This is a genomic window from Streptomyces sp. NPDC037301 (assembly GCF_055602785.1).
Genome location: NZ_JBVJWD010000002.1, coordinates 102,714 through 154,139 on the forward strand (window position 1 = coordinate 102,714; position 51,426 = coordinate 154,139).

Below are 51,426 nucleotides of genomic sequence, written 5' to 3' on the forward strand. Positions count from 1 at the left end.
GAGCAGCTGCAGGATATTGGAGGCCGCCTGTCGGTGCGATTGATGGGTGGGGAATCGCCCTCCCTCCCGCCCGCCCGGCCCCCACCCCCGGAAGCGGTACGGGAGGCGGCGCCGCCTCCCGTACCCGCACCGGCGACGACATCCGCGCCCTCCCCGACGCCCGCAGGGACACCGTTCCCCCCATTTACAGGAGCACCACCACGACCGCCACCACCCTGGACCCGAAGGCCGCCCTGGTCGTCGTCGACCTGCAGAAGGGCATCGTCGGACTGCGCACCGTCCACCCCACCGCCGACATCGTCGCGAATTCCGCCACCCTCGCCGACGCCTTCCGCGCCAAGGGCCTCCCGGTCGTCCTGGTCCGCGTCACCGGCGGCGCCCCCGGCCGCACCGAGACGCCCGGGCCCTCCGGCACGCCCGCCGCCGACTGGGCCGAGATCATCCCCGAGCTCGGCCCGCGCGAGGGTGACATCGTCGTCACCAAGCAGCAGTGGGGCGCCTTCTACGGCACCGACCTCGACCTCCAGCTGCGCCGCCGCGGCGTCACCCAGGTCGTCGTCACGGGCGCGGCGACCAGCATCGGCGTCGAGTCCACCGCCCGCTCCGCCCACGAGCACGGCTACCACGTGACCGTAGTCACGGACGCGGTCACCGACCTGGACGCCGACGCCCACCGCAACAGCGTCGAGAGGATCTTCCCGCGCCTCGGTGAGACGGACACCACCGAGGCGATCGCCAAGCTGCTCGGCTGAGCGGGATCGGGGAGTCTCCCGTCGCCGGATCTTGTTCCCCAGCCACACCAGCGGGTCGTACTTGCGGTCCACGGCCCGTTCCTTCAGGGGGATCAGCGCATTGTCAGTGATCTTGATGTGTTCGGGGCACACCTCCGTACAGCACTTCGTGATGTTGCAGTAGCCCAGCCCGTGCTCCTCCTGGGCCGTCGCCTTCCGGTCGAGTCCCGACTCGGCGGCAGCGTCCAGGGGATGCATGTCCAGCTCGGCGGTCCGCATCAGGAAGCGCGGTCCGGCGAACGCCGTCTTGTTCTCCTCGTGGTCGCGCACCACATGGCAGGTGTCCTGGCACAGGAAGCACTCGAAGAACTTGCGGAACTCCTGCGAGCGGTCCACGTCGACCTGTTGCATCCGGTAGTCGCCCGCCTTCACCGCCTGCGGGGGTACGAAGGCGGGCACTTGCCGTGCCTTGGAGCAGGGCCTCCGCCGCCGCGCCGATCTGCTCCTCGTCCACCACCGGCGGGGTGCTGATGGCGTTCGCGTACTCGGCGGCGTGCAGCCCGGCCCGCCGTCCGAAGACCAGCAGGTCGGAGAGGGGGTTCCCGCCGAGCCGGTTGGAGCCCTGCATGCGTGGCCGCGGCATGAGATGTGGCTGGCGCCCGTGGAAAACGCCAGTCCCGACCAGGCAGGGCACGTCGACGGGTTCGGTGCGACCGGCGGCTTCGAGCGGCGCCGGCCCGGCTTCCGCCTCGCGCAGCCGCGCAAGGCTCCGCCCCAGTCGGCCGACGGTGCGGACCAGGTCGTCGAAGCAGTGCTGAGCCGCCGTCAATTCTTCGTGCAGTGACATGACTTGCTCTCACTTCCGCGGTCGCGGGTGGTCATGTTCATGCGCCTGAGAGCGTCGCGCGTCACGCCCCGGTTGTGAAGAGTGCGGGCCATCCCGGTCTCGCGGGGTGTTCCGCCGCACGGGTGAGGTTCGGGGGCGCTGACGCCGTGTCTGCGCCGCCTCTCGCGCGGGGGCGCATTCAGTGGACGGACGGAACCAGTGTGATCAACTGCAAATGCCACCAGAAACGCACAATCCGGCCCATCCGTGTGCGGGTGGGCCGGGCCGGCCCCGGAGGTATCAGCCATGTCCCACGTCGGCGTCCCGAGGGGGACGGCCCGAAAGCGCCGCTCGCTCGCGCTCCTCACGACGGGTGTGCTGACGCTCCCCGTGCTGGCCGGCTGCAGTTCCGACGACGGCGGCGGCGGCTCCACCGGGGCCGTCGCCCCCCAGGACATCGCGGTCGCGGCCCGGAACCTGGTCGCCGCAGGGGGCACGGTCAACTGGGCGATCGACGCCGTGCCCACCACCCTCAACGCCTTCCAGGCCGACGCGAACAGCTCCACGACCCGCATCGCGGGCGCCCTGCTGCCGACGCTCTTCCCGCTGGACGCCAAGGGCAGGCCGCAGCTCGACCCGGACTATCTGGAGTCCGCGAAGGTGGTCGAGCGCGAGCCCAGGCAGGTGGTGCTCTACCGGATCAACCCGCAGGCGGTGTGGAGCGACGGCCGGGACATCGAGGCGTCCGACTTCGTGGCCCAGTGGCGGGCGCTGAACGGCAAGGACTCGGCGTTCTGGACCGCCCGCAACGCCGGCTACGAGCGGATCGAGAAGATCGAGCGCGGCGCCGACGACCAGGAGGTCCGGGTCACGTTCGCCAAGCCGTACGCGGACTGGCGCTCGCTCTTCTCCCCGCTGTACCCGAAGGAGGTGACCGGTTCCCCCGACGCCTTCAACGACGGCGCGCGGACCACCCTCAAGGCCACCGCGGGACCGTTCCGGCTGGGCAGCGTGGACACGGCTGAGGGCGAGGTCACCCTGGTCCGCAATCCGCGCTGGTGGGGCGGCCGGGCCAAGCTCGACTCGCTGGTCTTCCGGGCCGTCAAGCCGCAGGACCGCACCGAGGCCATGACCGAGGGGAAGGTCGACGTCGCCGACATCGACGCCGCGGCGGCGCACCGGATCGTGCAGGCGGCCCGCGACCGGGGCGGCAACGGACAGCCGCTCGCCCAGGGCCCCGGTTCCGGGACCGGCCCGGCCGCCGCACTGCGCTCCTGGGCCGAGGCACACGGCTCGGACGAACAGGCGGCGGCGGCCGCCCAGGCGGCCAGGGAGAAGAACCGGGCAGCCGCCGAGGCGTACGCCGCCGAGCAGGGCAAGCTGCGCGCGTATGCGGTCCGCAAGTCGCTGGAGCCCGCCTACACCCAGCTCGCGCTGAACGGCGAGTCCGGGCCGCTCGCCGACGACCGGGTACGCAGGGCGGTCGCCCGGGCCCTGAACCGCCAGGAGCTGGTCGACACCGTACTCAAACCGCTCGGCCTGCCCGCCTCGCCGCTCGGCAGCCACCTGGCCGTGGCCGGACAGCCGGCGTACAAGGACAACAGCGGCGCACTCGGCGGCCAGGACACCAAGGAGGCGCAGGCGCTGCTGGCCGACGCGGGCTGGACGCGGGAGGGCGCGGTCAAGAAACCGGACGGCGCCAAGGCGGGCAGCGAGGTCGAGAAGAAGGGCGCGAAGAAGAAGGACACCACCGCTGGGAAGGACGACAAGGCGGCCTCGTCCGAAAAGCCCGGCAAGCCCGGCAGCAGCGCCGGTAAGGCCGACAACGCCGCTCCCGGGCTCGAGCACGCCGCCGACGATGTACAGGCCGTCGTCGGCGGCGACAACAAGCCCGGCGACAGCGACGGAGCCGGCAACGCCCCCCAGATCCTCGCCCCCGCCCCCGCCGCCGCGTTCCACAGCGCCGCTCTGCTGCGCCAGGCCGGATACCTGGCCGGGACCGGCACCACCGAGGACGTCCCCTCCGAGGTCGCCGCCCAGGACCAGCGGCCGGGCGGCGCCGCCGGTGCGTACGCCCCCGCGGGCACCGCGGCCCCCGCCCAGGCCCCCGGCGCGCGCCGCGGCCCGCTCGGCAAGGACGGCAAGGCGCTGAGACTGCGCTTCGTCCTGCCGGCCGGTCCCGGGTCGGAGCCGCTGCGTGCCGTCGGGGACAAGATCGCGGCGATGCTCGATTCGATCGGCATCGGTACGGCCATCACCAAGGTCTCCGACGACAGCTACTTCCAGGACCACATCGCTTCCGGCGACTACGACCTGGCGCTGTACTCCTGGCCCGCCACCGCCTACCCGGCGACCGACGACCGCCCGATCTTCTCCAAGCCGGTGCCGGCCACCGACGGATCCCTGCTGGTCGAGCAGAACTACACCCGCGTCGGTACGGACCACATCGACCAGCTCTTCGAGCAGGCGGTCTCGGAGCTCGACGAGGGGACCGCCCGGGATCTGATGAAACAGGCGGACGCCCGGATCTGGGCCGCCGCGGGATCGATTCCGCTTTATCAGCGTCCGCAGCTCGTGGCGACTGACAGAAAGCTGGCGAACGTCGGCGCCTTCGGCTTCGGCGCACCCCACTACCAGGACATCGGTTTCAAGAAGCCGCAGCCTGCCGGAGCTCCGGCAAACAAGAAGAAGTAGCAGGTCAGAACGGGTCCAGAAGCTCAGAACTGGCTCAAGTCCCTTGCCCGCCGGGGTCCCGGCGGGCAAGCTCCTGTCCTGACCGGACCGAGCTGCTCGCCCCCCGCACACACGCCCCCCACGGGACCTTGCGGAGCCCCCACGGGTCCCCCCACGGATCCCTCCGCATCTCCCTCCTCCTGCCACGCACACCCACCTGGCACAGCTCCGATACTGAGGTAATACCGGCCGAATATCGGTTGAAGAGTGGCTTAAGACCGGTCTCGCGGATCGGGCCGGGAAGCCCGGGACGCGCCAGCCCCGTACCATGGGGGGTAGCCGTGGCGCGTCCGCCCGGCGGGCGTACGAGGACCCGAGAGCGACTGAGACGCCTGATCCCACGATCCGAGAGAAGCGCAAGCCACCCATGCCCACGCGCCACGACATCCGTAACGTAGCCATCGTCGCCCACGTCGACCACGGCAAGACCACGCTGGTCGACGCCATGCTCAGGCAGGCCGGCGCCTTCGCCGCGCACGCCGCCGAGAACCTCGACGAACGCATGATGGACTCGAACGACCTGGAGCGTGAGAAGGGCATCACGATCCTCGCCAAGAACACGGCGGTGAAGTATCACCCCAAGGACGGCGGGGACCCGATCACGATCAACATCATCGACACCCCCGGCCACGCCGACTTCGGCGGCGAGGTCGAGCGCGGTCTGTCGATGGTGGACGCGGTCGTGCTGCTCGTCGACGCTTCCGAGGGCCCGCTCCCGCAGACCCGCTTCGTGCTGCGCAAGGCGCTCTCCGCGAAGATGCCGGTCATCCTCTGCATCAACAAGACGGACCGCCCCGACTCCCGGATCGCCGAGGTCGTCGACGAGACGTACGACCTGTTCCTGGACCTGGACGCGGACGAGGAGCAGATCGAGTTCCCGATCGTCTACGCCTGCGCCCGTGACGGCGTCGCCTCGCTGACCAAGCCGGAGGACGGCACCGTCCCGACCGACAGCGAGAACCTGGAGCCGTTCTTCAACACGATCCTGGCGCACGTCCCGGCCCCGGAGTACGACGACGAGGCCCCGCTGCAGGCCCACGTCACCAACCTGGACGCCGACAACTTCCTCGGCCGTATCGCGCTCTGCCGCGTCGAGCAGGGCGAACTGCGCAAGGGCCAGACCGTCACCTGGATCAAGCGCGACGGGACGATGTCCAACGTTCGCATCACCGAGCTCCTGATGACCGAGGCGCTCACCCGCAAGCCGGCCGAGAAGGCGGGCCCGGGCGACATCTGCGCCATCGCCGGTATCCCGGACATCATGATCGGCGAGACGCTGGCCGACCCCGAGAACCCGATCGCGCTGCCGCTGATCACGGTCGACGAGCCGGCCATCTCGATGACCATCGGTACCAACACCTCGCCGCTCGTCGGCAAGGGCGGCAAGGGCCACAAGGTCACCGCCCGCCAGGTGAAGGACCGCCTCGACCGCGAGCTGATCGGTAACGTCTCGCTCCGCGTCCTGGACACCGAGCGCCCCGACGCCTGGGAGGTCCAGGGCCGTGGTGAGCTCGCGCTGGCCATCCTCGTCGAGCAGATGCGCCGTGAGGGCTTCGAGCTCACGGTCGGCAAGCCGGAGGTCGTCACCAAGCAGGTCGACGGCAAGACGCACGAGCCGATCGAGCGCATGACGATCGACTCCCCCGAGGAGCACCTCGGTGCGATCACCCAGCTGATGGCGACCCGCAAGGGCCGCATGGAGACGATGACGAACCACGGTTCGGGCTGGGTCCGCATGGAGTGGATCGTCCCGTCCCGCGGCCTCATCGGCTTCCGTACGGAGTTCCTGACGCAGACCCGCGGTACGGGCATCGCGCACTCCATCTTCGAGGGCCACGAGCCGTGGTTCGGCGAGCTGCGCACCCGTCACAACGGCTCGCTGGTCGCGGACCGCGCGGGTTCCGTGACGCCGTTCGCCATGGTCAACCTCCAGGAGCGCGGTGTCATCTTCACCGAGGCCGGCACCGAGGTCTACGAGGGCATGATCGTCGGCGAGAACTCCCGTGCCGACGACATGGACGTGAACATCACCAAGGAGAAGAAGCTCACCAACATGCGTGCCGCCTCCGCGGACACCACGGAGAACGTGGTGCCTGCCCGGAAGCTCTCCCTGGAGCAGTCCCTGGAGTTCTGCCGCGAGGACGAGTGCATCGAGGTGACCCCGGAGACCGTGCGCATCCGCAAGGTCGTCCTGGACCAGAAGGAGCGCGGCCGCACCGCGTCGCGCGCCAAGCGCTGACCAGCGCATCTCCTGCAGCAGGACGGCCCGTTGCCTCAACTCGGTTGAGGCAACGGGCCGTTGCCTTATTGAGCCACGGAGCTCCGCTGCTTCCACCGGCCGGACGCTGAACGTGGGAAGCCTGTCGGTGGTCGATGACACCAAGACGGTGTGGAACAAGGGGTACAGCGGGTATCTCCCGAAGGGGGCGGTCAACAAGGCCCACACCATCGACAAGACGCTGAAGGTCAAGAAGCACAAGGCGTACCTCGTCATCAGGGGGAAGATCGCAGACGCGGCGAATGAGCGCGTCGAGTGCCACCAGATCTCGCACGTGTACTTCTCCCTCGAGCAGAAGTCGCAGCCCTGTGGCGGCAAGGCGTGTCAGCAAGCGCTGCGGCTGACACGCGCTCGGATTCCTGAGGCCTGACCTCGCCCGGCAGTGGGCGAGGCCGGGCTGCCGCATGTCGCGGCCGAGGAGTGGGACGCTTCGGAGTCATCGGAAACCCTCGGCGTCAAATCCATTTCGGGTGGCATGTGTCCGGAAAGCGGTCATCACTCTCCGGGGGTTGCGTTAACAGTCCGTTTCGGGCGTGTCTGTCTGGGCTCGCTTTGTCCGGATTTCGGTCAACCGTGCCCTGTCGATGTTGTCAAACCGAGACCCTTTAAGTGTGGTTTACGGCCCGGCTGTACTTAATAGTTGGCTCCATTGAGCTCGGGTCAATGGGTCACGCACTGTGGGGAGTGCCGACTCACGAGCACACTCAGGGCACTGAAACGATCACCGTCAGGGGTGTCGGTGTATCACTCCAGTGCCCTTCTTGTAGTCAAAAGTGGACTCATGAGGAGGAAACCCATGCGTGGTGCCAAGAGCGCCAAGTGGGTCGCGGGAGCGGCCGTCATCGCCCTGGCTGCGACCGCCTGTGGTGGCGGCGACAGCGACAGCGGCAGCGGTATGAACTCGGGCAAGGCGGACCCGAACGGGATCCTGACCGCCCAGCTCAGCGAGCCGCAGAACCCGCTGCAGCCGGCGAACGCCAAGGAGAGCCAGGGCAGCCGTGTCCTGGGCGCCATCTTCGCCGGCCTCGTCAGCTACGAGCCCGGCACCGGCAAGCTCACGTACGTCAACGCCGAGTCCGTGACGCCCAACGCGGACTCGTCCGTGTGGACCGTCAAGCTCAAGCCGGGCTGGAAGTTCCACGACGGCACCACGGTCACCTCCAAGTCCTACGTGGACTCCTGGAACTGGTCCGCGAACGTCAAGAACAACCAGACCAACTCCAGCTGGTTCCAGGACATCAAGGGCTACGCCGATGTCCACCCGGCCAAGGGTGACCCGAAGAAGACCGAGATGGAAGGTCTGAAGGTCGTTGACGACAACACCTTCACGATTTCCCTGAGCGGTCCGGTCTCGTACTTCGCGTACAAGCTGGGCTACGACGTCTGGGCGCCGCTGCCCGAGTCCTTCTTCAAGGACCCGAAGGCCGCCGGTCAGAAGCCGATCGGCAACGGTCCCTACAAGTTCGTCTCGTGGGACCACAACAAGATGATCAAGGTTCGGAAGTTCGACGGTTACCAGGGCCCGAACAAGGCCAAGAACGGTGGCATCGACTTCAAGAACTACACCACCGCCGAGGCCGCCTACTCGGCCCTGCGCTCGGACCAGCTCGACTGGATCGAGCAGGTCCCCGTGACCGCGCTGAAGAACTACAAGCAGGACCTCGGCGACCGAGCGATCGACCAGGAGTACTCCGCGGTCCAGTCGATCGTCCCGGCGTTCTACACGGACCAGTTCAAGGACATCGACCCCAAGGTCATCCAGGGCCTGTCGATGGCGATCGACCGTGACACGATCACCAAGACCGTCCTCAACGGCACCCGTAGCCCGGCCGACTCGTTCGTCGCCCGTGGTGTGCTCGGCTACAAGCCCGGCGCCCTCGGCGACATCGTGAAGTACGACCCGGTCAAGGCCAAGGCCCTCATCAAGGAGGGTCACGGCGTCCCGGGCAACAAGATCTCGATCCAGTTCAACGCGGACCAGCCGCACAAGGCGTGGGTCGACGCGGTCTGCAACAGCATCCGCCAGGCCACCGGCGTCGAGTGCGTCGGCGACTCCAAGCCGGACTTCGCGACCGACCTGAACGCCCGTGACGGCAAGAAGGTCAAGTCCATGTACCGCGGTGGCTGGGTGCTCGACTACCCGGTCAACTCGAACTTCATGCGCGACCTGTACGGCACGACGGCCGCCGGTAACACCAGTGGCTACTCCAACAAGGCGTTCGACGAGCTGGCCTCCAAGGCTGACAAGGCGAAGACCCTCGACGAGACCGTGAAGATGTACCAGGAGGCTGAGCAGCTCCTGGCGAAGGACATGCCGGCGATCCCGCTCTGGTTCTACAAGGTCAACTCGGGTCAGTCCAAGAACGTATTCGGCAAGATCGTTTACGGCCAGGACGGCGACCCCATCTTCACCGACGTTCAGGTGAAGTCGAAGAAGTAAGTTTCGGGACCTGCCGGCCGGTGCCGCCCTCCGGAACGGATGGCGGCACCGGCTCGCAGGCGTTGGCCCGGCAATCTCCCCACAACCCCGCGGTGGAGACCATGTGTAGGCCATCGCCGACCCCTCACGGCATGGAGGCATGATGGGGCGTTACGTCGCTAGGCGACTGCTCCAGATGATCCCGGTGTTCATCGGGACTACTCTGTTGATTTTCCTTATGGTCCACATCCTTCCCGGTGATCCAATCCGGGCGATGTGGGGTGACAAGGCGGCCGACCCCGCACAGGTCGCGGAGCTGCGTCACAAGTTCGGGCTGGACCAGTCCATTCCCATGCAGTACATCAACTACATGAAGGACCTGTTCCACCTGGACTTCGGCGAGACCTTCGGCGGCCGTCCCGTCTGGGACGAGATGTCGAGGGCCTTCCCTGTCACGATCCGTCTCACGATCGTTGCGATGGCCATCGAGATGATCGTCGGTCTCAGCCTCGGCGCGTGGGCCGGACTCAAGGCGGGCAAGGCACCGGACACCGGCGTGCTGATCTTCACGCTGGTCGTCATCTCGATCCCCGTGTTCATCCTCGGCTACGTGGCCCGGTTCATCTTTGCGGACACACTGCATTGGGTCGCGCCAAACGTCGAAGACTCGATGGACATCACGCAGTTGTTCCTGCCGGGCTTCGTCCTGGCCATGCTCTCCATGGCGTACGTCGCCCGACTGACGCGTACGACCTTCGCCGAGAACCTGCGCGCGGACTACATGCGCACGGCGCTCGCGAAGGGGCTGCCGCGGCGTCGCATCGTCGGGGTGCACCTGCTGCGCAACTCGCTGATCCCGGTGGTCACGTTCCTCGGTACGGACGTCGGCGGCTTCATCGGCGGCGCGGTCGTCACCGAGGGCATCTTCAATGTCCAGGGTGTCGGCAACCTTCTCTACCGGGCGCTCCAGCAGCGTGAAGGCTCCACCATCGTCGGTGTCGTCACCGTATTCGTACTGATCATTCTCGTGATCAACCTGATTGTCGACCTGCTGTACGCGGTCCTGGACCCGAGGATCCGGTATGCCTGACGTGACCAAGGATCAGAGCATCAAGGACACCGAAGTGGACGCGGTCGCGTCTGCGACGGCGGACGCGGAGAGTCCCGTCAGGGAATCCACCGGCAAGCCTCGCGGTCTGTGGGGTGACGCCTGGTTCGACCTGCGCCACCGCCCCATGTTCTGGATATCGGCGAGTCTGCTGGTCCTGCTGCTGGTGATCGCGGCCTTCCCCGGCCTGTTCACCGGCACCGACCCGCGGGCCGGCGACCTTACCAACCACTACCTGCAGAAGCCCGAGTTGGGGCACTTCTTCCGGGCGGACTGGTTCGGCTACGACGTTCAGGGCCGCTCGATCTACGCCCGGGTGATCTACGGAACCCGTGCCTCGATCCTCGTCGGCGTCGGCGTCACCGTGACGATCACCGTCGTCGGCGGTCTGTTGGGTCTGCTCTCCGGATACTTCGGCGGCTGGCTCGACGCGATCATCTCCCGCGTCACGGACATCTTCTTCGGACTGCCCTTCCTGCTCGGCACGATGGTCGTCCTGAACGCCTTCGCCGAGCGCAAGGTGTACGTCGTGATCGCGGCCCTCGCCTTCCTGGGCTGGACCTCGATCTGCCGCGTGATGCGTGCCTCGGTGATCACCGCGAAGCAGGCGGACTATGTGACGGCGGCACGCGCTCTCGGCGCGGGGACCGGCCGGATGCTGTTCCGCCATGTCCTGCCCAACGCCCTCGCGCCGACCATCGTGGTCGCCACCATCGCCCTCGGTGGCTTCATCTCGGCGGAGGCGACGCTGTCCTACCTGGGCCTGGGTCTCGCCGACCCGACCATTTCGTGGGGCATCGACATTGCCTCGGGCAGCGAAGAGATCCGTAACAACGTGCATGTACTGCTGTTCCCGGCAGGAATGCTCAGCCTCACGGTCTTCGCGTTCATCATGCTCGGCGACGCGGTGCGCGACGCACTCGACCCGAAGCTGCGCTGAGGAGGGCGTACGACGTGACCATCATGGACAAGACAGCAGACATCCCGGCGCCCCGTGCCGGGGGGTCGGACGACAGCCCGCTCCTCGAAGTGCGCGACCTGCACGTGGAGTTCCACACCCGTGACGGAGTCGCCAAGGCCGTCAACGGTGTGAACTACAGCGTCGACTCGGGCGAGACCCTGGCCGTGCTCGGCGAGTCCGGTTCCGGCAAGTCCGTGACCGCTCAGGCGATCATGGGCATTCTCGACATGCCGCCCGGCAAGATCCCGCAGGGCCAGATCCTGTACCGCGGCCAGGACATGCTCACCATGAGCTACGAGGAGCGGCGGAAGCTCCGCGGCCAGAAGATCGCGATGATCTTCCAGGACGCGCTCTCCTCGCTCAACCCCGTGCTCTCGGTCGGCTACCAGCTCGGCGAGATGTTCCGTGTCCACCAGGGACTCTCCAAGAAGCAGGCGAAGGCCAAGGCCATCGAGCTGATGGAGCGGGTCAAGATCCCCGCAGCCAAGCAGCGGGTCAACGACTACCCGCACCAGTTCTCCGGCGGTATGCGCCAGCGCATCATGATCGCCATGGCGCTGGCCCTGGAGCCGGACCTGATCATCGCGGACGAGCCGACCACCGCGCTCGACGTGACGGTCCAGGCCCAGGTCATGGACCTGCTCAAGGAGCTGCAGACCGAGTTCAACATGGGCCTGATCCTGATCACCCACGACCTCGGCGTCGTCGCCGACGTCGCGGACAAGATCGCGGTCATGTACGCGGGCCGGATCGTCGAGACGGCGCCGGTGCACGAGCTCTACAAGCGCCCCGCGCACCCGTACACCCGCGGTCTGCTCGACTCGATCCCGCGCCTGGACCAGAAGGGCCAGGAGCTGTACGCGATCAAGGGTCTGCCGCCCAACCTGCTCAAGATTCCCTCCGGCTGCGCCTTCAACCCGAGGTGCCCCAAGGCGGAGGACATCTGCCGCACGGAGATTCCGGCTCTGGTGCCGGTCTCCGAGCAGGACGGCAGCGAGCTGCCCGGCCGCGGCAGCGCCTGCCACTTCTGGAAGGAGACGATCCATGGCTGAGCTCGACAAGACGGACGGATCGTTGGACAGCACCCCGAACGTCACCGACGTCGTGGCGGTCGACGCCGCCGACGAGACGGCGGCGGTCGCGGCGATCGAGGCCCCGGTGGAACGCGGTGAGCCGATCCTCCAGGTGCGCAATCTGGTCAAGCACTTCCCGCTGAGCCAGGGCATCCTCTTCAAGCGCCAGGTCGGCGCGGTCAAGGCCGTGGACGGGGTCTCCTTCGACCTCTACCAGGGCGAGACGCTCGGCATCGTCGGCGAGTCGGGCTGTGGCAAGTCCACGGTCGCGCGGCTGCTGATGACGCTGGAGACGGCCACGTCCGGCGAGGTCTTCTACAAGGGCCAGGACATCACCCGGCTGTCCGGGCGCGCGCTGAAGGCGGTGCGCCGCAACATCCAGATGGTGTTCCAGGACCCGTACACCTCGCTGAACCCGCGTATGACGGTCGGCGACATCATCGGCGAGCCCTTCGACATCCATCCGGAGGTGGCCCCGAAGGGGGACCGGCGCAGAAAGGTCCAGGATCTGCTGGACGTCGTCGGGCTCAACCCGGAGTACATCAACCGCTATCCGCACCAGTTCTCCGGCGGCCAGCGCCAGCGCATCGGCATCGCCCGCGGCCTCGCGCTCAACCCGGAGATCATCATCTGCGACGAGCCGGTCTCCGCGCTCGACGTGTCGGTGCAGGCGCAGGTCATCAACCTGATGGAGAAGCTCCAGGACGAGTTCAACCTCTCCTACGTCTTCATCGCGCACGACCTGTCCATCGTCCGGCACATCTCCGACCGGGTCGGCGTGATGTACCTCGGCAAGATCGCCGAGATCGGTACGGACACGGAGATCTACGAGCACCCGACGCACCCCTACACCCAGGCGCTGCTGTCGGCGGTCCCGGTCCCGGACCCGGAGGCCCGCGAGCGCGGCGAGCGGATCATCCTCACCGGTGACGTCCCGTCGCCGGCGAACCCGCCGTCGGGCTGCCGCTTCCGTACGCGGTGCTGGAAGGCCCAGGACAAGTGCGCCACGGAGATCCCGCTGCTGGCGATCCCGGAGCGCTTCAAGTCCGTGGACTCCCCGGTTGCGCACGAATCGGCGTGCCACTTCGCCGAGGAGAAGGACATCGTCGGCGCGGCCTCGTAGTACGGCGCGTGTGACACGGAAGGCCCGGAACCTCAGGTTCCGGGCCTTCCGCCGTGGTCGACGGACTGCCACCGCCCGCGGATGTGACGGCACGTCAATGATACTTGGTAGTAGGCTACTTGTACTGGATGCCCCACAGGTTGCTGCTCTTCTTCACCGGGGCGACGTTGTTGGACTTCTTCCAGCTCTTCACTTTTTTGCAGCCGCCGCCGGACTTCGGCTCCAGGTGGTACTTGGTGACGCTGAAGCCCTTGGCCTCGTGGTACATCATCAGCCGGCCCCGGCTCTTGCCCTTCTTCTTCGCGACCGTGGCCGCGTATGTCCAGGTGTCCGACTGCGACCAGGTATAGCCGACCGAGACGCTGAACGAGGCCGACGCCTTGGCGAAGATGACGCCCGCTTCGGCGCCGACGGTCGCGGTGCCGGTGGCCGTCCAGGTGCCGGTCTTGTTCTTGGCGTAGCTGATGGTCACGCCCGGCTGCGCCCAGTCGCTGTGCACGTTGGTCGCGCGCCAGACGGTCTTCTTGTCGCCGATCGAGTAGATCGGCGAGTCGTTGCACTTCGTGCCGGCCGAGGCGGGTGCGGCGGACACCGCTACGACTCCGGCGCTCAGCAGTGCGGTAGAGAGGACGGTGCTCATGACACGTTTCACGTAGATCCTCCGGATCCGAGGTGCTCCTGTGGGGTACGTGTCACATCCTGGCGCTCAAGTGCCCAGTGAAATACGGGACTTGAGCGACTATTGAGCTTTGGTGGCGGGGCGCGAACGTGATCGTTACTTCGTCCCGGGAGCGCCGGGCGGCAGCATGCGGCCGTTCGGCGCGCGGACATACGGAAGCGCCCGGAACCGATCGGTTCCTGGCGCCTTTCCCGTATACCCGGGAACCGGGCTCGCGGGTGGCTCGGGTCAATGGGCCGACGTGCTCGGTTCCTTGGGTCTGGGGAGCCCCGCGGCTCGCGGACCGATCAGGTCCGTGTCGGCGAGGGCGCACCCGGGACCGGGGCCAAGGGTGTCAGGCCTCGGTCTTGGGGGCTTTGGTGGTCTTCTCGAGCTTCGGCCCTTGAACGGCGCTACGGGCCTGCGGGACGGACGGCGCGGTCTGGAAGGCCCTCGGGGTAGTGGCAGGCCGTCAGATGGCCGTCCCGGCTGCCCTCGACCCGTACCAGCGGCGGAGCCTCGCTCGCGCACTTGTCCGTCGCCTTCCAGCAACGCGTGCGGAAGCGGCAGCCCGACGGCGGGTTGACCGGAGAGGGGACATCGCCGGTGAGCAGGATGCGCTCCCGGGCCGGCACATCGTCGGCCGTCGCCTCGGGCACGGCCGAGAGCAGCGCCCTGGTGTACGGGTGCCGCGGGTTGCCGTACAGGTCGTCCCGATCGGCAATCTCCACGATCCGGCCGAGGTACATGACGGAGACACGCTGCGAGAAGTGGCGTACGACGGCGAGGTCGTGCGCGATGAACAGGAACGCGATGCCGAGTTCCTTCTGCAGTTTCTGCAGCAGGTTCACCACCTGGGCCTGGATCGACACGTCCAGCGCCGAGACCGGCTCGTCGGCCACGATCAGCTTCGGCTCCAGGGCCAGCGCGCGGGCCACCCCGATGCGCTGGCGCTGACCGCCGGAGAACTCGTGCGGGAAGCGGTTGTAGTGCTCCGGGTTGAGACCGACGATCTCCAGCAGCTCCCGTACGCGCGCCTCGCGGCCGCCCGCCGGGTTGATGTTGCTGATCTCCATCGGTCCGGCGACGATCTTGCCGACGGTCTGCCGCGGGTTCAGCGAGGCGTACGGGTCCTGGAAGATCATCTGGATCTCGGAGCGGACCGGGGCCAGCTGCTTGCGCGAGGCGTGGGTGATGTCCTGCCCGCGGTAGCTGATCCGGCCGGCCGTCGGCTCCAGGAGCCGGGTGATCAGCCGGCCCGTCGTCGACTTGCCGCAGCCGGACTCGCCGACCAGGCCCAGGCTCTCGCCCTCGCCGACGGTGAAGTCCAGCCCGTCGACGGCCTGGACCGCGCCGACCGTCCGCCGGATCGGGAAGCCGCCCTTGATCGGGAAGTGCTTGGTGAGTCCGGAGACGTCCAGGAGGGGATCTGTGCTGCTCATAGTGGGGAAGTCCCGTCTCTTGTACGTCAGTTGGGCCGGGTGCCGGTGAAGTCGGCGAAGAATTCGGTGCGCTGCTCCGGCGTGAGGTGGCAGGCGCCCCCACGGTTGTCCACCAGCTCCAGCGGCGGCTGATCGGTCGCACAGCGCTTGCCGCCGACCTGCTCGGTGAACGAGCACCGCGGATGGAAGCGGCAGCCGGTCGGCGGGTTGAGCAGGCTCGGCGGGGAACCGGGGATCGGCGACAGCGGTACGTCGACCGGGCCGTCGAGGCTCGGCATGGATCCCAGCAGACCCCAGGTGTACGGGTGCTGGGGCGCCCGCAGCACCTCCTTCTTGGTGCCGCGCTCCACGCACCGGCCGCCGTACATCACCAGCACGTCGTCCGCGATGTCGGCGATGACACCGAGGTCGTGGGTGATGAAGATGATCGCGGTGCCGGTCTCCTGCTGGAGGTCCTTGAGCAGGTCCATGATCTGGGCCTGCACGGTGACGTCCAGCGCGGTGGTCGGCTCGTCGGCGATCAAGAGCTCGGGGTCGCAGACCAGCGACATGGCGATCATCGCGCGCTGGCGCATACCGCCGGAGAACTGGTGCGGATAGTCGTCCACCCGCAGATCGGGCTGCGGGATGCCCACCTTGGTGAGCATCTCCACGGCCCGCGCGCGTGCCTCCCGCTTGGAGGCCCCGGTGTGCTTGCGGTACGCCTCACCGATCTGCCGGCCGACGGTGTGGTACGGCGACAGCGAGGCCAGCGCGTCCTGGAAGATCATGGCCATCTTGTTGCCGCGCAGCCGCTCCAGTTCCCGCTCCGATGCGGCGAGCAGATCCTGGCCGTCGAGCAGGATCTCGCCGTCGATCTCGGTGTGGTCGGCGTCATGCAGGCCGAGGATCGTCAGGTTGGTGACGGACTTGCCGGAGCCGGACTCGCCGACGATGCCGAGGGTCTTGCCCTTCTCCACGTCGAAGGAGAGGCCGTCGACGGCCTTGACGACGCCGTCCTCGGTCGAGAAGTGAACGTGTAGATCCCTGACGGAGAGGAGGGGCTGCTGATCGGTGCTCGTCACGGGGACGCTCCAGGAGGATGTTGCGGGAGAAGGGGGTGGGCCGGAACGGGGAGCGGGGTCAGGCGAGCCGGATCCGCGGGTCGATGAGGCCGTAGACGGCGTCCACGACGATGTTGGCGAAGACGATCGCGCCCGCGGCGACGATGGTGACGCCGAGCAGCATGGGCAGGTCGCTGGTGTCGACCGAGCGCACGGACAGCTGTCCCAGACCCTGGAGGCTGAAGGTCACCTCGGTGATGATGGCGCCGCCGATCAGCGTGCCCAGGTCGATGCCGAAGATCGTGACGATCGGGCCCATCGCCCCGCGCCAGGCGAAGCGGAAGAAGACCGAGCGGCGGGACAGGCCCTTGGCGCGTGCGGTGCGGACGTAGTCCTCGCTGAGCTGCTCGACGAGTTGGGAGCGGGTCATACGGGTGTAGTTGGCGGTGAAGATGATCGACAGCACCAGCCAGGGCAGCAGCAGCCCGCCGGCCCACTTGACCGGGTTCTCGGTGAACGGCGTGTACGAGGGCTGGTCGAGCAGGCCCATCTGCTGCACCAGCAGGAACATCGCGATGTAGCCGACGAAGTAGATCTGGAGCGAGGAGCCCAGCAGGGAGAGGGAGCTGGCGACCTTGTCGAGCGCCTTGCCCTGCTTGACCGCGGCGAGCATGCCCGCGCCGACACCGAAGATCACGAAGAAGAAGGCCGCGCCCACCGAGAGCGAGAGGGTCAGCGGCAGACGGTCCATGATCGTGCCGAAGACCGGCTGACGGTTGGTGAACGAGTAGCCGAGGCACGGCGCCGGGCAGTGACCGTAGTTCCCGTAGTCGCGGCCCACGAAGATGCCGCTCAGCCAGTGCCAGTACTGGACGGGCATCGGGTCGGCGATCCCCAGGTTCTGCTTGATCTGCCCGAGGAGCTCGGGGGTGCAGACCTTTCCGCAGGCCATCCGTGCGGGGTCGCGGGGAATCGCGTAGAAGAGGTAGAAGGTGATGGCGCTGATGACCAACAGGATGACGATAGCGCCGGTCACGCGGCGGAGAAGAAATCGAAGCATGGGATCGTGACTTTCCGGGTGTGGTGCCGTCGCCGAAGGATGGTGAACGGGGGTGACCGGGGCCGGGGGAAGGGCTGCCGGTCCGGCCGCCCTTCCCCCGCCGTGTCACGGCTTGGCGTAGAGCTTGGTGATCGCGATGCCGCTGTTGCCCCCGTCGAAGGTCACACCGCCGACCTTGGAGCCGTGCAGCCAGTTACGGATCGGCCAGTAATCCGGCACACAGGCGGCCAGCTCCATGATCTGCCGGTCGATCGCGCCCCAGGCCTTGTTGGCCTCCTCCGGGTCGGTGATTTTGGCCGCGGCGTCGATGGCCTTGTTCACGCCCGCGTCGTTCAGCTGCGGCCAGTTGGAGGCGCCGTCCGCGATCACACGGCCGTCGAACGTCGGCTGGAGGGCGGTGTAGCCGCCCGGCCAGTCGGCGGACCAGCCGGCCGCGAACATGTCGAAGTGGTTGTCGAGCTGGGCGATCTGACTGTAGAAGGAGGTCTTGTCGACCTGCTGCGTCACCACGTCGAAGCCAGCCTTGGTGAGCGCGCTCTTGATGGTGACGGCCTGCTTGACCGCGTTGTCGGACTGCTGGAAGGCGATGACGATCTTCTGGCCCTCCTTGCCGGCCTCCTTCAGCAGCGCCTTGGCCTTCACCGGGTCACCGGCCGGCTTCGCCTTCTTGCCGTACAGGTCGAAGTCCGCGTGACCGGGGGTGAGCGGGTTGATGACGGTGGTCGCGATCTCGGAGGAGGAGGCACCGCCGCGGATCAGCTGGGTCTGCTGCGCGGGCCAGGCGTAGTTGAGTGCCTGGCGAACCTTGACGTCCTTGATGCGCGTGGTGTTGATCGCGTAGTAGTACGTCGCCGCGTCGAGGTGCGTCAGGACGCGCTTCTTCAGTGCGGGGTCACCGAGGACCTTCTGGATGCGCTCGGCCGCGATCTCGTTGAATATCGACAGCGTGTGCTGGTCGTTGCCCTGGTCGGCGATGTAGCGGTCCGTGGACGCCAGCCACTGGAAACCGAACTGCAGCTGGAACTTGTCCGGGTAGGCGTTGCGGATCGGGTCCGTCTGGGGGTCCCAGTGCGGGTTGCGTGACAGCGACATCGACTTGCCGATCTGGCGGGCGTCGATCTGGTACGGGCCAGAGGAGAACGGCTTCTTGTCGTAGTCCTCCTTGGTGTCGTGCTTCTTCGGCACCAAAGAGAAGGAGCGCATGCCCAGCGTGAAGTTGAAGTCGCCGCGGGCCTCCTTGAGATGGAAGGTGACGGTCTTGCCGTCGATCTCGATGGAGTCCAGGTGCTTGCCCTCGTAAGGGCCCTTGTACTTGTCGCCGCCGACCAGCCAGTCCTGCGGGTAGCGCGGACCGAACGTCACGAACTTGGCGAAGAGCCGCTCGAAGGTGTGGCGGACGTCCTCCATCGTGATGTCGGAGCCGTCCTGCCACTTCACTCCGTCCTTCAGGGTGAACGACCAGGTCTTGCCGCCGTCCTTCGTGGTACCGGCGTCGGTCGCGAGGTCGCCCACGAGCGTGGTGGTGCCCTTGTTGTCCACCTTGTAACCGACCAGGCCGCGCATGAACAGCGGGGTGATGAGGCTCTCGAAGCTCGACCAGATCTGCGCCGGGTCCAGGTGGTCGCAGTCCATTTGCTCCATCGTGTAGAGCGTGCCGCCCTTGACGGCGCCCGGGACCTCGGGGGCGGGACCGGTGGAGTCCGCCTTGGTGCCGACCAGGATCGCGGCTTCCTTGTTGCCGCTGACCTTCGGGGCGCCCTTGTCGCCCCCCTTGGTGCCGCCCGCGTTACTGCTGCTGCATGCGCTCAGGACAGTGGAGCTCGTGGCCGCCACACCAGTGGCGATCAGGAAGTTTCTGCGGGAGAAAGACATGCGTATCGGTCCTTGGGGTCGGTGGACGAAGCAGGTACGACAGGCCGGACCACAGCGGCCGGGCTGGATGGAGCAGAGGCTCAGCGCTTCGACTTGGGGTCGAGCGCGTCGCGTACCGAGTCGCCGAGCAGGTTGAAGGCGAGCACGAAGACGATCATCGAGATGCCCGGGAAGAGCATGAAGGTGATGTCGTCCGTGTAGAAGGACGCTCCGCGCTGGATCATCACGCCCCAGTCGGGGGTCGGGTCGATGATGCCGACGCCGAGGAAGGCCAGGCCCGCCTCGGCCGTCACGAAGGCCGGCAGGGCGAGGGTGGCCTGGATCAGGATCGGCGTCCAGAGGTTCGGCAGCAGTTCCTTGAAGATGATCCGGGCCGGAGAGGCACCGGTCACCTTCGCGGCCTCGACGAACTCCCGTTCACGCAGGGCCAGTACCTGGCCGCGGAGCAGGCGGGCCATCGAGGCCCAGCCGAAGGCGGTGAGGGCCAGGATCAGACAGATGGCCCGCAGCGACGTCGGGATTGCGTCGTCCGGTGCCACGAACAGCCCGTAGACGACCGGCATGAAGGCGATGAAGAAGAGCGTCGACGGGAACGACAGCAGAATGTCGATGACCCGTCCGATGAAGTAGTCCGTCTTGCCGCCCAGATATCCGGCGGTGACACCGACAACTACACCGATGACCGTGACGAGAATGGTGGCCGCTGCCGAGATCAGCAGCGAGGTGCGGATTCCGTACAGCAGGAAGGTGAAGACGTCCCGGCCCAGTTGAGGCTCGATGCCGAACCAGAAATCGCCGCTGATACCGCCGTTGGGCAGGGCCGGATATCCGAAGCCGTTGAGCAGTCCCGGATTGTCCTGGCCGTACGTCGTGTACGGGTCCTTTCCGTACAGCTTCGCTATCAGCGGCGCGCATATCGCTATCAGGAAGAAGAACACGACGATGCAGGCGGAGAGCACGCCCGTCCTGTCGCGCTTGAAGCGCCGCCAGGCCAGCTGGCCTGGACTCCGTGCGTCGGCGCCCTTGTCGGGGCCTGCGGGCTGCCGGGACTCCTCAACGGCTTCGGTGGCTGTGGTGTCCACCGGAGCGATGGGGGCCGGGGAGGGCGTGGTCATCGAGCTCCTGTCCCCGTACGGAAAGCGGCATCCTCCGGGCAGGAGGAGCTAAGGGGTTGGAACGGACCCAATCCAATCACGTTGACAACGGTCAATCGGCTGTGCAACTTCACACGCGTTCTTTAGGTTCTTGACCTGAGCTTGACAAGTGGCAGGCGTCCTACAGGTGGACGCCGGTTTTGTGGAGCGGGGCAATCGGGGTGACTCGGGTGGGGTGTCCGGTCATGGGTGTGTCCTTTTCGTTATGCGGGGCATTCGAACGGCTCGGTGACACATGCGCACGTACGGCCGTAGATAGGGTGCATTGATGTCGTTATGGGGTGATATTTGGCTCTACATGTGACGAAGACTCAGAGGAGGCACTCCATGCGCGGAGCCACACCGGCCAAGTGGGCGGCATGTGCGGTGGCCGTCGCCCTGGCGGCGACGGCATGTGGCGGAGGGGGCAGCAGCGGTGGTGGCGGTGGTGCCGACGGAATCGTGAGCTCCTCCTGGGGTGACCCGCAGAACCCGCTGGAGCCCGCGAACACCAATGAGGTGCAGGGCGGCAAGGTCCTCGACATGATCTTCCGGGGACTCAAGAGGTACGACCCGAAGACCGGCGCGGCCACCAACATGCTCGCCGAGAAGATCGAAACCAAGGACAACCAGAACTTCACGATCACCGTGAAGGACGGCTGGACCTTCAGCAACGGCGAGAAGGTCACCGCGAAGTCGTTCGTGGACGCCTGGAACTACGGGGCCCTGCTGAAGAACAATCAGAAGAACGCCTATTTCTTCGGTTATATCGACGGATACAGCAAGGTCCACCCCGAGTCGGGCAGCTCCAGGGCGAATACGCTCTCCGGCCTCAAGCTCGTCAACGACAAGACCTTCACGGTCAAGCTGATGCAGAAGTTCTCCCTCTGGCCCGACACCCTCGGCTACCCGGCCTTCGCCCCGCTGCCCAGTGCCTTCTTCACCGACCACGCCGCCTGGGTGTCCAAGCCGATCGGCAACGGCCCGTACACCGTCGACAAGTACACCAAGGGCTCGTCGATGAACCTGCGCAAGTGGGACAAGTACCCCGGGGACGACAAGGCGCAGAACGGCGGCATCGACCTCAAGGTCTACACGGACAACAACACCGCCTACACCGACCTGACGGCCGGCAACCTCGACCTCGTCGACGATGTGCCCGCCTCGCAGCTGAAGAACGTCAAGGCGGACCTCGGTGACCGGTACATCAACACCCCGGCCGGCATCATCCAGACGCTCGCCTTCCCCTTCTACGGCAAGAAGTGGGACACCGCCGGCGGCATCAAGGTCCGCCAGGGCCTGTCGATGGCGATCAACCGCGATCAGATCACCAGCCAGATCTTCCAGAAGACCCGCACCCCCGCCTCCGACTGGACCTCCCCGGTCCTCGGCGTGGACGGCGGATTCAAGAAGGGGCTGTGCGGCGCGCCCTGCGCATACAACGCGGCGAACGCCAAGAAGCTGATCCAGGACGGCGGCGGCATCCCCGGCGGCCAGCTCAAGATCTCGTACAACGCGGACACCGGCTCCCACAAGGAGTGGGTCGACGCCGTCTGCAACAGCATCAACAAGGTGATGGGCAACAACAAGGCCTGTGTCGGCGCCCCGGTCGGCACCTTCGCCGACTTCCGCAGCCAGGTCTCCCAGCAGAAGCCGACCGGCGCCTGGCGGGCCGGCTGGCAGATGGACTACCCGCTCATCCAGAACTTCCTGCAGCCGGTGTACTACACCGACGCCTCGTCCAACGACGGCAAGTGGAGCAACAAGCAGTTCGACGGCCTTGTCGACAAGGCCAACGCCGAGTCCGACAAGGCCAAGGCCGTCTCGACCTTCCAGGACGCGGAGAGGGTCCTGGTCGCGCAGATGCCCGTGATCCCGCTCTGGTACCAGAACGGCAGCGCCGGTCACTCGGACCGGATCACCAATGTGTCGCTGAACCAGTTCAGCGTCCCGGTGTACGAGCAGATCAAGGTCAAGTGACCCGTTGAGGCCGGGTGGCCGGTGCGCTTCCTGGCACCGGTCACCCGGCTTCCGCATCCCGTCGACGCGTCACTCCCCAGCCCCGCGCCTCTGACCCCCGCGACCCCCGGAGCCCTTCATGGGACGTTATGTGATCCGGCGGCTGCTGCAGATGATCCCGGTCTTCTTCGGCACCACGCTGTTGATCTTCCTCATGGTGAACGTGATGGGTGACCCCATCGCGGGCCTCTGTGGCGAACGCCAGTGCGATCCGGCTACCGCAGCCCAACTCCGCTCGGAATTCGGCCTCGACAAGCCCGTCTGGCAGCAATACCTGACCTACATGGGCAACGTCTTCACCGGCGACTTCGGCACCGCGTTCAACGGGCAGAAGGTCACCGAACTGATGGCGACCGCCTTCCCCATCACCATCCGGCTCACCATCGTCGCGCTCTTGTTCGAGATCGTCATCGGCATCAGCCTCGGCGTCGTCACCGGCCTGCGCCGCGGCCGCCCCATCGACACCACCGTGCTGATCCTGACCCTGGTCGTCATCTCCATCCCGACCTTCGTCACCGGTCTGCTGCTCCAGCTCCTCCTCGGTGTGAAGTGGGGGATCATCCATCCGTCCGTCTCCTCGGAGGCGCCGCTCAACGAACTCATCATCCCGGGGCTCGTCGTCGCCTCCGTCTCCCTGGCGTACGTCACCCGGCTCACCAGGACCTCGATCGCCGAGAACGCCCGCGCCGACTATGTCCGTACCGCCGTCGCCAAGGGCCTGCCCAGGCGCCGCGTGATCATCCGGCATCTGTTGCGCAACTCCCTGATCCCCGTCGTCACCTTCATCGGCACGGACGTGGGCGCCCTGATGGGCGGGGCGATCGTCACGGAGCGGATCTTCAACATCCACGGCGTCGGCTATCAGCTCTACCAGGGCATCCTGCGCCAGAACTCCCAGACCGTCGTCGGGTTCGTCACCATTCTGGTCCTCGTCTTCCTGGCGGCGAACCTGATCGTCGACCTGCTGTACGCCGTACTCGACCCGAGGATCCGCTATGCCTGAGCAGACACCGGACGAGGCGATCTCGTCGGCCGGAGCGGGAGGCGTGATGGACCTCGCCCTGGAGGAGGGTGCGACCCTCGAAAAGACACCGGGCGGCCCCGAAGGCACCGGCCCCGCCGAGAAGCCGCGCAGTCTGTGGTCCGACGCCTGGCGGGACCTGCGCCGCAACCCGGTCTTCATCATCTCCGCCCTGATCATCCTCTTCCTGGTGATCATCTCGATCTGGCCGTCACTGATCGCGGACCAGGACCCCCTCAACTGCAACCTGGGCAAGGCCCAGGAGAGCTCACAGCCCGGCCACCCCTTCGGCTTCGACGGACAGGGCTGCGACGTCTACACCCGGACCGTCTACGGGGCCAGGAACTCGGTGACCGTGGGCGTCTGCTCCACCCTGGGCGTCACCCTGCTCGGCAGCCTCCTCGGCGGCCTTGCCGGTTTCTACGGCGGCCTGTCGGATTCGTTCCTCTCCCGTATCACCGACATCTTCTTCGGCATCCCGGTGGTCCTCGGCGGCCTGGTCTTCCTCTCCGTGGTGCCGAGCTCCACCGTCTGGCCGGTGATCGGCTTCATCGTGCTGCTGGGCTGGCCGCAGATCGCCCGTATCGCACGCGGCTCGGTCATCACCGCCAAGCAGAACGACTACGTCCAGGCGGCCCGCGCGCTCGGCGCCTCCAACTCCCGGATGATGCTGCGCCACATCGCGCCCAACGCGGTCGCCCCCGTGATCGTCGTCGCGACCATCGCCCTGGGTACGTACATCGCTCTGGAGGCGACTCTCTCGTTCCTCGGCGTCGGCCTGAAACCGCCTGCCGTCTCCTGGGGCATCGACATCTCCGCCGCGGCCAACTACATCCGCAACGCCCCGCACATGCTGCTCTGGCCCGCCGGAGCGCTGGCGATCACGGTGCTCGCGTTCATCATGCTCGGCGACGCGGTGCGCGACGCCCTCGACCCCAAGCTGCGCTGAGGAGCCCGTTGCCATGTTGCTCGAGGTGCGCGATCTGCACGTGGAGTTCCACACCCGCGACGGGGTGGCCAAAGCCGTCAACGGGGTCAACTACTCGGTGGCCGAGGGCGAGACGCTTGCCGTCCTCGGCGAGTCCGGCTCCGGCAAGTCGGTCACCGCACAGGCGATCATGGGCATTCTCGACATGCCCCCGGGAAGGATCAGCGGCGGCGAGATCGTCTTCAAGGACCGTGATCTGCTGAAGATGAAGAAGGAGGAGCGCCGGAAGATCCGCGGCCAGGAGATGGCCATGATCTTCCAGGACGCGCTCTCCTCCCTCAACCCCGTGCTCAGCGTGGGGGAGCAGCTCGGCGAGATGTTCGTCGTCCACCGCGGGATGTCCCACCGGGACGCCAGGCTCAAGGCCGTCGAGCTGATGGACCGGGTCCGCATCCCGGCCGCCAAGGAACGCGTCGGGAACTACCCGCACCAGTTCTCCGGCGGCATGCGCCAGCGCATCATGATCGCCATGGCGATGGCGCTGGAACCTTCGCTGATCATCGCGGACGAACCCACCACCGCCCTCGATGTGACCGTCCAGGCCCAGGTGATGGACCTGCTCGCCGAGCTCCAGCGCGAGCTCAACATGGGACTCATCCTGATCACCCACGACCTGGGCGTGGTCGCGGACGTCGCCGACTACATCGCCGTGATGTACGCGGGCCGGATCGTCGAGTCGGCCCCCGTCCACGAGATCTACAAGGCCCCCGCCCACCCGTACACCAAGGGCCTCCTCCAGTCGATCCCGCGCCTGGACCAGAAGGGCCAGGAGCTGTACGCGATCAAGGGCCTGCCGCCCAACCTGCTGCACATCCCGCCCGGCTGCGCCTTCAACCCGCGCTGCCCGATGGCCCAGGAGATCTGCCGAGGTGAGGTACCGCCTCTCTTCGAGGTGGCCCAGCACCGTGAGAGCGCCTGCTACTTCTGGAAGGAGACGCTCGATGCACGCTGAACCGGGGAGCACCCGCGTGGGCGGCGAACCCATTCTGGAGGTCCGCGGTCTGGTCAAGCACTACCCGCTGACCCAGGGCATCCTGATCAAGAAGCGGATCGGCGCCGTCAAGGCCGTCGACGGGGTCTCCTTCGACCTGGCGGCGGGCGAGACGCTCGGCATCGTGGGGGAGTCGGGCTGCGGCAAGTCGACCGTGGCCAGGATGCTGGTGCATCTGGAACAGCCGACGGCCGGTGCGATCAGGTACAAGGGCGAAGACATCACCCAACTGTCGGGGCGCGCCCTGAAGGCCGTGCGCCGCAACATCCAGATGGTGTTCCAGGACCCGTACACCTCGCTCAACCCCCGGATGACCGTCGGCGACATCATCGGGGAGCCGTACGAGATCCACTCCGAGGTGGCCCCGAAGGGCGACCGGCGCAGAAAGGTCCAGGATCTGCTGGACGTCGTCGGGCTCAACCCGGAGTACATCAACCGCTATCCGCACCAGTTCTCCGGCGGCCAGCGCCAGCGCATCGGCATCGCCCGCGGGCTGGCCCTGAACCCCGAGATCATCGTCGCCGACGAACCCGTCTCCGCCCTCGACGTCTCCGTACAGGCGCAGGTCGTCAACCTGCTGGACCGGCTCCAGGCGGAGTTCGGGCTGAGTTACGTCTTCATCGCGCACGACCTGTCGATCGTCCGGCACATCTCCGACCGGGTGGGCGTGATGTATCTGGGCCGGATCGTCGAGATCGGCACCGACGAGCAGATCTACGACCACCCCACGCATCCGTACACCCAGGCGCTGCTGTCCGCCGTCCCGGTGCCGGACCCGATGGCCCGCGAGCACCGGGAACGGATCATCCTGCACGGCGATGTCCCCTCGCCCGCCAACCCGCCCTCCGGCTGCCCGTTCCGCACCCGCTGCTGGAAGGCGCAGGAGCGGTGCGAACGGGAAGTGCCGCTGCTGGCGGTTCCGGCGGTCTTCCGGCTGACGGACACACCGGCCGGGCACGATTCGGCCTGCCACTTCGCGGAGGAGAAGCAGGTGGTGCCGCCGGAGGGGCTGCTGGAGACGGTGGCGGGGGAGGCGGTTTTGCAGGAGAAGGCGGACGAGTCCAGCCAGAAGGGCGCCCTGGGCCCGTCTGACGCCGTGGGCCAGGAGGACGGGCCGCGGCCTTCCGGGAGCAGCGGGGCCGGCTGACCGCAGACACGTTAACGCGCGGGCAACTCGGCTGTCTCACGTCCGATATACGAACGCGCCACCATGGTCGGCGTACGGCCGTGCGGGTGCCGTGAACCGGCCGGGGGCCGTCAAGTCTCCCCGGCCGGTTGCCCGTTCGCGCACCGCCTGGACAACTCCCTTGTCCGGCGGGCGGCGACGGTGGAGTATCGCTCGCGTGATACTCACACGGGGGGCCAGGATCACCGGCGCCGTTCTCTGCGCCCTGCTCGCGGTGATCGTCGCCGGCTGGCTCGTACGGGACTTCAGGGCGGTCGAGGAGCCCACGGATCTGGTGCGGTACTGGGCCGGTTACTACGACGTGCGGCTCTCCGCGGTGCTCACCACCTCGGCCAACGACGTGGCGCTGCTCGTGGTGTATCTCGTCGCCGCCTTCGCGGCCCTGCGGTCCTCGGTGGCCGCCACCGCCCTGGTCGCCACCGGAGTGGTGACGCTCGCCATGCGGCTGCCCGGACTCTGGAACATCGGTGGGTCCGCGATGAGCGCCCGCTTCGCCGACGACCTCCGTACCCGCGCTCTGATCTGTGCCTTCGCGGCCCTCGCGGCGGGCATCGCGCTCATCATCACCGCGGGGGCCGGCCGCAGACCGCCGCGTGACTTCTCCGAACGCACACCGACCCGGCCGGGCCAGGGCGCGGGCGTGACCGCCTTTCTGCTGCTGGGTACCTCGGGGGCGGTAGTGATCGCCTGGGAGATCCGTCAGGTGGTGCGGTTCCCCGACATCTTCCCGCAGTGGTACGTGGGCGGGGACCGGCTCCTTCAGGGGCTGATCGACCCGCCGCCCGGCTGGGGCGACGTGGTCATCGCGCTGCTGTGTCTGTTCACGGCGGTGAGCGCGCTCTTCCGTGCCGTGCACGCACGGCCGTTCGGCCTGATCGCCGTCGGGCTGCTGCTGACCGACGGGGTGACGGGAGTGTCCCGCGCCGTGCACTACAAGATGCTCGACCACTTCGGCGATCTGCCGACCGAGGACCAGCTCACGGTGGTGACCTGGTTCTTCGAGGTGATCGTCGCCGTGGTGGTGCTCATCGTGCTGGCCCGGCGGGGCTCCGCCGACGCCCCCGACCGGCCCCACCAGGGCTATGGGCAGGGGTACGGCTATCCGCCGCCCGGAGTCTTCGGCCCACCGCCCCCGTCCCAGCCACCGCCCGGCTGGTGACGGGCGCGGCCGGAAGCGATCACCGGGCGCCGCCGGTCAGGTCACCCCCGCAGCCCCAACGACCGCTTCAGGAAGTCCACCTGGAGCAGCAGCAGATTTTCCGCCACCTGCTCCTGCGGCGTCATGTGCGTCACCCCGCTGAGCGGCAGCACCTCGTGCGGGCGCCCCGCCGAGAGCAGCGCCGACGACAGCCTGAGCGAGTGCGCGACCACCACATTGTCGTCCGCCAGACCATGGATGATCATCATCGGCCGGACCTGGTCCGCGGCCTCGGAGAGCCCCTCGTCCGTCAGCACCGAGTTGTGCGCGTACACCTCCGGCTGCTTCGCCGGGTCGCCGAGATAGCGCTCGGTGTAGTGGGTGTCGTACAGCCGCTGGTCGGTCACCGGCGCGCCCACCACCGCCGCGTGGAAGACATCCGGCCGCCGCAGCACGGCCAGGGCCGCCAGGTAGCCGCCGAACGACCAGCCCCGGATCGCCACCTTGCCGAGGTCCAGTGGGAACCGCCCGGCGAGCGCGTGCAGCGCCTCGATCTGGTCGTCCACGGTGAGGACGAGGTTGTTCTTGACAGCCTTCTCCCAGCCCGGTGAACGCCCCGGTGCGCCCCGGCCGTCCGCGACGACCACCGCGAAGCCCTGATCGGCGAACCACTGCGACGTCAGATGAGGATTGTGGGCGGCGAGCACCCGTCGGCCGTGCGGGCCGCCGTACGGATCCATGAGTACCGGAAGCGGGCCGTCCGACTCTTTGTACCCCTCGGGGAGCAGCACGGCGCACGGAATCCGCCGTGCGCCCCCCTCGGTGAGGTGCACCCGCGCCGACAGAACCGGCTCTTCCGCATGGCTTGCGACGGTGGCGATCCGCTTGCCGTCCCGGAGCACGTCGGCACGGGCCCCCGGCCGCTCCAGCGAGTGGGAGACCAGCACCGTCACATCGCCCGCGCGGACGGCCGAATGTACCCCCGCCCCTTCGGAGACCCGCTCGACACCCAGCTCATTGACCCGGTACACATGGCTCTCGCCGATCTCCGGCTCCGCGGCCTCCTCGCCCGCCGACGCCGAGACCAGGACATCCGACTCACCGATGTCCAGGACCGCCTGGAGCTGCAACTGCGCCCCGGTCAGCAGCCGGTCGCCGACCGCGAGCACCCGCGCCCCGCCCTCGTCCGCGATCCGCACGAGCCGCCCGTCCGGCGCCCAGGCGGGCACACCGGGGAAGATTTCCAGCCAGACCGGGTCCTCGTCGACATGTACCGTCCGCGTCGTGCCCGTCTCCGTGTCCACCGCGAGGTAGAGCTGGCTCTGCTGGTCCCGGGCCTGCACGAGCAGCAGCGGAGCCCCGGCCGACGACCAGTGCACCTGTGCCAGATACGGGTGGCGAGCCCGGTCCCAGACCACTTCGGTACGGGTGCCGTCCAGGCCCACCACGAAGAGCCGCACCTCGGCGTTGGGCGTCCCCGCCGCCGGGTAGGCGACCTCGGCCGGCCTGCGGTCCGGGTGTGCGGGATCCGCGATCCACCACCGCTGTACGGGGCTGTCGTCGACCCTGGCGACCAGCAGCCGGTCCGACTCCGGTGACCACCAGAAGCCCCGCGAGCGCTGCATCTCCTCGGCCGCGATGAACTCCGCGAGGCCGTAGGAGATGTTCGCGCCCTCCGGCTCCGCGAGCGCCCGGTCCCCGTCGCCCTCGGCGCCCACGACGCGCAGCGCGCCCTTCGACACATACGCGATGCGGCGCCCGTCCGGTGACGGCCTCGGGTCGATCACCGGGCCCGGCACCGGCAGCGCACGCGCCGTACCCGCCCGCAACTCCGCGACGTACACCTTCCCGGAGAGCGCGAAAGCGGCCAACTCGGCCGCCGCGTCGACCGCGTAGCCGACGATCCCCGCTGAACCCTCACGGCTGCGCTCGCGCCGGGCCCGCTCCTGGGCCGACAGCCGCTCCGCCGAACCGCCGAGCAGCGTCCCGGGGTCGGCGACGACGCGCTCCTTCGGCGTACCGCCCTCCGGCAGATCCAGCACCCACAGCCGGCCCGTCCGGTCCGTGCCGGAGCCCGACCGCAGGAAGATCACCCGCTCCCCGTCGGGTGAAACGGTGAACGCGCGGGGAGCGCCGAGGGTGAATCGCATCGTCCTGGCGTGCTGACGCGGAAATGAGATCTTCTGCGAAGTCATGGGCTCGAACCTAGTCCCCGACCGCCCGGTCGTGCGCCCCTCGTGCTGCTGTGCCCCGATCAATGCGGTGCCACGGATAGTTATGATCCGTAGCGCTTGGTGGGTATGAACCTGCTGGCTCCATGTGTGCTGCCCGTCCCGACCGTACTGATGGAGGTGAACCGCCGTGGCACTCTCGATTTCGGCGGTGGTGCTGCTGGCGATCGTCGTCTTCCTGCTGATCCGGAAATCCGGACTGAAGGGCGGACATGCGGTGGTCTGCGCGCTGCTCGGTTTCTATCTCGCCAGCTCGTCCATTGCGCCCAGCATCTCGAACCTGACCACGAATGTGGCCGGGATGATCGGAAGCCTCAAGTTCTGAGACCCGGCTCGTCGGCGGCTCGTGCGCGGGCGCGGTCGGCCAGGGTCTGCCCGGCTCGTAGGCTGGTCCCCATGACGGACCATCCCGCCCGGCGTCTGCTCCTGGTGCACGCGCACCCCGACGACGAGTCGATCAACAACGGCGCCACCATGGCCAGGTATGCGGCCGAGGGTGCCCAGGTCACCCTGGTGACCTGCACGCTCGGTGAGGAGGGCGAGATCATCCCGCCCGCGCTCGCCCATCTCGCGGCAGACCGGGACGACACCCTGGGCCCCTACCGCCAGGGCGAACTCGCCGCGGCGATGAAGGAGCTCGGGGTCACCGACCACCGGCTCCTCGGCGGCCCAGGACGCTTCCGCGACTCCGGAATGATGGGCGCCGAGCAGAATCACCGCCCCGGCGCCTTCTGGGCCGCGGACGTGGACGACGCAGCCCAGTACCTCGTGGACGTGATCCGCTCGGTGCGCCCGCAGGTCCTCGTCACCTACGACCCCGACGGCGGCTACGGGCACCCCGACCACATCCAGGCGCACCGCGTCGCGATGCGCGCGGCGGAGCTCGCCGCCGATCCCGCGTACCGCACCGGAGCGGGCGCGGTGCACACCGTCGCCAAGATCTACTGGAACCGAGTGCCGCGTTCGGTCGCCGAAGAAGGCTTCGCGCGCCTGCGGGACACGGTCCCGGACGCCTTCTTGGGGATCGCCGCCATCGACGACGTACCGGGTGTGGTCGACGACACGAGGATCACCGCGCAGATCGACGGCTCCGCCCATGCGGCGGCCAAACGCGCGGCGATGCGGGCCCATGTCACGCAGATCGCCGTGGACGGCCCCTTCTTCGCCCTCTCCAACGACCTTGGCCAGCCCGTCTTCACCACCGAGTACTACGAGTTGGTACTTGGCGCCTCCGGGGCCCCTCAAGGGGCGCGCGAAGACGACCTGTTCGCCGGTGTACCGGGGGCGGAACAATGAGCGGCAAGCAGCACACACCGCGCGCCGGCGCACCCTCCCGGGACGTTCGGGCCACCGGTCTCGCCGCGCCCCTCAACCCCGGGCGGATCGCCGCCCATGCGGGCCTCGCCGTTCTCGGCGCGCTCGTCGGGATCGCCGGGGCGCTCGTCCAAGCCGCCTGGTTCCCCGGCGGGTTGCTGCTCGCGCTGGCCGCCTGCGCCGGGCTGTTCTACGGCGGGCGCTGCGTCTTCGGCACCCAGCTCGGCGCCCTGGCACCTGCGGCGGGCTGGCTGATTTCGATCGTTCTTCTGCTCGGCGGACGACCGGAGGGCGACTATGTCTTCGGCGATGAACTGGGCCTCACCCTTTTCATGCTGGGCGGGATGGCGATCACTGTGATCTGTGCCACGATGTCGCGGTCGCCTCAACCGGGCGCCGGCAGCGGCCGACCTGGCAAGTAATGTGCCACGTCCGATCCCGTAATGCCCCTTGTCCGTCCGGTGGTCACACAGCCGTTTCCCCCGGTCGCGGGGTGTCTGTCGGCGGCGGCCAGTATGGTGGTTCGCGCGCCGAGCCGTCCCCTGGCCTGCGGCATGGGGGAAGTACGGGCGGCGGAGCCAATCGGGAGAACCTGCTTTGAGTCGTGAAACTGACAGTTCGTCCTCCGGGCCCCAGGGGCGCGGGGGAGCCGCGTACCCCTCGGGGACGCCGCCGTACGGATCCCGCCAGTATCCGTCGCTGCACCCTTCGCAGGACGCCCCGGAGGGGGCACCGGAGCCTGCGGACCCGCCTCAGTCCGAGGAGCCGAGGACCGAGACGACGCTGACGACGCGCATCCGGATCAACATTCCGGGCTCGCGTCCCATCCCGCCGGTTGTCATGCGTACACCCATGAGCGACGCCGACACGGCCGAAGGCGAGCGCACGGCCAGCATTCCGCGCCCCGGCTCGCCCGCGCCGGGCGGCGCGTCGGGTGCGTCCGACGCCGACCCGGGCGCCGAGGCGAGAGCCGGTTCTTCCGCGCCCGCGGAACCGGCTGCCGACAAGCCGGCCAGGGAGAAGAGCGGCAGCGACTGGTTCGCCCCGCGCAAGGCCCCCATGAACACCTCGGTCGTCGGCGGCAGCGGCAGCGCGGTCGTCGGCGCCGACGGCCCCACGGGCGAGGCGCCCACCCCGCCCCGCGCCGACCTGCCGTATTTCTCGGACGGCCCGCAGCGCACGGGCGATCAGGACGCACCCCGCTCCCGTCGCAGTGCCCTCGACGAGTTCGGCCACGGCGGCCCCGCAGCCGGCCCGCGCCCCACGCCGAACCTCGGGGTGCGTACGCCGGGCCCCTCCGGACCCACCACGGGCCCGGTCACCGGCACCTCGTCCCTCACCCCGAACCTCGACGGAGCGGGCGGCCCGGGCCCCGGCGGTCCGCGAGGCTCCGGTGGTCCCGCGGGCCCGCAGGGTCCCGGCGCACCCGCCGGCGTGCCCCCGCGGATGTCCGACGACACGGCGGTGCTGACGCCCCAGTTCGCGGCCCCGGCCTCCGCCGGGCCCGGCGGCAACGTCTCCGGTGACACGCTCACCAGCGGCATCCCCGTCGTTCCGCCGGAGCGCCGCTCGCCGTCCGCGTTCCCGAGCGCGGGCGGCCCCGGTGGCGGGCGTGCCGATCTGACGCCCCGTATCCCGGACGACGCGATGGGCACCGGACCGGCAGGACCCGGCGGTCCCGCCGCCCAGGCGCCCGCCCCCGCCGCACGCCCCGCCCCGGCGCCCGCGCCCGCGAAGAAGAAGGGCCGCTCCAAGCTGGTCCTCCTCTGTGCCGGCGTCGTCGGTCTGCTCGGTGTCGCGTACGGCGCCGGACTGCTGATGAACCACTCCGACGTCCCGAAGGGCACCACCGTCCTCGGCGTCGACATCGGCGGCGGCACGAAGGAGGAGGGCGTCGCGAAGCTGGACGCCGCCCTCGGCAAGCGCGCCGAGGCCCCCCTCCAGCTCTCCGTGGACGGCAAGAAGGCCGAGCTCGCACCGGACAAGGCCGGGCTCGGCCTGGACAGCCAGGAGACCGTGCGCTCCGCCGCGGGCAGCGACTACAACCCGGTCTCCGTCATCGGTTCCCTCTTCGGCGGCAAGCGCGCCGTCGACCCGGTGATCCCGGTCGACGAGGAGAAGCTCGGTGTCGCTCTGACGGACCTGGCCGGTGTCTCCGGCTCGGCCAACGACGGCACGATCAGGTTCGAGCCGGGCAAGGCCGTCGCCGTACCCGGCAAGTCGGGCAAGGCGCTGGACGTCAACCAGTCGATGATCTCGGTGCGCGACGCGTACCGGGCCCAGGTGCAGACGGGCAAGCCGGCCACCGTCGAACTGCCGGTCACCACCCGGGAGCCCACCATCAGCCAGGCCGAACTGGACCGGGCGATGAAGGACTTCGCGAAGCCCGCGATGTCCGGCCTGGTCACCATCAAGGCCGGGCCCAAGAAGATCCAGTTCGGCCCGGCGAAGTCGCTGCCGCAGATCCTCACGATGGTGCCGGTCAAGGGCCGACTGGTCGAGCACTACGACAAGAAGGCCATCGACACCCTCTGTGACGGCGTCTTCGACGGCATCATGATCACCAAGGGTGACGGCAAGAAGCACCAGCTCAGTGCGGACGATGTGGCGCAGGCCATGCAGACCGCGCTGCTCGGCAGGACCACCGCCGATCGGACCGCCACGATCAGCCTGAACGGCAACGGATAACCGCCCCACCGCGGCGAACCGCACCGCACAACCGCCCCCGTCCGGACCCCCGGCCGGGGGCGGCGTCGTGTTCCGCGGACGTCCGGCACTGCAGCGGCGTCGTGTTCCGCGGACGTCCGGCACGACAGCGGCGTCATGCGCGCGGCATGACATCTGTCATCCCGTTTCCACGACCCGCGGCCCTGCCGGACGTACCCCCTTCTCCGCCAGGCTGGACGCATGACAACGACAGCCACCGAGGCCACCGGGGCCAAGACCGCCGTGGTCCGCTTCGACCGGGTCAGCAAGGCGTACGGAGCGGTACGCGCCGTCGACGGACTCACCCTCGACCTGCACCCCGGCGAGACCGTGGCGCTCCTCGGTCCCAACGGCGCCGGAAAGTCCTCCACCCTGGACCTGCTGCTCGGCCTGCGCACCGCCGACTCCGGTTCCGTCCAGGTGTTCGACACGACCCCGCAGGGCGCCATCGCCGCGGGCCGCGTCGGCGCGATGCTGCAGAGCGGCGGTCTGATGGAGGACGTCACGGTCGAGGAACTGGTCCGCCTCGCCTGCGATCTGCACCCCAGGCCCTACCCGGTGGGTGAGGTGCTGTCCCGGGCCGGCATAGCGCAGATCGCCGGCCGCATGGTCAACAAGCTCTCCGGCGGCCAGGAGCAGCGCGTACGGTTCGCGCTCGCCACCGCCGGGGCCAACGACCTGATCGTCCTCGACGAGCCGACCACCGGCATGGACGTCACCGCCCGCCAGGCCTTCTGGGCCACGATGCGGGAGCAGGCCGAGCAGGGCCGTACCGTCCTGTTCGCCACCCACTACCTCGAAGAGGCCGACGCGATCGCCGACCGCGTCCTCGTCCTCCACAAGGGACGGCTGCTCGCAGACGGCAGCGCCGCCGAGATCAAGGCGAAGGCCGGAGCCCGCCGGATCTCCTTCGAGCTGGAGGGCCCGGTCGACGAAGCGGCCCTGCGCGCCCTGCCGTTCCTCTCCGCGCTCGACATCTCCGGCAGCCGGGTCCGCATCCAGTCGCACAACGCCGACGCGACCGTCCACGCCGTCTACGCACTCGGCCTCTACCCGCGCGAGCTCGAAGTCGCGGGACTCGGCCTGGAGCAGGCCTTCGTCGCCATCACCGAGGCCGAGGAGGCCAGGACCGCATGAACACTCTGATCAGGCTCGAAGTGACCCGCACCCTGCGGAACAAGAAGTTCATGTTCTTCTCGGTCATCTACCCGTCGGTGATCTATCTGCTGATCTCCGGCACCCGGAACACCACCGACAAGGTCCCGCACAGCGATCTCACCCTCCAGGCCTTCTTCATGGTCTCGATGGCCTCCTTCGGCGCGCTGACCGCCGTCCTCATGGGCAACAGCGAACGCATCGCCAAGGAGCGCGAGAACGGCTGGGTCCGCCAGCTCCGGCTCACCGCACTGCCCAGCCGCGGTTACGTCCTGGCGAAGATCGCCGGCGCGGCGATGGTCACCCTGCCCTGCATCGTGGTCGTGTTCCTGGTCGCCGCCGGCGTCAAGCACGTACGGCTGGACACCTGGCAGTGGTTCGCGCTGGCCGGGGTCATCTGGGCCGGTTCACTGGTCTTCGCCGCGCTCGGGGTCGCCATCGGCTACATCGCCAGCGGTGACGCGGTCCGCCCGATCACGATGATCATCTACTTCGGGCTCTCCATCCTCGGCGGTCTCTGGATGCCCAGCGCGACCTTCCCGCAGTGGCTGCAGAACATTTCCGAGTGGCTCCCCACCCACGCGTACGCTTCTCTCGGTCAGGCGATCGAGATGGGCGGTTCGCCGCACGCCAAGGACGTCGCCATCCTCTGCGCCTACTTCCTGATCTTCGCGGGCGGCGCGGCCTGGCTCTACCGGAAGGACACCCTGAAGGCGTGAACGACGAGGAGACGTCCGCAGGCATCGGGTTCGCCGCGACGGGCCGCCGACAGGTGTGGATCAAGCTGTTCTGGATCGGCATCTGGCTCGCCTTCATGAGCGCCCCGGTCAAGGATCTGGCCGACGGCGACCACACCCCGTGGGCGACCGCGCTGGGCACACTCGGTCTGCTGGTCTTCGTCGGGGCCTATCTGGTCCTGGTCTTCCGCCACACGTCGAAGGCCCCGGACCGGCGCGCCGTCCACACGACGATCGCCTTCCTCGGCGCCCTCGCCCTCGTCCTCTCCCTGACGCTCGGCGCCGCGTGGCTGGTCCTCTTCGTGTACGTGGCGGTCTCCGTCGGCGCCACCATGCCGCTGAGGACCGCCCGTTGGCTGATCCCCGTGGTCGTCGCCGCACTGGTCGGCGCCGGGCTGACCGGCGACCACCCCCGCGAGATCATCACCGCGCTGGTCTTCCCGGCGCTGCTCGGCGGGTTCGCGATGACCGGGGTACGGCAGCTGATCCGTACGACGATCCAGCTGCGCGAGGCCCGCGCGACCGTCGCCCAGCTCGCCGCCAACGAGGAGCGGCTCAGGCTCGCCCGCGATCTGCACGACCTGCTCGGCCACTCGCTCTCGCTCATCACGCTCAAGAGCGAACTGGCCGGGCGGATGCTCCCCGACCACCCGGAGCAGGCGGCCGCCCAGGTTGCGGACATCGAACAGGTCAGCCGCCAGGCCCTGGTCGACGTACGCAGCGCCGTCACCGGCTACCGCAGGCCGACCCTCCCCGGCGAACTGGCCGGAGCCCGTACCGCACTCGCCGCCGCGGGCATCACCGCCGACGTCCCGGCCGAGGCCCCCGAGCACCTCCCCGAGAAGCCGGAGGAGGTGCTCGCCTGGGCGCTGCGCGAAGCCGTCACCAATGTCGTACGCCACAGCAGCGCCCGGCACTGCACCGTCACCCTCACCCCGCGCCAGACCCTCGACGGCAGGGTCCTCGAACTCACCGTCGCGGACGACGGCGTCGGAGCCGGGGGTACGAAACCGGGCAACGGCCTCACCGGCATCACCGAACGCCTCGCTACGGTCGACGGCACGCTGACCACCCGGGCCGGTAACTCCGGTTCCGGTAAAGGCTTCACCCTGACCCTGAGTGTTCCGCTCGGTTCCGGCCTAGGATCCACGGAATGAGCATGATCAGACTCCTCCTCGCCGAGGACCAGTCCATGGTGCGCGAGGCCCTCGCGGCACTCCTCGGCCTGGAACCCGATATCGAGGTGGTGGCCCAGGTCGCCCGCGGCGACGAGGTGCTGGCCGCGGCCCACGAGCACCGCATCGATGTGGCGCTCCTGGACATCGAGATGCCGGGCATGACCGGTATCGACGCGGCGGCGGCCCTGCGGCGCGAACTCCCGGCCGTGAAGGTCGTCGTCGTCACCACCTTCGGCCGCCCCGGCTATCTGCGCCGGGCCATGGAGTCGGGCGCCGACGCCTTCCTGGTGAAGGACGCCCCCGCCTCCCAACTGGCCTCGGCGGTACGGAAGGTGCTGGCGGGGGAGCGGGTCATCGATCCCACGCTCGCGGCGGCCGCACTCGCCGACGGGGCGAGCCCGCTCACCGACCGCGAACGCGATGTGCTGCGCACGGCGGCGGACGGCTCCACCAACGCGGAGATCGCGGCCGCGCTCCACCTCTCGCAGGGGACCGTCCGCAACTACCTCTCCATGGCGATCCAGAAGATGGCGGCCCGCAACCGGGCCGAGGCGGTCCGCATCGCCCGCGAGAAGGGCTGGCTGTAGAGCCGTAGCAGCAGGCCGGGGCCCGGCCGCCGTTGTCGCCACGACCGGACCGCGCTCCGTTCCCCCGGCTACGGGAAGGACACCACCTGCGACGGAACGGTGCTCGTCCCGGATGTAGGAGCACTCTTGCGACGGGCTGCCAGGTCAAGGCGCCCACGAGAGGGCTGTGCACCAGGACCAGGACGGGTTTTGGTCAGCGGTTCGACGCCGATGCGGCGGCGGGCATTTGTCCATCAGTCGTCCTGCCCGGCCGGCACCGCGCCGACCGGGCGGGGATCTTCAGTCAACTACCGGGCTGCGGCGCCTTTCCGGCGTGTCCGGGTACCGGAGCCGACTGCATCCGATGCGAATACGCGACCCGAGTTAAGATCACTTGCTCATTCGCTAGGGGGAAGTATGCGCAAGATCATCATTGGAACGGCTCTGGTTCTGGCCACGGGTCTGCTGACGGGATGCGGCAGCGACGACGGCCCGGCGACCGCCGGCAAGTCCGCGAACGCGAACGCGAGCGGGAAGCCGCAGCCGGACGCAGGCAGTGGCGAGGTCAAGCACGAGGTCACCCTCGAGGTTCTTGGTACGGGCACGTCGCAGGTCTACTACAACCTCGACACCAACAAGATGGAGAACGTGACGCTGCCCTGGAAGAAGACGTCGACCATCACCTTGACGACCGACGCCGAGAAGAGGACCGGTCTTTCGGTGTCCGTCGTCCCCGGCTCCGTGCCCGGCCCCGACGGCATGCTCCACGCGGCGGCCTGCGTCATCACCGTCGATGGGAAGAAGGTCGCGGACAACCAGGGCGGCAAATCCGACAAGATGTGTCAGTACAAGGTGAAGTGAAGCCCCCGGGCTTGACGCCACCGGTCGGCCGGTGCGGACCAGGTCGAACACGACGTGACGCCACGAGAAGCCCCGGGCATCGCTTCGCCGTACGCTCCACCTCTCGCAGGGGACGGTCCGCAACCACCTCACCATGGCGGCCCGCAATCGGGCGGAGGCGGCCCGGATCGCCCGCGAGAAGGGCCGGCTCCAGGGCCTGTCCGTTCAGCGGCGTGGGCGGGCGAGCCGGCCGGGCATCCCTGCGCGCACGGCTGCCGCACCGCGCAGGGTGGCCGCAGCCGCCGATTCCCGCTGCGGTGCCGCACTCTGGCACGAACCGCACAGCTCCTCGTCTCCCACGGGAGTAAAGAGCAGCGGCTGTACGTGGGGTCCGGCGCACTCCCGCATCAGGGACAGGCGGGACGGCGGGGCGGGCGGTGTCGGCGGGGTGGGCGGCGTCACGGGCCTCGGCTCGCGGAGCACGTACCGCAGGAGGCCGCCGGGCCGGTGGATGGCCTGCCCCTGCCCGGGCAGACTGCGTCGGACGTCCGCGCGTACGTCATCGGCGGTGTGCCCGAGAGTCAGCCACTCGGAGGCGAGGGCGACGAGCTGCGGAACCATGCCGCGCGGCACGGTCAGCCGGGCGTCCAGCGCGGTCAGGCTGTCCACCAACTCCCTTGCCCCGCGCTCCGCTTCCGGCTCGGGGGCCGAGTGCGGGGGAAGGTTGGAGGTGTTCCCTTCGGGGGTCTTTTCGGGATGACGACCGGTGACCCGGCCCCTCGGCCGACCGGCGGCCGGACAGGCGACCGTCGGACGCCCGTCGCGCGCGGCGAGGGCCTCCTCGGCGGTCAGCGGTACGGACGACACGAGCTGCACGGTGGTCCAGAGGCCGCGCAGCCCTTGCTGCCGCCACTCGTGTACGTAGCCCTCCTCCTTGAGCTGCGCCTTGGCGCGGTTGAAGGCGCCCTTCTTGATTCCGGCGCGGGCGGCGGTACGGGAGAGGGACTCGTCGGCGTCCTGGGGAAGGGAGAGCTGCCAGGTGAGGATGCGGACCGCGTCGGACGACAGCCGGGGATGTCGGAGGATCTCGTTGGGCACCTGGGAAAAGAAACGAACGGGGGCGATAACATGCCGAAGCATCGCTGGTGCTCCTTGGGTTGAGTGGGCACTGACGGTGAAGGCCCTTGTCGCCGGGTGCAACCAGCGATGAGGGCCGTTTTATTGGTCACCGTACAACAACGCGCGTGCACGCAGGGTCACTTCACGCAGGCTCACCACTCGCCGCCGTAGCGCTCCTGCTTCCGCTTGAGCCAGGCCTGGATGACATGGGTCTCCTCGGGCGAGGCGTCGCGCAGGTCGCCCGCGCTGATGGTCGCCACGAAGTGCACGAACCGCACACGCCGATGGTCCCCGTCGACCTCGATGACCTTGCCGGGGCCGTAGACGTCGGTGCCGGTGTGGGCGACGTAGGTGTCCTGCCCGAAGGGCGTTGCCATTGCACTGCCTCTCACTCTGTGTGTAATTCACGTCACAGAGTGGGGTACTTGCGGATACGCTCGCCAGAGGTTTCAGAGTGACGACGCGCTTCGCACATAGGGGAATTGCCGGTGGCCATCGAGGACAATCCCGAATCCCGGGTCTCGTACGGCGAGGAGCTGCGCAGCCGTCGGGAGGCGGCCGGGCTCACGCAGGAGCAGTTGAGCCAGCGTGCAATTCTCTCGCGCACACACGTGGCGCACATGGAGGCGGGGCGGCGGAGACCGTCGCCGGAGGACGCCCAGAGGCTGGACCAGGTGCTGGGGACGGGCGGGTTCTTCGTGCGGTTTCTGCCTACGCTCGACGGGCGGAAAGTCGCGGAACACTTCGAGGCTGCGGCAGAGTTTGAGCAACAGGCGTCGGTTATCAGGGAGTACGGGGCGTCACTGATCCCGGGCATCCTGCAGACCGAGGGGTATGCGCGGGCGGTCTTTCAGACGCGCTTTCCTCCCATGACTGAGGAGGAATGTGACGAGGCGCTCGTCACGCGCCTCGGACGGTCTCGAATCCTCGACGATCCCAAGTCGCCAGTTGTGTGGACGCTACTGGACGAAGCAGCGCTGCGACGTCCGGTCGGCGGGCCGTTGGTGATGGCACAACAGTTGCAGCACGTCCTGGCGTTGGGCGACAGTCGCCGCATCCGCGTCCATGTGCTTCCGTTTGGTGTGGGCGCTCATACCCTGATGGAAGGCATGGTCTCTCTCATGTGGTTCGAGGATCTGCCGCCCATCGTCTATGCCGAGGGCTGGAAGACGGGCAAGGTCTGGGACACCGCGACAGTGGTACAGCAGTGCCTCGCGGCTTACGATCTTGTCCTGGGAGATGCGCTGTCGCACCAGAAGTCGTTAGCCCTCATCAGGTCAGTCGCGGAGGAATACGAGCATGAAGTGCAGTGAGCACATCGTTCTGGACGCCTCGTCCCTGCCCATGTGGCGCAAGTCCAGCTACAGCGGCGCGAATGAGGGCAGTTGCCTGGAGGTCAGCGAGGCGTACGCGAGCTGGCGCAAGTCCTCGTACAGCGGTGGCGCCAGCGGCGACTGCCTCGAAGTGGACGACGCCTGCACCGCCTGCGTCCCCGTCCGTGACAGCAAGAACCCGCACGGCCCGGCCGTCGTCTTCGCGGCCTCGGCCTGGACGTCGTTCGTCACGGCGGTCAAGGGTGACGGTCTGCGGCGCTGAGTAAGAAGCGGGCACGGGGCGGTGCGGACTCGGGGTCCGCGCCGCCCCGTACGGTTTTCGGTCCGGCGGGTGGTCGTATCCCGGCGTCGACCGCCGACCGGCCGTCAGCCATTCTTGGAGGATTCGAGGTGGGCGAAGGCCACCACGTTGTCCTCGTAGTGCTTGGCCTTCCTGTTGTACGGGCCGCCGCAGGTGATCAGGCGCAGCTGCGCGGACGGGGTGTCCGAGTAGACGCGCTTGTCCGGGAACTTCGCCTTGCTGAACGTCTCGACGGAGTCGACCTTGAATGTGGCGACCGAGCCGTCGGCGCGGGTGATGTCGACCGTGGAACCCGGCTTGAGGAACTGGAGCTGTAGGAACACGGCCGGACCGGTCGTCGTGTCGACATGGCCCGCCACGATCGCGGCACCACGCTCGCCAGGGGTGACACCGCCCTTGAACCAGCCCACCAGGTTGCTGTCGTTCGGGGGCGGCGGGTTCAGCCGACCGTCGGCGCCGATGGACAGGCCGGTGAACGGTGCCTTGACGGCGAGGGACGGAATCTGCAGCCGCTTCGGGACGGAACGCGACATCGCCGGGCCGACGGCGGGCGCCGACGGGGTGACGGGTCGGGGCGCGGCATGGGAGCCGAGGACCTCGGGTACGGCGGGCGCGACGGCGGCGGGTGGGGTCGGCGGCTTGTCGTCGATCGAGGTGTCGATGGAGTTGTAGATCATGAGCATGCCGACCCCGGCTGCCACGGCGGGCCACATCAAGGCGCGGCCCAGTGTGGTTCCGGGGGCAGTCCGGGTTGGGGGGAAGCCGGGAGACTGCGAGGCGGCCATGGGAGCGTGCCTTTCGGTTGTGCGGTGTTGGAGAGGAGGGAGGGGGCGCGGGGGTGGGAGTACGGCGGTGTGCAAACGAAGCCGCCGCGGCCGCCGCCCCGAGGGACGACGGCCGCGACAGACGAAACGACCGGTCAGCCGTTGGGCCCGGTCAGGCGATCGCACCACCCGACGACTGGCGACGGCGCAGCTTGTACGCACCGAAGCCGATGCCACCGATCAGCAGCGCCGAGCCGGCGGCCAGGCTGCTGCTGGTCGTAGCCATCCCGCCGCCACCGGCGTTGACGCCGCCGCTGGGCTTGCTTTCGTTACGGCCGCCTTCGTCGCCGCCGCGGCCGCCCTTGTCGCCGCCACGGCCGCCTTCGTCGCCGCCACGACCACCCTCGTCGTCGCCGCCGCGACCACCCTCGTCGCCGCCACGGCCACCCTCGTCGTCGCCGCCGCGACCGCCTTCGTCGTCGGTGATGACCCGGGCCATGAAGCCGCCGCCGGCCTGAACGCCACCGCTGGGCTTGCCCTTGTCGCCGCCACGGCCGCCTTCGTCGCCGCCACGGCCGCCTTCGTCGCCGCCGCGACCACCCTCGTCGTCGCCGCCGCGACCACCCTCGTCGTCGCCGCCGCGGCCGCCTTCGTCGCCGCCGCGACCACCCTCGTCGCCGCCGCGGCCGCCTTCGTCGCCGCCGCGACCACCCTCGTCGCCGCCGCGACCACCTTCGTCGGAGTCGGACTTTTTGTTCTCGTCGCTGCGCGAGGACGAGGATCCCTTGTGGTGTCCCGAATCCGCGACCGTGGCCATGGCGTAGGCGGAGGGACCGGTAATGGCAAGGACCGCTGTGACAGCGGCCGAAGCGAACAGTGTGCGGGCAGAGCGCATCTGAACACATTCCTTCCGCCGCAACTGCGAAGAGTGACAGGGGGCCGACTCAGTGTGGCGCAGTGGCGACATGATCTACCGTCAGTCCGAATGTCACTTCGCGCCAGCGCAAAATGCCGCATCGGGGCCATGTCGTGGGCCCTTCGGGTGGTGAAAAGCCAATAATCACCCGTTGGACTGCACGCAGCGCCACGTGAGGTTTGGGCGACGACGGTCCACTCGTTTGCCGACACTCCGGTGCGGCGGTCCAATCGCCGCCAGGCTCGGCAATGATCCCCCGACGGTCTTGAACAGCCCGTTGGGGAGCTGGAGTTGAGAAGATCCGCTCCTCCTGTCCGGCGAGACATGCGCGCGCGGTGCCTGGCGGGACTCCGCCCGGAGCCATACTTTGAATTTGCGTAACGGCGTACGCGACCCGCCGATGCGCAGACGCCGATCTGCTTGTCCTCGGCTGCCGGGTATGAAAGCGCAGGAGGCGGGCCTGCGGGTTCCGGCAGGCATCCCCGGCTCAGAACACTCTCAGTGAATGCCCGGCTGGTAAATCGGTTGCCGTTCGGGGTGGCCGCCTGCTGTACTCCCCCTCCAGTACTCGATCGACCGAGGAGAAGATCATGCGCGGAACTCTCATGTTCATTCAGACGGAAATTGCCACCGATCTTGAAGACATGGAGTTTCGTGCACACGCTGAATCTGGGAATTCTGGCGCATGTCGACGCCGGTAAGACAAGCCTGACCGAGCGGCTGCTCCACACCGCCGGTGTCATCGACGAGATCGGCAGCGTCGACGACGGGAGCACCCGGACCGATTCCCTGGCACTGGAACGACAACGCGGCATCACGATCAAGTCCGCGGTCGTCTCGTTCGCCATCGACGACATCACGGTCAATCTGATCGATACACCCGGTCACCCGGATTTCATCGCCGAGGTGGAACGGGTGCTGAACGTGCTCGACGGTGCTGTACTGGTCATCTCCGCCGTGGAGGGCGTACAGGCGCAGACCCGTGTTCTGATGCGGACACTGCAACGCCTGCGCATTCCGACGCTCATTTTCGTGAACAAGGTCGATCGCGGCGGTGCGCAGGACGAGTCCCTTCTGCGGAGCATTTCCGAGAAACTGACCCCGGCTGTGCTCGCCATGGGATCGGTCGACGGGCCGGGCGGCCGGGACGCCCGCTGCACGCCGTACACCGGTGCCGATGCGGACTTCACGGACCGGCTGACCGAGCTTCTCGCCGGCCACGACGACGCGCTGCTGGCCGCGTACGTCGAGAACGCGGCGCCGCTCCCGTACAGCAGGCTGCGCGAAGCGCTGTCCACGCAGACAGGGCAGGCGCTGGTGCATCCGGTGTTCTTCGGCTCGGCGATCACCGGGGCGGGTGTGGACGCCCTGATCAGCGGGGTCAGGGAGCTGCTGCCCGCGGGCGAGGGCGATGCCGACGGGCCGGTCTCGGGCACCGTCTTCAAGGTGGAGCGGGGGCCGGGCGGCGAGAAGATCGCCTACGTCCGGATCTTCTCGGGCACGGTACGGACACGCGACCGGCTGCCGTTCGGCCGGGGCGACGGACGCGACGAGGGGAAAGTGACCGCGATCAGTGTCTTCGACCGAGGCTCGGACGTGCGCGAAGCAGCGGTCGGCGCAGGCCGGATCGCGAAGCTCCGGGGCCTCGGCGGCATTCGGGTCGGCGATACGGTCGGCGTATCGGACACGACCGCGCCGGGCCATTGGTTCGCCCCGCCGACACTGGAATCGGTCGTGGTGCCCTGCGCTCCGGCGAGCAGGGGTGAGCTGCATTTCGCGCTCGCACAACTGGCCGAGCAGGATCCATTGATCAATCTGCGGCAGGACGACATCCGGAAAGAAGTGTCCGTCTCGCTCTACGGCGAGGTGCAGAAAGAAGTCATCCAGGCGACGCTCGCCGATGAATTCGGAATCGATGTCACCTTCCGCAAGACCACGACCATTTGCCTGGAACGGCCGAACGGCAGCGGTGCGGCGTACGAGGTCGGCGACCAGGATCCGAATCCCTTTCTGGCGACCATCGGTCTTCGGATCGATCCCGCCCCGATCGGCAGCGGTATCGAGTACCGGCTGGAGGTGGAGCTCGGGTCGATGCCGTTCTCCCTGATGAGAGCGGTGGAGGAGACAGTCGGGGAGACCCTGCGGCAGGGAATCCACGGCTGGCAGGTCACCGATTGCGTCGTCACCATGACGCACTCCGGCTACTGGCCCCGGCAGAGCCATTCCCATGCCGTTTTCGACAAGAGCATGTCGAGCACCGCCGGGGACTTCCGCAATCTGACCCCTCTGGTCCTGATGAGTGCACTGAGGGAGGCCGGCACCACGGTGTACGAGCCGATGCACCGCTTCCGTCTGGAACTCCCCGCGGACCTGCTGGGTCCGCTCCTGCCGGTACTCGCACATCTGCGTGCCGTCCCCGGGACACCGGCCGTGCAAGGTGCGGCTTGCGTGCTGGAGGGAGAGATTCCGGCGGCGCGGGTCCATGAACTGCAGCAACAGCTCCCGGCCCTGACGCGCGGCGAAGGGGTCCTGGAATCCGACTTCGACCGCTACCGGGCGGTCGTCGGTACGCCCCCGGACCGGCCACGCACCGACCGCAATCCGCTCAACCGCAAGGAGTACCTGCTGCACACGGTGCGCAGGGTCGCCGGGCAGGGGGACCCGCGGTAGTCGGCTCGTCGAAGGGGCTGAGGCGGTCGGCCGGGGCGCTGGTCCGGAGGCGTTACGCGCGACCGCTGGTGGCGTGACGGTGCGACAGGTGATGGGCACCCACCCTCGCGCCTCCTGGCTTTATCGCCGTCTTATGTTCATATGGGTCCGCATTCGGTGAACCCTGCGTGATGATTCGTCACTGTGTGTTCGCTGCGTGTTCTGCGGTCTCCCGCTCCAGCGGACTCGGTGCTCAGGTGGGCGTTCGTCACCTGATGGGCAGCGGCTACGGGTCGGCAGACGCAATCCACCCCGAAACAGGAAGGACCACCTTCAATGGCTGTGGCTGCCACTCCGTCTGCCTTCTCGGAAGACGGGCGCAAGCGAGTCCGACGCAGGCGTATCTGGCGCAGGGCGTCCTTCGCCGTGCTGTCCGGTGCGACTCTGCTGAGCACGACCACGTACTTCACCACCGCCGCGTATGCAGCGGAGGCTCCGGTGGGACTGGGGACCGGCATCAGTTACGCCGTGCTGGCCGGCTCAACGGTCACCAACACGGTCACCCCCACCGTTCTCAACGGAGACCTCGGGCTCAGCCCGGGGAGTTCTGTGACGAACTTCCCGCCCGGTCTCATCTTCGGCGCTCGGAACGTAGCCAACGGTCCCGCTCTCACGGCGAAGAACGACCTGGGCATCGCCTACGACGACGCGGCGGGTCGGACTCCGACAGGGGACGTGACGGGCGTCGACCTCGGCGGACAAACGCTTACGACTGGCGTCTACAACTCCACAAGCTCAATGGCCCTCACTGGGACCGTCACCCTCGACGGAGGGGGGAACTCCGGCGCGGTCTTCATCTTCCAGGCGGCATCGACCTTGGTCACAAGCTCGGCGAGCAGCGTCAGACTTGTCAATGGGGCTCAGGCCTGCAACGTGTTCTGGCAGGTGGGCAGCTCCGCCACGCTCGGGACGTTCTCCAATTTCAAGGGCAGCATCCTGGCTTCGGAGTCCATCACGGTACAGAACGGCACGGAGATCCAGGGCCGGGCCCTGGCGCGTACTAGCGCTGTCACCCTGGACAACAACGCCATCACCGTGCCGTCCTGCGTCGGGGCGCCCGGGCCGACCGGGCCCACTGGTCCGACGGGCGGTGCCGGACCTACTGGTCCGACGGGTGGTACTGGTCCGACGGGCGGTGCCGGACCTACTGGTCCGACGGGCGGTGTCGGACCTACTGGTCCGGCAGGACCTACTGGTCCGACGGGCGGTGTCGGACCTACTGGTCCGGCAGGACCTACCGGTGGTGGTGGCAAGGGTGACCACGGTGGTGGTGGCAAGGGTGACCACGGTGGTGGCAAGGGTGACCACGGCAAGGGCAAGGACAAGGGCAAGGGCAAGGGCAAGGGCAAGGGCAAGGGCAAGGGCAAGGGCGGCAAGGACAAGGGCAAGGGCGACCACGGCAAGGGCAAGGGCAAGGGCGACCACGGTAGATAGGCTCGCGATCATCTGGCCGACACGAGGTCAAGGGCTGAACTGGCTGCCATGGCAGGTCGGCGCTTCCTCTTAATCTGGGTGGCTCGGCCATCGTCGTCATGAAGAGGCGCCGCTCGTGTTCCACCATCTGTAGGCAGGTACTTCCGCTGTTCAGCGATCGAATCGGTCAGCAGCCGCCTCTCGGTGTGTTGGTGGCCGATTCGGTCGTTGCGGGCTGCCGGGCAGTGCCCCCTGTCCACCACGGACCGGGACGGGCACATCATCGTGGACGAGGCGCAGGAGCCCGCCCGCACCCTCGCTGACCTGGCCGCGAAGGAGGCGGCGGCGCTGGACGAGGGCAGGCTCGCCGTGATCGTCCCCGACGCGCGGCGCGACGAACTGGGGGCCGCGGTGGCCCGGGTGGTGCCGGAGGCGGTGTACGGGGACGAGCCCGACCTGGAGAACCGGGTCGTGGTCCTCGGCGTGCGGCAGGCCACGGGGCTGGAGTTCGACGCGGTGCTGCTGGCGGACCCCGCGGTCGTCCTCGGCCGTTCGGCACGCGGCCTGAACGACCTGTATGTGGCACTGACACGGGCGACGCAACGGCTGGGCATCGTGCACGAGGGACCTGCGCCGAGGTACCGGCGGCGGTGACGGAACGGCGCTGAGACGGGGACACGGATCGGCGGCCGGTCCGCCTCTCCCCGAGCCCCCGCCCCGCTAGTTCAGCAACGCCCGCGCCGCCCGCGCCCGTCGCCGGATCGCCTCCGCCGCCTCGGGTTCGACCCCGGCGACCACATCCGCGTACTCCTCCATCTCCGCCGCCCCGCGCAGAAACTGCCCGCTCTGTACGAGCAGCTGCGCCCGCTCGTAGCGCAGCCTGGCCGGATGCGAGGGCAGCAGCAGCGACAGGTCCACCGCCCACAGCGCCACATCCGTCCGCTCCGGACGGGCCGCCGCCCACGCCCTGATGTTGTTCAGGATCCGCAGCACGATCTCCAGCGGCCGCGCGGGCACCAGCATCGACTCCTCGAGCGGCTCCCCGGTCGCCCCCGCCACCAGTAACTCCGCGTCCTGCCCGGTCATCGGCCGGCCGCCGTCGAACGGGTCGGCCAGCACCCGCTCCAAGGGATCGCCGAACCCGACGACGAAGTGACCGGGCAGCGCCACCCCGTACACCGGAGCGCCCGCCCGCCGCGCGACCTCGATCCACACCACGGACAGCAGGATCGGCAGCCCGCGACGCCGGCGCAGCACCTCGTGCAGCAGCGACGACTCCAGCCGCTGGTAGTCCGCCGACGAGCCCGCGAAGCCGCACCGTTCACCGAGAAATTCGGCAAGTGCCGAGGCCCAGGCCCGGCCGCCCCGCACCCCGTACGGAAGCCGGCCCGCCAGCTCGTCCAGTTCGATCTGCGCCGCGTCGATCCCGTTCGCGTCCAGCGCCGGGTCGGCCACCGCGCCCAGCAGCAGGCAGAGCAGCGCGAGGTCCGGCCGCTCGGCGCGCGCCTCCTCGGCGAACTGCCGGCGCAGCTCGTCCAGGCCGGGACGCTCGGGCTGCTCGGGGTGGTGAGGATTCATCGGGCTCGTCCGCCTCTGTCACGCCGACCGGAAGTGGTGATACCGGTGATGGACCGCGAACCCCATGCGCTCGTACAGCGCCCGCGCCCCCTCGTTGTCCGTCTCCACCTGGAGCCACGCCGCCGACGCGCCCTCGTCCAGGGCCTTGCGGGCGAGCGCGGCCATCACGGCGGTGGCGAGCCCCCGGCGCCGGTACTCGGGAGCGACCTCGACGGCCATGAAGCCGGCCCACCGCCCGTCCACCACGCACCGCCCGATCGCCGCGGGCGGTGCGCCCTCGATGTCACCGGGCACCGAGGCGAACCACACCGAGGGACCGCCGCGCAGCACCTTCAGGACGTGCGGCCCCGGGGTGTCGAAGCGCTGGTAGCGGGAGAGCCACGTCCCGTCGAGGTCCCGGCTCAGCCGCACCTGCGACACATCCGCGTCCAGATCACCGATCGGCGCCAGCGCGGCGACGCGTACCTCCGCCGTCACCTCGCGCCGCCATCCGCGCTGCTCCAGCTCCGCGCAGAGCTGTTCCTGGGTGCCCTCGGCGCCGGTCGCGGTCTGGATGTACGCGGGCAGCTCCCGCTCCCCGTACCACTGCCGTACGCGTCCGAGCGCCTCGTCGAGCGGTACACCCGGATCGCCGAGCGGCAGCACGGAGTTGGCGCGCCGGGTGAACCCCTGCGCGGCGCGCAGCTGCCAGTCGCCCAGCGGCTCGCTCTCCACCGGCTGCCAGGCGCGGGCACAGACGGGCGCGAGCTCGTCGAAGGAGGCCGCCGGGCCACGCCGCCGGGCCGGGGCGGCGGGCACGACCTTGCCCGCAACCAGCGTCGATTCCGCGATACGGACAAAGTCGCCGCTCTTCGTTGTGATCGACAGCACACCGCCATCCCAGGATGTGAGAACACCGACCGTGTCGGTGAACTTCGGTCCCTGCGAGCCGCGCTCGGCCGTGCGCCGGACTGATACCCGTTTGCCCACGTCAGCCGGTGTAATTCGGACTTCGAGTTGTCCGCCGATGGTGAATTCCATAGCTCTGTCCGCCCCTCCTGTTCGGTTCGCGCCCGGGAACGGAGATACTAGGGGTGGGCATCGACGACGCCGCGCTCCCGCGCGAGAGCCAACGCCCTACCGAGGAGGAACGACAGCGTGACCTACGTCATCGCGCAGCCTTGTGTCGACGTAAAGGACAAGGCCTGCATCGAAGAGTGCCCCGTCGACTGCATCTACGAGGGCCAGCGGTCCTTGTACATCCACCCGGACGAATGCGTCGACTGCGGAGCCTGTGAACCGGTGTGCCCGGTCGAGGCGATCTTCTACGAGGACGACACCCCGGAGGAGTGGAAGGACTACTACAAGGCGAACGTCGAGTTCTTCGACGACCTCGGGTCGCCCGGTGGTGCCTCCAAGCTGGGCCTGATCGAACGCGACCACGCGTTCATTGCTGCGCTGCCGCCGCAGAACCAGTAGTCAGCGGCCGGCACGTGCGTCGCCCCGGTCCCGTACGGCTCGTCACCGTGCGGGACCGAGGTGTTTCCACGCCCGAGCGCCCCGAGCAACCCTCGGAACCCCCGTACGAGAAAGCAGAGATCCGTGTCCGCAGTCTCCTCCCGTCTCCCGGTCTTTCCCTGGGACAAGCTCGCGCCCTACAAGTCGACGGCCGCCGCCCACCCGGACGGCATCGTGGACCTGTCCGTCGGCACGCCCGTCGACCCGGTGCCCGGGCTGATCCAGCGGGCGCTCGTCGCCGCGGCGGACAGCCCCGGCTATCCGACGGTGTGGGGGACCGCCGAGCTGCGTGATGCGATCACCGGCTGGGTGGAGCGGCGGCTCGGCGCGCTCGGGGTGGCGCACGAGAACGTCCTGCCGGTCGTCGGGTCCAAGGAACTGGTGGCCTGGCTGCCGACGCAGCTCGGTCTCGGCGCGGGCGACAAGGTGGCGTACCCGCGCCTCGCCTACCCGACGTACGAGGTGGGCGCCCGGCTCTGCGGCGCCGAGCCCGTCGTCTACGACGATCCGACGGAGCTGGACCCGGCCGGCCTGAAGCTGCTCTGGCTCAACTCGCCGTCCAACCCGACCGGTCACGTCCTGTCCAAGGACGAGCTGATCCGGATCGTCGCCTGGGCGCGCGAGCACGACGTACTGGTCTTCAGCGACGAGTGCTACCTGGAGCTGGGCTGGGAGGCCGAACCCGTCTCCGTACTGCATCCGGACGTCTGCGGCGGTACGTACGAGGGCATCGTCGCCGTCCACTCGCTCTCCAAGCGCTCCAACCTGGCCGGATACCGCGCGGCCTTCATCGCGGGCGACGCGGCCGTGCTCGGCGAGCTGCTGCTGATCCGCAAGCACAGCGGAATGATGACGCCGGCCCCCGTCCAGGCGGCGACCGTCGCGGCGCTCGGCGACGACGAGCACGTCGCCGAGCAGCGGACCCGGTACGCGGACCGGCGCGCGGCCCTGCGCACGGCGCTGGAGGCCCACGGCTTCCGGATCGAGCACAGCGAGGCGAGCCTCTACCTGTGGGCGACGCGCGACGAGCCGTGCTGGGAGACCGTGGCGTACCTGGCGGAGCTCGGCATTCTGGTGGCACCGGGCGACTTCTACGGAACGGCCGGTGACCGCTTCGTACGCGTCGCGTTCACGGCGACGGACGAGCGGGTGGCCGCCGCGGTCAAGCGGCTGGCCGGATAGCAGGCACATCACACGCGAGGGGCCTCGGGGGGGGGGACTCCCACGGTCCCCCGCGTGTGGTGTGCCGACGGATCGTGTCGGCC

Annotated in this window: 45 protein-coding genes and 3 pseudogenes; 33 read left to right on the forward strand and 15 right to left on the reverse strand. The window is 68.6% G+C overall.

Annotated features, from left to right (window positions below):
- Nucleotides 1-182 precede the first annotated feature (182 nt).
- Nucleotides 183-752 (forward strand): isochorismatase family protein, encoded by a 570-nt coding sequence (locus ACZ7IB_RS03765; protein ID WP_470909503.1) that lies wholly within the window; start codon nucleotides 183-185, stop codon nucleotides 750-752.
- Nucleotides 753-764: 12 nt separating this feature from the next.
- Here ACZ7IB_RS03765 and ACZ7IB_RS03770 read toward each other — a convergent pair.
- Together ACZ7IB_RS03770 and ACZ7IB_RS03775 are read right to left on the reverse strand one after the other, a co-directional pair.
- Nucleotides 765-1,205: pseudogene (locus tag ACZ7IB_RS03770) on the reverse strand (succinate dehydrogenase/fumarate reductase iron-sulfur subunit); the annotation flags it as partial.
- Nucleotides 1,141-1,359 (reverse strand): annotated as a pseudogene (locus tag ACZ7IB_RS03775) (fumarate reductase/succinate dehydrogenase flavoprotein subunit); the annotation flags it as partial. The pseudogenes ACZ7IB_RS03775 and ACZ7IB_RS03770, both read right to left, overlap by 65 nt.
- Nucleotides 1,360-1,392: 33 nt before the next feature.
- Here ACZ7IB_RS03775 and ACZ7IB_RS03780 point away from each other — a divergent pair.
- The 9 genes from ACZ7IB_RS03780 (at nucleotide 1,393) to ACZ7IB_RS03820 (ending at nucleotide 13,252) form a co-directional block, all read left to right on the forward strand.
- Nucleotides 1,393-1,575 carry a hypothetical protein gene (locus tag ACZ7IB_RS03780; protein ID WP_470908891.1) on the forward strand — a complete coding sequence of 61 codons (183 nt, stop codon included), beginning with the start codon at nucleotides 1,393-1,395 and terminating at the stop codon, nucleotides 1,573-1,575.
- A gap of 288 nt (nucleotides 1,576-1,863) precedes the next feature.
- Nucleotides 1,864-4,251, forward strand: coding sequence for an ABC transporter family substrate-binding protein (locus ACZ7IB_RS03785; RefSeq protein ID WP_470908893.1), 2,388 nt, complete (start codon nucleotides 1,864-1,866; stop codon nucleotides 4,249-4,251).
- Between the two features lie 406 nt (nucleotides 4,252-4,657).
- Nucleotides 4,658-6,529 carry a translational GTPase TypA gene (gene typA, locus ACZ7IB_RS03790; RefSeq protein ID WP_470908895.1) on the forward strand — a complete coding sequence of 624 codons (1,872 nt, stop codon included), beginning with the start codon at nucleotides 4,658-4,660 and terminating at the stop codon, nucleotides 6,527-6,529.
- 112 nt (nucleotides 6,530-6,641) lie between these two features.
- Nucleotides 6,642-6,938, forward strand: a complete 297-nt coding sequence (locus ACZ7IB_RS03795) for a hypothetical protein (protein ID WP_470908897.1) — start codon at nucleotides 6,642-6,644, stop codon at nucleotides 6,936-6,938.
- 426 nt (nucleotides 6,939-7,364) lie between these two features.
- A complete protein-coding gene (locus ACZ7IB_RS03800; protein ID WP_470908899.1) occupies nucleotides 7,365-9,008 on the forward strand; it encodes a peptide ABC transporter substrate-binding protein in 1,644 nt (547 codons plus the stop codon).
- 142 nt (nucleotides 9,009-9,150) lie between these two features.
- Complete coding sequence (locus ACZ7IB_RS03805) at nucleotides 9,151-10,077, forward strand: ABC transporter permease (protein WP_470909505.1); 927 nt, start codon at nucleotides 9,151-9,153, stop codon at nucleotides 10,075-10,077.
- Complete coding sequence (locus ACZ7IB_RS03810) at nucleotides 10,070-11,035, forward strand: ABC transporter permease (protein WP_470908901.1); 966 nt, start codon at nucleotides 10,070-10,072, stop codon at nucleotides 11,033-11,035. The genes ACZ7IB_RS03805 and ACZ7IB_RS03810 overlap by 8 nt, the downstream gene beginning before the upstream one ends.
- A 14-nt stretch (nucleotides 11,036-11,049) precedes the next feature.
- The gene (locus ACZ7IB_RS03815; protein ID WP_470908903.1) at nucleotides 11,050-12,108 is read left to right on the forward strand and encodes an ABC transporter ATP-binding protein; all 1,059 of its coding nucleotides are present in this window, start codon (nucleotides 11,050-11,052) and stop codon (nucleotides 12,106-12,108) included.
- Nucleotides 12,101-13,252: an ABC transporter ATP-binding protein gene (locus ACZ7IB_RS03820; protein WP_470908905.1), complete on the forward strand. Its 1,152-nt coding sequence runs from the start codon at nucleotides 12,101-12,103 to the stop codon at nucleotides 13,250-13,252. Before ACZ7IB_RS03815 ends, ACZ7IB_RS03820 begins: the two co-directional genes overlap by 8 nt.
- A gap of 115 nt (nucleotides 13,253-13,367) precedes the next feature.
- On the opposite strand, the gene ACZ7IB_RS03825 is transcribed toward ACZ7IB_RS03820, so the two are convergent.
- The 6 genes from ACZ7IB_RS03825 to ACZ7IB_RS03850 all read right to left on the reverse strand — a co-directional run bounded on the left by ACZ7IB_RS03825 (nucleotide 13,368) and on the right by ACZ7IB_RS03850 (nucleotide 20,442).
- Nucleotides 13,368-13,892 (reverse strand): hypothetical protein, encoded by a 525-nt coding sequence (locus tag ACZ7IB_RS03825; RefSeq protein ID WP_470908907.1) that lies wholly within the window; start codon nucleotides 13,890-13,892, stop codon nucleotides 13,368-13,370.
- A 431-nt stretch (nucleotides 13,893-14,323) separates the two neighbouring features.
- On the reverse strand, nucleotides 14,324-15,352 hold the full coding sequence (locus ACZ7IB_RS03830) for an ABC transporter ATP-binding protein (protein ID WP_470908908.1): 1,029 nt from the start codon (nucleotides 15,350-15,352) through the stop codon (nucleotides 14,324-14,326).
- A 26-nt stretch (nucleotides 15,353-15,378) separates the two neighbouring features.
- Nucleotides 15,379-16,416 carry an ABC transporter ATP-binding protein gene (locus tag ACZ7IB_RS03835; protein WP_470908910.1) on the reverse strand — a complete coding sequence of 346 codons (1,038 nt, stop codon included), beginning with the start codon at nucleotides 16,414-16,416 and terminating at the stop codon, nucleotides 15,379-15,381.
- Nucleotides 16,417-16,474: 58 nt separating this feature from the next.
- The gene (locus tag ACZ7IB_RS03840; RefSeq protein WP_470908911.1) at nucleotides 16,475-17,455 is read right to left on the reverse strand and encodes an ABC transporter permease; all 981 of its coding nucleotides are present in this window, start codon (nucleotides 17,453-17,455) and stop codon (nucleotides 16,475-16,477) included.
- Between the two features lie 105 nt (nucleotides 17,456-17,560).
- Nucleotides 17,561-19,327 carry an ABC transporter substrate-binding protein gene (locus tag ACZ7IB_RS03845; RefSeq protein WP_470908912.1) on the reverse strand — a complete coding sequence of 589 codons (1,767 nt, stop codon included), beginning with the start codon at nucleotides 19,325-19,327 and terminating at the stop codon, nucleotides 17,561-17,563.
- Between the two features lie 80 nt (nucleotides 19,328-19,407).
- Nucleotides 19,408-20,442 carry an ABC transporter permease gene (locus tag ACZ7IB_RS03850; RefSeq protein ID WP_470908914.1) on the reverse strand — a complete coding sequence of 345 codons (1,035 nt, stop codon included), beginning with the start codon at nucleotides 20,440-20,442 and terminating at the stop codon, nucleotides 19,408-19,410.
- A gap of 366 nt (nucleotides 20,443-20,808) precedes the next feature.
- Between ACZ7IB_RS03850 and ACZ7IB_RS03855 the strand changes: the two genes are divergently transcribed.
- The 6 genes from ACZ7IB_RS03855 (at nucleotide 20,809) to ACZ7IB_RS03880 (ending at nucleotide 27,824) form a co-directional block, all read left to right on the forward strand.
- Complete coding sequence (locus ACZ7IB_RS03855; protein WP_470908916.1) at nucleotides 20,809-22,440, forward strand: peptide ABC transporter substrate-binding protein; 1,632 nt, start codon at nucleotides 20,809-20,811, stop codon at nucleotides 22,438-22,440.
- A 118-nt stretch (nucleotides 22,441-22,558) separates the two neighbouring features.
- Nucleotides 22,559-23,482 carry an ABC transporter permease gene (locus ACZ7IB_RS03860; protein WP_470908918.1) on the forward strand — a complete coding sequence of 308 codons (924 nt, stop codon included), beginning with the start codon at nucleotides 22,559-22,561 and terminating at the stop codon, nucleotides 23,480-23,482.
- The gene (locus tag ACZ7IB_RS03865) at nucleotides 23,475-24,449 is read left to right on the forward strand and encodes an ABC transporter permease (protein ID WP_470908920.1); all 975 of its coding nucleotides are present in this window, start codon (nucleotides 23,475-23,477) and stop codon (nucleotides 24,447-24,449) included. The genes ACZ7IB_RS03860 and ACZ7IB_RS03865 overlap by 8 nt, the downstream gene beginning before the upstream one ends.
- Nucleotides 24,450-24,462: 13 nt before the next feature.
- A complete protein-coding gene (locus tag ACZ7IB_RS03870; protein WP_470908922.1) occupies nucleotides 24,463-25,440 on the forward strand; it encodes an ABC transporter ATP-binding protein in 978 nt (325 codons plus the stop codon).
- Complete coding sequence (locus ACZ7IB_RS03875) at nucleotides 25,430-26,626, forward strand: ABC transporter ATP-binding protein (RefSeq protein WP_470908924.1); 1,197 nt, start codon at nucleotides 25,430-25,432, stop codon at nucleotides 26,624-26,626. Before ACZ7IB_RS03870 ends, ACZ7IB_RS03875 begins: the two co-directional genes overlap by 11 nt.
- A 196-nt stretch (nucleotides 26,627-26,822) precedes the next feature.
- Nucleotides 26,823-27,824, forward strand: a complete 1,002-nt coding sequence (locus tag ACZ7IB_RS03880) for a hypothetical protein (protein WP_470908926.1) — start codon at nucleotides 26,823-26,825, stop codon at nucleotides 27,822-27,824.
- 41 nt (nucleotides 27,825-27,865) lie between these two features.
- On the opposite strand, the gene ACZ7IB_RS03885 is transcribed toward ACZ7IB_RS03880, so the two are convergent.
- A complete protein-coding gene (locus tag ACZ7IB_RS03885; RefSeq protein ID WP_470908928.1) occupies nucleotides 27,866-29,998 on the reverse strand; it encodes a S9 family peptidase in 2,133 nt (710 codons plus the stop codon).
- Between the two features lie 166 nt (nucleotides 29,999-30,164).
- Here ACZ7IB_RS03885 and ACZ7IB_RS03890 point away from each other — a divergent pair, with 166 nt between their 5' ends.
- The 10 genes and pseudogenes from ACZ7IB_RS03890 to ACZ7IB_RS03935 all read left to right on the forward strand — a co-directional run.
- Nucleotides 30,165-30,359 (forward strand): hypothetical protein, encoded by a 195-nt coding sequence (locus ACZ7IB_RS03890; protein WP_093896879.1) that lies wholly within the window; start codon nucleotides 30,165-30,167, stop codon nucleotides 30,357-30,359.
- Between the two features lie 71 nt (nucleotides 30,360-30,430).
- A complete protein-coding gene (gene mshB, locus ACZ7IB_RS03895) occupies nucleotides 30,431-31,330 on the forward strand; it encodes an N-acetyl-1-D-myo-inositol-2-amino-2-deoxy-alpha-D-glucopyranoside deacetylase (protein ID WP_470908931.1) in 900 nt (299 codons plus the stop codon).
- Complete coding sequence (locus ACZ7IB_RS03900) at nucleotides 31,327-31,770, forward strand: DUF6113 family protein (protein WP_470908933.1); 444 nt, start codon at nucleotides 31,327-31,329, stop codon at nucleotides 31,768-31,770. The genes mshB and ACZ7IB_RS03900 overlap by 4 nt, the downstream gene beginning before the upstream one ends.
- A gap of 175 nt (nucleotides 31,771-31,945) precedes the next feature.
- Nucleotides 31,946-34,036: a peptidoglycan binding domain-containing protein gene (locus ACZ7IB_RS03905; protein ID WP_470908935.1), complete on the forward strand. Its 2,091-nt coding sequence runs from the start codon at nucleotides 31,946-31,948 to the stop codon at nucleotides 34,034-34,036.
- A 219-nt stretch (nucleotides 34,037-34,255) separates the two neighbouring features.
- On the forward strand, nucleotides 34,256-35,191 hold the full coding sequence (locus tag ACZ7IB_RS03910; RefSeq protein ID WP_470908937.1) for an ABC transporter ATP-binding protein: 936 nt from the start codon (nucleotides 34,256-34,258) through the stop codon (nucleotides 35,189-35,191).
- A complete protein-coding gene (locus ACZ7IB_RS03915; RefSeq protein ID WP_470908939.1) occupies nucleotides 35,188-35,928 on the forward strand; it encodes an ABC transporter permease in 741 nt (246 codons plus the stop codon). The genes ACZ7IB_RS03910 and ACZ7IB_RS03915 overlap by 4 nt, the downstream gene beginning before the upstream one ends.
- A complete protein-coding gene (locus ACZ7IB_RS03920; RefSeq protein ID WP_470908941.1) occupies nucleotides 35,925-37,103 on the forward strand; it encodes a sensor histidine kinase in 1,179 nt (392 codons plus the stop codon). Before ACZ7IB_RS03915 ends, ACZ7IB_RS03920 begins: the two co-directional genes overlap by 4 nt.
- Nucleotides 37,100-37,711 (forward strand): response regulator, encoded by a 612-nt coding sequence (locus ACZ7IB_RS03925; RefSeq protein WP_470908943.1) that lies wholly within the window; start codon nucleotides 37,100-37,102, stop codon nucleotides 37,709-37,711. Before ACZ7IB_RS03920 ends, ACZ7IB_RS03925 begins: the two co-directional genes overlap by 4 nt.
- A 396-nt stretch (nucleotides 37,712-38,107) precedes the next feature.
- Nucleotides 38,108-38,551 carry a hypothetical protein gene (locus ACZ7IB_RS03930; protein WP_470908945.1) on the forward strand — a complete coding sequence of 148 codons (444 nt, stop codon included), beginning with the start codon at nucleotides 38,108-38,110 and terminating at the stop codon, nucleotides 38,549-38,551.
- Nucleotides 38,552-38,627: 76 nt separating this feature from the next.
- Nucleotides 38,628-38,741, forward strand: a pseudogene (locus ACZ7IB_RS03935) (DNA-binding response regulator); the annotation flags it as partial.
- Nucleotides 38,742-38,755: 14 nt separating this feature from the next.
- Here ACZ7IB_RS03935 and ACZ7IB_RS03940 read toward each other — a convergent pair.
- Both ACZ7IB_RS03940 and ACZ7IB_RS03945 read right to left on the reverse strand, forming a co-directional pair.
- Nucleotides 38,756-39,670, reverse strand: a complete 915-nt coding sequence (locus ACZ7IB_RS03940) for a hypothetical protein (RefSeq protein WP_470908947.1) — start codon at nucleotides 39,668-39,670, stop codon at nucleotides 38,756-38,758.
- A gap of 131 nt (nucleotides 39,671-39,801) precedes the next feature.
- Entirely contained in the window at nucleotides 39,802-40,026 is a 225-nt protein-coding gene (locus ACZ7IB_RS03945) for a hypothetical protein (RefSeq protein WP_470908949.1), read from the reverse strand.
- A 111-nt stretch (nucleotides 40,027-40,137) separates the two neighbouring features.
- On the opposite strand from ACZ7IB_RS03945, the gene ACZ7IB_RS03950 reads away from it, so the two are divergent.
- Nucleotides 40,138-40,962: a helix-turn-helix domain-containing protein gene (locus ACZ7IB_RS03950; RefSeq protein ID WP_470908951.1), complete on the forward strand. Its 825-nt coding sequence runs from the start codon at nucleotides 40,138-40,140 to the stop codon at nucleotides 40,960-40,962.
- On the forward strand, nucleotides 40,949-41,245 hold the full coding sequence (locus ACZ7IB_RS03955) for a DUF397 domain-containing protein (RefSeq protein ID WP_470908953.1): 297 nt from the start codon (nucleotides 40,949-40,951) through the stop codon (nucleotides 41,243-41,245). Before ACZ7IB_RS03950 ends, ACZ7IB_RS03955 begins: the two co-directional genes overlap by 14 nt.
- 104 nt (nucleotides 41,246-41,349) lie before the next feature.
- On the opposite strand, the gene ACZ7IB_RS03960 is transcribed toward ACZ7IB_RS03955, so the two are convergent.
- Together ACZ7IB_RS03960 and ACZ7IB_RS03965 are read right to left on the reverse strand one after the other, a co-directional pair.
- Complete coding sequence (locus tag ACZ7IB_RS03960) at nucleotides 41,350-42,069, reverse strand: class F sortase (RefSeq protein ID WP_470908955.1); 720 nt, start codon at nucleotides 42,067-42,069, stop codon at nucleotides 41,350-41,352.
- Nucleotides 42,070-42,220: 151 nt separating this feature from the next.
- On the reverse strand, nucleotides 42,221-42,943 hold the full coding sequence (locus ACZ7IB_RS03965; RefSeq protein ID WP_470908957.1) for a hypothetical protein: 723 nt from the start codon (nucleotides 42,941-42,943) through the stop codon (nucleotides 42,221-42,223).
- A 675-nt stretch (nucleotides 42,944-43,618) separates the two neighbouring features.
- Here ACZ7IB_RS03965 and ACZ7IB_RS03970 point away from each other — a divergent pair.
- The 3 genes from ACZ7IB_RS03970 to ACZ7IB_RS03980 all read left to right on the forward strand — a co-directional run bounded on the left by ACZ7IB_RS03970 (nucleotide 43,619) and on the right by ACZ7IB_RS03980 (nucleotide 47,740).
- Nucleotides 43,619-45,634 carry a GTP-binding protein gene (locus ACZ7IB_RS03970; RefSeq protein WP_470908959.1) on the forward strand — a complete coding sequence of 672 codons (2,016 nt, stop codon included), beginning with the start codon at nucleotides 43,619-43,621 and terminating at the stop codon, nucleotides 45,632-45,634.
- A gap of 315 nt (nucleotides 45,635-45,949) precedes the next feature.
- Nucleotides 45,950-47,107, forward strand: coding sequence for an ice-binding family protein (locus ACZ7IB_RS03975; RefSeq protein WP_470908961.1), 1,158 nt, complete (start codon nucleotides 45,950-45,952; stop codon nucleotides 47,105-47,107).
- 207 nt (nucleotides 47,108-47,314) lie between these two features.
- A complete protein-coding gene (locus ACZ7IB_RS03980) occupies nucleotides 47,315-47,740 on the forward strand; it encodes an ATP-binding domain-containing protein (RefSeq protein WP_470908963.1) in 426 nt (141 codons plus the stop codon).
- A 66-nt stretch (nucleotides 47,741-47,806) separates the two neighbouring features.
- On the opposite strand, the gene ACZ7IB_RS03985 is transcribed toward ACZ7IB_RS03980, so the two are convergent.
- On the reverse strand, nucleotides 47,807-48,664 hold the full coding sequence (locus ACZ7IB_RS03985) for a transglutaminase family protein (RefSeq protein ID WP_470908965.1): 858 nt from the start codon (nucleotides 48,662-48,664) through the stop codon (nucleotides 47,807-47,809).
- A gap of 18 nt (nucleotides 48,665-48,682) precedes the next feature.
- Nucleotides 48,683-49,684 (reverse strand): GNAT family N-acetyltransferase, encoded by a 1,002-nt coding sequence (locus tag ACZ7IB_RS03990; protein ID WP_470908967.1) that lies wholly within the window; start codon nucleotides 49,682-49,684, stop codon nucleotides 48,683-48,685.
- 117 nt (nucleotides 49,685-49,801) lie between these two features.
- On the opposite strand from ACZ7IB_RS03990, the gene fdxA reads away from it, so the two are divergent.
- Complete coding sequence (gene fdxA / locus ACZ7IB_RS03995; protein ID WP_018956287.1) at nucleotides 49,802-50,122, forward strand: ferredoxin; 321 nt, start codon at nucleotides 49,802-49,804, stop codon at nucleotides 50,120-50,122.
- Nucleotides 50,123-50,245: 123 nt separating this feature from the next.
- Entirely contained in the window at nucleotides 50,246-51,343 is a 1,098-nt protein-coding gene (gene dapC / locus ACZ7IB_RS04000) for a succinyldiaminopimelate transaminase (protein WP_470908970.1), read from the forward strand.
- Nucleotides 51,344-51,426 lie beyond the last annotated feature (83 nt).

Bases quoted from the DNA above. Each gene is read 5' to 3' on its own strand.
- ACZ7IB_RS03785 (WP_470908893.1), top strand. From the start codon at position 1,864: ATGTCCCACGTCGGCGTCCCGAGGGGGACGGCCCGAAAGCGCCGCTCG.
- typA (WP_470908895.1), top strand. From the start codon at position 4,658: ATGCCCACGCGCCACGACATCCGTAACGTAGCCATCGTCGCCCACGTC.
- ACZ7IB_RS03800 (WP_470908899.1), top strand. From the start codon at position 7,365: ATGCGTGGTGCCAAGAGCGCCAAGTGGGTCGCGGGAGCGGCCGTCATC.
- ACZ7IB_RS03805 (WP_470909505.1), top strand. From the start codon at position 9,151: ATGGGGCGTTACGTCGCTAGGCGACTGCTCCAGATGATCCCGGTGTTC.
- ACZ7IB_RS03810 (WP_470908901.1), top strand. From the start codon at position 10,070: ATGCCTGACGTGACCAAGGATCAGAGCATCAAGGACACCGAAGTGGAC.
- ACZ7IB_RS03820 (WP_470908905.1), top strand. From the start codon at position 12,101: ATGGCTGAGCTCGACAAGACGGACGGATCGTTGGACAGCACCCCGAAC.
- ACZ7IB_RS03825 (WP_470908907.1), bottom strand. From the start codon at position 13,892: ATGAGCACCGTCCTCTCTACCGCACTGCTGAGCGCCGGAGTCGTAGCG.
- ACZ7IB_RS03830 (WP_470908908.1), bottom strand. From the start codon at position 15,352: ATGAGCAGCACAGATCCCCTCCTGGACGTCTCCGGACTCACCAAGCAC.
- ACZ7IB_RS03840 (WP_470908911.1), bottom strand. From the start codon at position 17,455: ATGCTTCGATTTCTTCTCCGCCGCGTGACCGGCGCTATCGTCATCCTG.
- ACZ7IB_RS03845 (WP_470908912.1), bottom strand. From the start codon at position 19,327: ATGTCTTTCTCCCGCAGAAACTTCCTGATCGCCACTGGTGTGGCGGCC.
- ACZ7IB_RS03850 (WP_470908914.1), bottom strand. From the start codon at position 20,442: ATGACCACGCCCTCCCCGGCCCCCATCGCTCCGGTGGACACCACAGCC.
- ACZ7IB_RS03855 (WP_470908916.1), top strand. From the start codon at position 20,809: ATGCGCGGAGCCACACCGGCCAAGTGGGCGGCATGTGCGGTGGCCGTC.
- ACZ7IB_RS03860 (WP_470908918.1), top strand. From the start codon at position 22,559: ATGGGACGTTATGTGATCCGGCGGCTGCTGCAGATGATCCCGGTCTTC.
- ACZ7IB_RS03865 (WP_470908920.1), top strand. From the start codon at position 23,475: ATGCCTGAGCAGACACCGGACGAGGCGATCTCGTCGGCCGGAGCGGGA.
- ACZ7IB_RS03870 (WP_470908922.1), top strand. From the start codon at position 24,463: ATGTTGCTCGAGGTGCGCGATCTGCACGTGGAGTTCCACACCCGCGAC.
- ACZ7IB_RS03875 (WP_470908924.1), top strand. From the start codon at position 25,430: ATGCACGCTGAACCGGGGAGCACCCGCGTGGGCGGCGAACCCATTCTG.
- ACZ7IB_RS03885 (WP_470908928.1), bottom strand. From the start codon at position 29,998: ATGACTTCGCAGAAGATCTCATTTCCGCGTCAGCACGCCAGGACGATG.
- mshB (WP_470908931.1), top strand. From the start codon at position 30,431: ATGACGGACCATCCCGCCCGGCGTCTGCTCCTGGTGCACGCGCACCCC.
- ACZ7IB_RS03900 (WP_470908933.1), top strand. From the start codon at position 31,327: ATGAGCGGCAAGCAGCACACACCGCGCGCCGGCGCACCCTCCCGGGAC.
- ACZ7IB_RS03910 (WP_470908937.1), top strand. From the start codon at position 34,256: ATGACAACGACAGCCACCGAGGCCACCGGGGCCAAGACCGCCGTGGTC.
- ACZ7IB_RS03915 (WP_470908939.1), top strand. From the start codon at position 35,188: ATGAACACTCTGATCAGGCTCGAAGTGACCCGCACCCTGCGGAACAAG.
- ACZ7IB_RS03925 (WP_470908943.1), top strand. From the start codon at position 37,100: ATGAGCATGATCAGACTCCTCCTCGCCGAGGACCAGTCCATGGTGCGC.
- ACZ7IB_RS03930 (WP_470908945.1), top strand. From the start codon at position 38,108: ATGCGCAAGATCATCATTGGAACGGCTCTGGTTCTGGCCACGGGTCTG.
- ACZ7IB_RS03940 (WP_470908947.1), bottom strand. From the start codon at position 39,670: ATGCTTCGGCATGTTATCGCCCCCGTTCGTTTCTTTTCCCAGGTGCCC.
- ACZ7IB_RS03945 (WP_470908949.1), bottom strand. From the start codon at position 40,026: ATGGCAACGCCCTTCGGGCAGGACACCTACGTCGCCCACACCGGCACC.
- ACZ7IB_RS03955 (WP_470908953.1), top strand. From the start codon at position 40,949: ATGAAGTGCAGTGAGCACATCGTTCTGGACGCCTCGTCCCTGCCCATG.
- ACZ7IB_RS03960 (WP_470908955.1), bottom strand. From the start codon at position 42,069: ATGGCCGCCTCGCAGTCTCCCGGCTTCCCCCCAACCCGGACTGCCCCC.
- ACZ7IB_RS03965 (WP_470908957.1), bottom strand. From the start codon at position 42,943: ATGCGCTCTGCCCGCACACTGTTCGCTTCGGCCGCTGTCACAGCGGTC.
- ACZ7IB_RS03975 (WP_470908961.1), top strand. From the start codon at position 45,950: ATGGCTGTGGCTGCCACTCCGTCTGCCTTCTCGGAAGACGGGCGCAAG.
- ACZ7IB_RS03985 (WP_470908965.1), bottom strand. From the start codon at position 48,664: ATGAATCCTCACCACCCCGAGCAGCCCGAGCGTCCCGGCCTGGACGAG.
- ACZ7IB_RS03990 (WP_470908967.1), bottom strand. From the start codon at position 49,684: ATGGAATTCACCATCGGCGGACAACTCGAAGTCCGAATTACACCGGCT.